This is a genomic window from Streptomyces sp. NPDC055955 (assembly GCF_042270245.1).
Lineage (GTDB): Bacteria > Actinomycetota > Actinomycetes > Streptomycetales > Streptomycetaceae > Streptomyces.
In genome coordinates this window covers 336,462-393,873 of sequence record NZ_JBHJYS010000005.1, presented here as the reverse complement: position 1 = coordinate 393,873, position 57,412 = coordinate 336,462, and the positions used below count along the sequence as shown (strand labels likewise).

Sequence of the window (57,412 nt, the reverse complement as noted above, 5' to 3'; positions counted from 1 at the left end):
CCGACCCAGATCTCGTTCCCCACAGGTGCGGCGACCGTAGCCAGTCCGAAAGTCTGGTCTTCGCTGCGAAATACCGTGCTGACGTCGGAGTTGGCCGGATCGATCCGCATGATGCTGTAGCCGACCGGGCAGTCCGTCCCCTCTCCCGCATTGCAGGTGAGGATGTCCTGGTAAGTCAGGTCCTGGCCGGTCGTCAAAATGGTTCCGTCGGTGTCCCACCGGAGGTTGTCGGGCAGGAAGTGGAGCTTGGCGATGGTCGTCGGTGGACCTCCTGCCAGGGGCAACCGGACCACACGGCGTGCAGGCCAGGCCGCGACGATCGCCGCGCTCCCGTCGGGTGTCACGAGCAGGCCGTTCGGGCCACCCATCGCGCTGCCCGGCACGGTCCGCCAGCCGTCCGCAGTCCGCCACACCCGGACATCGCCGGTGTCTTGCCCGTCGAACATCGCTTTGAACCCGTCCCGCCGCGAAGGGTCGACGAAGTTGGTTACGGCGAAACCCGATCCGTCGGGCAGGGAGGCGACCCCGTTCCCCGACGTGCCGGAAGGCATCAGCACACAGCCGACCCAGGTTGCGACGGGCCGCGCCTTCGAGAGGTCGAGGTCGAATGCCTCGATTGACTCACGCCCGCCGTGGTTGACCACGAGCAGCTCGGCGCGGTCTGGCGCGATGGAACGGATGCCGATGCCGTGGGGCGATGCCGCGGCCGCGTCCGGTGGCCCTGGGCAGTCCGGGTAGCGGGCCGGGTCCGGTCGGGGTGCCGGGGCTCCGGCAGGCCAGAGTTCTTTCACCTGCCCGTTCGTGGAGTCTACGGTTTGGAGCTTGCCGGCCGCCTTGCCGTGTCCCTGTGAGCTCACCACGACCCACGACGTGCCGGGCACTGCGAAGAGGTCCTCCGGCCGCTGCACGCCGTTGACGAACCTCTGACCGGCGGGCGTCCCGTACGTCTTGCCTGCCGCCGGGGAACCAGAACCGCTGTCTCCTGCCGTGCAGCCCGCCATGAGCACGGCGAGGAAGGCGGTCCCGGCAGCGCCGGCTGTGCGTAGCCTCGTGCTCGGCCGGGTCACCGTGCCTGCTCCTTCCCGTAGAAGCCCGATCCGTTCGGCGCGGCAGGCAGGAGCTCGGTCAACCCGAGGTCGCTCAGGCCTCGGTCGAGTCTTGCTCGGTAGGCCTCGACGTTCGCGAGCTTCACCTCGTCGTAGCCGCGGACCAGTGTGGGAAGTCCAGCGACCTCGACGCACAGGTCCGCGTTCGCCGACGACAACACTGTGCCCAGGGAGTCGACGACCGTCCGGTACTCGGCCAGCAACTCCCGCTCCAGGCGCCGGATCTTGTCGCGGCCGAACGGGTCCAGCCTCGTGCCGCGCACCACGCGCGCTGCGTAGAGCGCACGGAACACAGGCCTGAACCAGGGGCCCAACCGAATCTTGCGTGACATGCCAACCGCCTTGAGGACTGGCGGGTGGAGGTTCCAGTGGAAGCTCTTCACCTCCCCGCCGACGCTGTCAAGGACGCGCTGCAGCTCCTCCAGGTGCAGCCGCGCAACCTCATACTCATCCTTGTAGGCCGTCAGCTTGTGCAAGTTCTCGGCGACCGCCGTGGCGAGCCGCGTACTACCAGGCACCCGCTCAGCCTCGATCGCGGCCACCTGTGCGACCACTCGCACGTAATCCTCGGCCAGCGCACGGTTCTGGAAGCGCACCAGATCCTTGGCCCGGCGGCGCACCAGGTCCTCAACCCCAGCCGGCATGTCCAGTCCGGCGAGCGGGTCCGCCTCCGGCCGACCTGACGACGGTCGAGATTGAACGGGGACGCGGGCGTCGAGAGCCGCCCGCACTCGGTGAGGATGCGCCACCGCGGCGCGGCCCCAGCCGAATGCCGCGTGATTGGCCGCGACGGCGGCTCCGTTCATCGTGAAGGCTTTCAAAATGGCTTCAGAAGACATGGGGAGGAGACCGCGCTGGTAGGCGGCACCGAGCACGACCACGTTCGCAAGGACGTGGTTACCGACGAGGTGCTCGGCCACGGTGTTCGCCGCGACCGTCACCGTCCGCCCGGCCTCGAACAACTGCTCGGCCTCACGGCACGCCGCGGCGAGACGGGCCAAAGCGCCTTCCGTGTGGCCGACCATCTCGCCCGTGGGTGCCACATCGGTATTGAGCACCACGGAGGTCAGGCCGGGCAGAACGGTCTCCACAGCCGGACCGCTCAGGGCCACGACAGCGTCGAGGGCGAGCAGGACGTCACAGCCGCTCTCGCTCACCCTGTTGCCAGAGGGCGTCTCGTGGGCGATGAGGAGGTCGGACACCACAGGACCGCCCTTCTGCGCGGTACCGGTCTGGTCCAGGGCCGAGCACATGAATCCGTCGAGCACACCGGCTGTCGCGAGCACCTGGTTCACCGTCACGACACCCGTTCCGCCGACTCCCGCCATCCGGATCCTGACCAGACCGCCGTCCGGGACGGGAACCCGCTGAGGCTCGTCGCACAGCGGGGGGTCGAGCCGGTCCCGCCGGCGGGGGCGTGTTCCGGCGGTGGAACTGCGCGTGAGCGTCACGAACGAAGGGCAGTTTCCGTCCAGGCACGAGTAGTCGACGTTGCATGATGACTGATGCACCTGGGTCTTCTGCCCGAACTCGGTGTCGACGGGGTGCAGCGACAGGCAATTCGACGCTCGCGAGCAGTCCCCGCATCCCTCACAGACCCTCTCGTTGATCACGACGACCTGCTGAGTCCCGGACACCGGCGAGCGCTTGCGCGAACGCCGCTTCTGCAACGCGCACTCCTGGTCGTGCACGAGGGCGGTGACTCCGGAGACGTTTGCGAGGACGCGCTGCGCCTCCTCGAGCCGGTCCCGGTGCCACACAACGGCGTTGGCGGCCAGACGGACACCCTTGTAGCGGGCTGGCTCCTCAGTCGTGACGATGGTCCGCGCCACGCCCTCAAGCTGGAGCAGCCTGGTCAGGTCGGGCACCGACATGGCTCCCTGAGGTGACTGTCCCCCCGTCATGGCGATCGCGGTGTTGTAGAGGATTTTGTAGGTCATCGTCACGCCGGCCGCCACCGCCTGACGCAGCGCGAGCTGGCCGGAGTGGAAGAAGGTCCCGTCGCCGATGTTCTGCACGAAGGCCGTGGGAGCGAGGAACGGGGCCATCCCCGCCCATTGGGCGCCCTCGCCACCCATTTGCGTCATTCCGGTGAACTCACCGAACCGCTCGTCCATCCCGACGACCATGAGGTGGCACCCTATGCCGCCGCCGACCGCGGTGCCCTCGGGAACTTGTGCGGATCGGTTGTGCGGGCACCCAGAGCAGAAGTAGGGCTGGCGAGTTGGCAAAGGCAACAGTCCCAGCGAGCGGCCCAGCAGCGACGACACACCGTTTCGGCGGGCCGTCAGCAGACGACCGGCCGCGCGAGAGACGACGATGTCCGCCAGACGGCTGGGACTCAGCGTTCCGTACTCCGGGACGACCGGTTTCCCGGACCCGTCGATCTTGCCGACAAGGACCGGTGCGTCCGGCAGTCCGACCAGTGCGCGTGCCACCTCGAGCTCGACGAACGGCCGCTTCTCCTCGACGACCAAGACTTCCTCAAGCCCCGCGGCGAACTCGCGGATCGCGTCCCGAGACAGCGGCCACGGCATGCGGAGCTCGTAGAAGCGAATGCCTGCCCGCTGCAGCTCTTCGTCGTCGATGCCCGCTTCACGCAGACCATGCCGCAGGTCCGCGTAGGTTTTGCCGGCAGCCATGATCCCCAGCCTGTCGGCCGGTCCCCGCAAGGTGACGCGATTGAGCCCGTTGGCCTCGCCGTATCGACGAGAGACCTCGAGCTGCACAGTGGTCATCCGCTCCTCGGCAGCCGTGGTCACGGGCGGCAGGACGCGCGCGTCGACCTTGTGCGCGAACGACGGCCCGGCGTTCCGCACCGGCGCGGCCGCCGGTTCGACGACGACGCTCGCCGAGCCGTCCGCGACGTCGGTGACGACCTTCATTCCGATCCAGAGGCCAGAGACGCGGGACAACTCCACTGCGTGGTGGCCGAGTTCCAGCACGTCCGCGATGGTCCCGGGATAGAGGATGGGGAGGCCGAGGTCGCGCAGCGTGAGCTCCGAAGCGCTGGGCAGCGTCGACGATTTCGACGACGGATCGTCGCCGACCAGGACGACGGACCCGCTGCGCGGGCCGGTGCCGGCCGCGTTGCCGTGCCGGATCGCGTCGGCGGCCCGATCGAGTCCGGGCGCCTTGCCGTACCACCAGCCGGTGACCCCGTCGACCCGAGCCCCGGGGCGTCCCTCGACGAACTGCGAGCCCAACACCGCGGTCGCACCGAGCTCCTCGTTCACGCCGGGCTGGTGGACGACTCCCAGCTCACGGAGCATCTCCCGCTGCTTCTCCAGTTCGGTGTCTAGCCCGCCGAGCGGACTGCCCGGGTACCCAGAGACGAACCCCGCCGTGTCGAGGCCGGCTCTGCTGTCCGTGCGGCGGCGCTCAAGGATGACGCGTACGAGGGCCTGGATACCGGTGAGGTGCACGAGTTCGCCATATGCGCTGTACCGGGCGGCGTCCACATCCGTGCTCGCAGGTCCTGGCCGGCCCGCTGGCACGTCGTCCCGTAGTGCCTCGGCCGCTCCTTTTGCCGTGGTCACTGGATGCTTCGCCCCCCGTCGACATCGAGGCAGACGCCTGTCAGGAAGCTTGCCTCGGGCGAGGCGAGGAACAGGATCGAGTCGGCGACGTCCCGGGTGTCGGCGGTCCGGCCCATGGGGATACCGGCGACCATGGCCGCGCGCACCTCGTCGGGTATCCGGTCCACGCCCTGCGCGCCCTTGACGAAGCCGGTTTCGGCGACCACCGGGTTGACCGCGTTGACCCGTACATCGGGGGCCAGTTCGGAAGCGAGGCCGCGGGTCAGGGTAAGGACCGCGCCCTTGCTGGCGTTGTAGACGGTCATGCCGGGGCGCGGGCGCAGGGCACCGATCGAGGCGACGTTCACCACTGAGGCACCAGGCCTGTCCCGCATCACCGGCACCGCGTACTTGCAGCACAGGAAGACGGAGCGGACGTTGATCGCCCACATGCGGTCGGCGTCCTCGACCGGGAGGTCGAGCATGGGCATCGAACGGTGCGGCACACCGGCGTTGTTGACCAGGATGTCGATGCCCCCGAACTCTCCCACTGCGGTGTCCACCATGGTGCGCACGGCATCCGGGTCGGACACGTCCGTACGCACCGCGAGGCCCTGTTCGAAGTCCTTGGCCACCCGCGCGGCGCCGTCGGCGTCGATGTCGGCGACGACCACATGGGCGCCCGCGTCCGCGAAGGCGCGCGCGGTGGCCTTTCCGAAGCCGCTCGCGGCACCGGTCACGACGACTGTCTTGTTCATAAACGAGGCCATGTCTGCTCCTTGGCTCGTGTGTTGTCAGTAGGTGACGATGACGCTCTTGAGCTGGGTGTACTCGTGGAGGGCCTGCAGGCCCTTCTCCCGGCCGTGGCCGCTCTGCTTGCAGCCGCCGAACGGCGTCTCGATCAGCGAGCTGCGCCAGGCATTGACGTAGACCTGACCAGCCTGCAACTGGTCGGCGACCCGCATGGCCCGGGAGATGTCCCGGGTCCACACGCCCGCTGCCAGGCCGTAGTCGGTGGAGTTGGCCAGCCGCACCGCGTCCTCCTCGGTACGGAAGGGCATGACCGCCAGGACAGGGCCGAAAATCTCCTCGCGGGCGATGCGCATGCCGCCGTGTACCCCCGCGTAGACGGTCGGTTCGACCGTGTTGCCGCCCAGCGCCCTGCCGCCGGCAACGAGGGTGGCCCCGTCCTCCTTCGCGATGTCGAAGTAGCGGCATACCTTCTCGTACTGTGCAGCCGTGGTCAGGGGGCCGAGTCTGCCGCTGATCTCCTTGACCTGAGACGTCAGGGCCTCGACCACCGGCTCGTACACGCTGTCGTGGACCAGCAGCCGGGTGCCCGCTGAGCACACCTGTCCGGTGTTGTAGGCGAAGGCCATGACCGAGCCTTCGACGGCAAGCTTCAGGTCGGCGTCGGAGAAGATGATGTTCGCGGACTTCCCGCCGAGTTCGAGGGTGACCGGCATGATCTTCTCCGCGGCGACGCGTCCCACCTCCCGCCCTGCGTCGACCGATCCGGTGAAGGACACTCGGCGCACGGCCAGATGCGCGACCAGTGGCTCTCCCACTTCGAGACCGGTGCCGGTCACCACGTTGAAGACGCCCTCGTCGAAGCCAATCTCGCTTGCCAGGCGGGCCAGGGCGAGTGCGCCGGCCGAGGTGAACTCTGAGGGCTTGACCACCACGGTGTTGCCCACGGCCAGAGCGGGAGCCGCAGAGCGTACGCACTGGTTCAGCGGTGCGTTCCAGGGCGTGATGATCCCAATCACGCCGTACGGCTCGCGGCGCGTGTAGGCGTGTGTGCCGGGGCCCGCGTCGAGCGTGTGGCCCTGCTCTATGTTGACCAGGCCGCCGTAGAACTCGCAGTAGGCCGCCGCGCCCTCGACCTCCAGCTGAGCCTGCCAGTCCGGCTTGCCGGTCTCGGCCGACTCCAAGGCGATGAACTCCTCGGCCCTCTCCCGGATGGCAGCGCCCAGTGCGATGAGCAGACGCCCGCGGTCCATGGGGCGTCGTGCCTGCCAGCTGGCGCCAGCCCGCCCTGCCGCCGTGACGGCCGCGTCCACGTCAGCTCCGTCGCCGGCCGGGATCTGTGACACCGCCCGCCCGTCGACCGGGCTGGTGGAGGTCAGATAGCGTCCGCCGGTCGGCGGGACGGGCTTGCCGCCGATCCAGTGCTCGTATCGCAGAGTCATTCCCGCTCCTTGGCCATCTCGGTACGCAGCTGGTTTGTTGCACCGGCATCGATCACGAGGTTCTCCGGATCGTTGTCCGGATCCCCGGTGATGACGACGCCGTAATCTCTGGCGGCGCCTTGGACGGTCACGTAGCCGTCCCGGACGTCCTTCCTCACCTTCTCCACGTCGCGCTCCAGCGGGTCACCCCAGCCTCCTCCGCCGTTGTTGCGCACACGCAGCACCGTCCCGGCAGGGGTTTGCCAGGAGGGGACGCGGAAGGGGAACACGTACTCGCCCGCCGGATCGGGGGCGTTGGTGTGCGGGTCGAGCACACCCCCCAGCGGGGTGGCGTCGCGGAAGGAGTCCGGTCCGGCCAGCGGGAGCCCGGTGAAATCCACGGACGCACCGTCCCAGACCCACACCCCGCCGGTGCGGCCGTCACCGCCGCCGATCACTCCGAAACCCGGGGCCTGTTTGTACCGCAGCGACATGAAGTTGTGCTGGGCTGGCAGCCGCCAGAAGGTGTCGCGGTCGAGCGCTGCCCCGCCCCGGTGACGGCCGGGACCGCCGCTGTCCGGCACGATCTCGTGCCGCAATACCACGACCGGCGCCGAGGTCTCCACCGTCTCGGCCGCGACGGCGATGCCGTTGGCCTGGTAGGAGAGCATCTGGCTGTCGGCGTCGCCGTGGGCGTTCGCGCCGAAGGGCCCGATCTCGCCGCCGCATTCGGCGACCGACAGCCACGGGGAGCCGTCCGTACGCACACCCGAGGCGTTGTGGATGTCCGTGCACCCGCTGTCGCCGGCCATGGCCGCCTGGCCCACCGCATGCTGCAGCGCTCGCAGCATGGCGGACATGATGACCTGGTTCTGCTCATAGAAGGCGAACACCGCTCCGTCAGGCGGTAGTGCGCTGACCACTGTTCCGTCCGGGATCACCAGGTCAATGTCCTGGAACAGGCCGGACGTGAAGGGTCCTTGGGGGTCCAGCAGGTACTTCAGGGCCACGCCGACGGTCGTCTTGGCGTCCAGCGGAGTGGCGTTGACGCAGGTTCTAGCCTGGCGGGAACTGCCGCTGAAGTCGACCTCGACGCGCCCTGCGTGCTTGTGCACCCGCACTCGGACGAGGTACGACTCCGAGTCGTCGACCCCGTCGCAGTCCATCAGGTCACTGCCCTCGTAGACACCGTCCGGGAGGCGGAGCAGTGCCTGCCGCATCCGCTCCGCCGAGGCGTCGCAGACGTACGTCATCGCGCCGTGCAGTGCGTGGGTTCCGTAGCGGTGGGCGGTCTCCCGCAACAGCCTCTCGCCGAGTTCGAGTTCGGCGCAGATGGTGCGCATGTCCGGCAGCAGGATCTCTCCGAACCGCACGTTGTCAAAGATCAGGCTCCACGTCTCCGGCACCAGTTCGCCGCCGCGCAGGAGTGCTCGGGGCGAGAGCACCAGGCCGTTCTCGTAGACGTTGCGCTTCATCACGCTGAAGCCACCGGGAACTGTCCCGCCCATGTCGAGCTGATGGGCCTTCAGGCTGACGTAGGCGAGCAGCCGTCCGTCGTGGAAGACCGGCCGGATGAAGAGCATGTCGTTGACGTGGGTACCCGTCCGGTACGGGTCGTTGGCGACGATCACGTCGCCGGGAGCGAGCCGGTGCGGACCGTACTCCTGGACTGAGACCCGCACCGAGTCGGTCATGGTGCCGGTGAACAGCACCAAGCTGTTGCTCATCGCCGGGGTGAGGTAGCCGAGCTTCTCCGGTCCCGTGATCACGGCCGCGAAGTCGTAGAAGTCGCGCAGGATCGGGGAGAACGCAGCGGTCAGCAGCCGTCGGCACATGTGCTCGACGATGTACTCCAGGCGGTTGCCGAGCACGGTGGCGGTGAACCGGTCGCAGCCGTAGCGGGTTTCGAAGGCGGCGCCTCCCAGTTCGCGGATGAGTTGCTCGTCGGTGTCGACGGTGGTCACTTCTCCTCCAGTTCGATGGAGATCTCGCCGAACCGGCCGATCTCGGCCATCTGCCCGGGGCAGACGAAGACGGTCGAGAGGGGTTCACGGATGACGGCAGGGCCGCGCAGCCGTGCGCCCACGGGGAGCCTGTCCCGGCTGTATTCGGCGGCGGGCAGCGCCGTGTCGGCGAAGTACCGCAGTTCGGTGGTGCGGTCCGGGACCACGGTGGTGCCCGGTGCGGAGGCCAGCTCGGTGTGCTCGAACTTCTCGCTGCCGACGGTGATCTGCACCCGGAAGGTGACCCCCTCCACCGGCATCGTGGGGAACCGGTTGCCATAGCGCTTCTCGTACGCGTCGTGAAAGGCGGCGATCATGGAGGCGACCGTCTGCGTGGTGATGGGGCCCTCGGGCACCTCCACGAACGGTGTCTCCCAGTGCTGTCCCGTCAGCCGCCCGTCGAAGGTGCGCTTGACAGTGATGCCGGCCCGGCTCTCGGCGACGCGCTCGCGCAGCTGTTGCTCGATCTCGTCGAAAACGGCGTCGACGTACTCCGCGGCCTCGGGGACGAGCAGCGTGTAGGCACTGCGGCTGTCGTAGTGGACGAGGTCGGAGGAGAGCAGCCCGATCGCGGAGAACAGGCCGGGATTGGGCGGGATGACGACCCGCTTGGCGCGCAGCAGTTCCAAGGCCGCCGGGAGCAGCATGCCGCCCGCGGCACCGTACGCAACCAAGGTGAAGTCCCGAGGGTCGACGCCATGCCGGATGGCGACGTTCGCCATCTCCTCGGCGATGTTCGCGACAGCGATGCGGTAGGCGTAGCGGACCCGTTCCTCCAGGGACAGTGGAGTGCGCAGCGATTCGAAGGCGCGCCGGGCGCGCTTCTCGTCGAGCCGCAGCTCGCCGCCAGCGATACCGGCGGGGTCGATGACGCCCATGAGCAGGCAGGCGTCGGTGACCGTGGGAAGCTCGCCGCCCCGGCCGTAGCAGGCGGGGCCGGGGACCGCCCCGGCACTGCCGGGGCCGACCAGCACGTCGCCCGATGAGGAGATCGACACCAGACTGCCGCCGCCCGCGCCGACCGAGGAGATCTCTGTGGACAGCGCGTTGATGACGAGGTCGTGTTCGAGCTCGAAGGTGGTGTCGACGAACGGTTCACCGTCGACGACGAGTGAGATGTCCGTGGAGGTACCGCCCACATCGGCGCAGAGCAGGTTCTCCTCGCCGATCGCTGCGCCGAGGCGCACACTCGAGAAGGTGCCAGCGGCGGGCCCGGCGAAAACGATGCGATGGGGCTTGTCCAGAGCCTCCCGCCAAGGCAGCAGCGTGGCCGCGCAGTCGGCAAAGTTCAGATCACCCCGGAAGCCTGCTGCTCGCAGCTCGGTGTAGAGCTCGTGTGCGTACTTCGTGAAGATGAGCTTCATGAACACGTCGATGACGGTGGTGGAGGCGCGGGCGTACTCTTTGGCCAGCGCTGACGTCTCCGAGGAGAGGGAGACCGGGATGTCGCCGAGCACCTCGTGGATCAGCTCCCGCACCCGCTGTTCGTGGGAGGGGGCGGTGTAGGCGTTCAGCAGGCACACTGCTACGCCCTCGACGTGACAGCGGGCCAGCACCGCGAGTTGGGCGCGGACCTGTTCCTCGTCCAGCGGCACGAGCACCGTGCCGTCGGCCAGGGCCCGTTCCCTCAGGCCGCGCCGCAGGTAACGGGGAACAAGCGGCCGGGTGACGTCACCGAACGAGCGGCGCCAGGCCGGATCAGTCTGGCCCTTGGTGGGCCGCCAGGCGCGCCCGCGGTCCAGTATGTCGCGGTGGCCCTCGGTGGTGAGAAAGGCGATCTTCGGCAGCTGCCGGGTGATTACCGCGTTGAGGCCCATGGTGCTGGCGTGGTTGAACACGCTGCTGTCCTCGACGCCCAGCCTCTGAGCTCCCGCGACGACCGGGGCGACCGGGTGCGCGGGATCACTCGGGACCTTGGTCACCTGGATCCGCCCGTCCCGGACGGCTACCACGTCCGTAAACGTGCCGCCGACATCCACTCCTAGCACTGTGGTCTCCTTCGGTCGGGTGGGTTCAGAAGCGAGAGCGTGCGGTCACGGACAGACCGAGCGGGGTGTACGCGCCGAACAAAGGGCCGGGCACACGCTCGGCCGAGGCAAGGCACTGTTGGCACTTGCGAACCTCCCACCAGCCGCCGTCGCTGAGAACCCGGTACTGAGCGAGTGCCTGGGCGCCGCATTCGGGGCAGTGGCCGTCGGCAGGCCTGCGGTCGGCGTCGAGGTACCTGCTACCGGGACGAGGAAATGAGTGCATGGCTGTACTCCTGGGCTTCCGTACGGCTCTGTCGGGCATCAGCCGAGTGGGCTCTTGGGCAGGAGGCGGTCGGCGATGATCTTCCGCTGTATCTCGCTCGTGCCCTCGAAGATCGTTGTGAGGCGGGCGTCACGCCAATAGCGTTCCGCCCGGTACTCGGTGGTGTAGCCGTTACCGCCGTGCAACTGGATTGCCTGGGCGGTGACCTCGGCGGCCATCTCGGACGCGGTGAGCTTGACCATCGCCGCCTCCCGCTCGCACGGCAGCCCGGAGTCGATCAAGTGGGCGACCTGCTGATAGAAGGCCCGCGCCTGCTCCACGCGCGCCGCCATCTCGGCGATGAGGAATCGCAGGTACTGGAAATCGGCGATGGGGCGGCCAAACTGCTCGCGCCGCTGCAGATACGCCAGGCTGTCCTCGACCGCTCCGCGCGCCAGGCCGACCGCACGCGCCGCCGTCTGGACACGCGCCGTGTTCAGCTCGGCCTCCACCGCCTTGAACCCGGCCGTGGAAATGGCCTTGGTCTCGGTCAGCGCTGTGAGGTCGCCGGCGGGCTTGGGGTAGACACGGTTGGCGGCGGGGACCCGCAGTCCGTCGAAGGCCAGGTTCCAGGTGACGAACCCGTGGTAGCCGATCTTGTCAATCGGCGTGCCCGTCAGTCCTGCGGGGAACGAGCCGCGTTCCTTCTCCACCAGGATCGAGCCGAGGCCGACAGCCCGGGACTGCCCCGGCTCCGGATCGGCCAGACGGCAGAAGACCTGGATGAAATCGGCGGCCAGGGCGTTGCCGCACCACCGCTTCTCTCCGGTGATGACGTACTCGTCGCCGTCGAGCGCGGCCCGCGTCTGTACCGCGGCGAGATCGGAGCCCACCTCCGGCTCGGACAGCGCCGCGGCACCGATCCACTCGCCCCGCGCGCTGCGCTCGATCAGGGTTCGGCGCCGCGCCGGATCAGCGACGTTCACACCCATCGCGCCCTGTGCGCGGACGATGATGCTCGCTGTGCTCATCCATGCCCGGGCCAGTTCCTCGGAGATCATGCAGTACTCGAAGATGCCGAGCCCCATGCCACCGAGCTCGGTGGGCACGGTGATCCCGAAGTACCCCTGCTTGGCCAGCCCCTGAAGTAGGGAATGGGGAATCTCCGCCTTCTGCGGGTCGAGTTCGTCGGCCACCGGCAGGACCTCCTCGGTGGCGAACCGGCGGGCTTCGGCCTGGACGGCTTCCCGTCGCTTGGTCCAGTACGGTGCGGCGACGACGGGAGGCTGGGGCTCGCGGAAGACACGGGCGGTCATGCGCGCTCCTTGGCAAGGACGACGGAAGTACTGGGAGACTCCGTGATGCGTTCCAGGCTTCGGTTGGTCGTGCGTTCGCCGAAGATGCCGACGGTCAGGCCCATAGCGACCATGGCGCCGGCGACCACGATGAACACGGCAGTGAATCCGAGGCCAGAGAAGATCGCGGGGATCAGGAAGCCGGAGCCGAACCCGGCCAGTCGCCCGATGCCGTTAACGAAACCTGTTCCTGTACCGCGCAGCCGGGTGGGGAAGTTCTCCGGCAGGTAGGTGTAGACGAACGAGGTTCCGGTCTGCAGCAGCAAAGTGACCATCAGACCGCTGGCGAGCAGGATCCCTTCGCTGGTGGTGAAACCGAAGACCAGGATGCCCACGGCGACCAGCGACTCGACGGCCCACAGGGTGTACTTGCGTTCCCAGCGGTCGATGAAGGGCCAGGCGAGCAGGGCGCCCGGGACCGCCGCCAAGGAGAGGACGGATGTGTAGTCCAGGCTCTGTTCGGCGCTGAACCCGTGCTCGACCAGCAGGGTCGGGACCCAGGAGTTGAATCCGTAGAAACCGACGGCGAGGAAGACGAGCATCAGCGAGGTCACGAGGGAGCGCCGACGCAGTACCGGTCCGAACAGCTCGGCTACATGTGCCCGGACCATCGGGGGCTCTTCCTGCGGAATGGGCAGTTCCCGCCCGGTCGCATCACGGGCCTCGGCCTCCAGCCGCTCGACCAGATCCCGGGCTTGGTCTGCGCGTCCGTGTGCCTCCAGCCAGCGCACCGACTCCGGTAGTCGCCCGGATGCCACGACGCCCACGAATACCCCCGCGGCGCCGAGCACGAAGATCCAACGCCATGCCGACGGGCCGGTGGGGATGACGAAGCGTGCGAACCAGGCCATCACCGGGATGCCGGCCAGTCCCATCGCGAGGCCTATCGACTGGACACGTCCGCGGCAGTGCTGGGGGTACATCTCGGCCACATACGTCATCAGCACGGCAACCATGGCCTGCAGACCGACGCCGGTTAGCACCCGGTAGACAGCGAGGTCGGCCATGCCGGTGGCGCCCGCCGAGGCCAGGGAGAAGGCCGAGTAGAAGAGAACCGCGCCAATGATCGTACGCTTGCGGCCGTGCCGGTCAGCGAGCCAGCCGCCGACGGAGGACCCCACGAACATCCCGAGGAAGGCCGCGGAGGTGATGAGGCCGACGTCCTCCACCGACAGGCCCCATTGCTCACGGATCGCCGGCGCGGCGTAGGCGAAGGTGTTCAGGTCCGCCTGGTCGAACAGGAGCAGGGCGCCCAGCAGTGCCAGCCAGCCGCGCTGCGTACGGGTGACCACCGGTAGTCGGTTCATCCGTGCCACCAGGGTGGGACTGGTTCTCTCCAGGGTATCTGAGGTATCTGAGGTGACGGCCATATCAGGCCCCTTCTGGGCTGTCTACGAGAGGAGAGGAAAGGTGGTTACAGGCCGATGAGTTCGGCCTTGACCAGCACGTTGCGCAGCAGCCGGACCGACGCCGCGTCGACCATTTCGCCAGCGAGCGTGATTGCGCCGAGTCCCTGTGCCTCCGCCTCCGCGTATGCCTTGGCGAGCTTGCGGGCTCGTTCGACCTCCTCGGGCGACGGGGAGAAGACCTCGTTGGCCGGGACGACCTGGCTCGGATGGATCGCCCACTTGCCCTGGTATCCCAGCGAGGCCGCCCACAGGGCCTCGCGCCTGTAGCCCTCGGGGTTGGAGATCGCCGCGTAGGGGCCGTCGATCGCCTCGATCCCGGCCGCGCGCGCCGCGACAATGATCTTGTTGCGGGCGTAGTGCCAGATGTCACCTGGATAGTGCGGGCTCTCGCCTATGGCCTGGGCGGGCACGCCCTGCGAGCCGGCGAAGTCGCCGGGGCCGAAGATCAGCGCCTCGAGGCGCGGACTTGCGGTGGCGATCTCCTCCACGTGTACCAGGCCCTCGACCTCTTCGATGAGGACCTCCAGGCCGATCCGCTTGGTCATGCCCAGGCTCTGCTCCAGCTGGCTGAGCAGCACGTCGACCCACCACACGTCGCGGGGCTGCTTCACCTTCGGGACGATGATGACGTCCAGTGCCTCGCGGGCCCCTTCGACGATCTCGATGATGTCGCGGTGAGCGTAGGGGGACTCCAGGCTGTTGATACGGACCGCCCGGGTGCTGGGCTTCCAGTCAAGCCTCGTGAGCGCATGAACGATCTTGGCGCGGGCGGGAACCTTCTTATTGGGGGCCACCGCGTCCTCCAGGTCGAGGAAGACATAGTCGGCCTCGCCGGCGGCGGCTTTAGCCATCATCTTCTCGCTGCTGCCGGGGGTGGACAGTTCGCTTCGCCGCAGACGGCGCATGGAAGCTCCTATGGGGGTGTCCTGGTGTCGGCCTAGCGGACAGTGCGGCAGGCGCGCAGCCGCGCGATGTCCTCGCTCCGGTAGCCAAGTTCGGTGAGGATCTCGTCGGTGTGCTCGCCGAGCAGCGGAGCCCGGCGGAACGCCTCGGGAGGGGCGTCGGTGACCTTGACCGGCTGTCCGGCCACGGTGACAGGGGCGGCGGATCCCGGCTGTTCCACCTCGGCGAGCATCTGCCGTGCCGCAAGATGCGGGTCGGCGAACAGGGCTTCGGCGGTGTTCACTGGGCCGGCCGGAACGGTGTCCGACAGCGCCGCGGTGATGTCGGCGCAGGTGCGGGCCGAGGTCCACTCCTCGATGGCCGTGCGCATTTCGTCGCGGTGGGCGACCCGGGCCGCGTTGGTGGCGAGCCGCGGATCGGTGCCCAGTGCCGGCTGGCCGATGACCTCGGCCAGCCGGGCCCACTGCTTGTCCAGAGGAGCAGCGATCGCCATCCAACCGTTGCTCGCCCGGAAAACTCCGAACGGGGCGAGCAACGGGTGGTCGTTGCCCTCTCGCCCCGGGACTGCCCCGACGTACGCGTGCTGGTGGATCACCCGCTCGCACAGCGAGACGATCGCGTCGTACATCGCCACGTCCACGAACCGGCCCCGCCCGGTGCGTCGGGCGTCGTTGACGCAGGCCATCACGCCGAACGCCGTCAGGACGGCGGGGAAGATATCTCCGATGCCGGGTCCGACCTTGGTGGGCTCGCCGTCCGGGCGGCCGGTGATGGCCATGACCCCGCCCATGGCCTGCGCGACGACATCGAACGCAGGCCGATCGACGTAGGGACTCTTGCCGGTGCGCGGATCGCCGAATCCGCGGATCGCGCCGTAGACCAGCCGCGGGTTGACCTCGCGCAGAGTCTCGTAGGCGAGGCCCAGTTGGTCCATTACGCCGGGCCGGAAGTTCTCGATCAGTGCGTCGGCGTCCCCGACCAGGCGGCGCACCAACTCCTTGCCGTCCGGGGCCGTCAGGTCGATGGAGATGGAGCGCTTGTTTCGGTTGATGGAGGCGAAGTAGCCGCCGAACAACTTCAGTTGGTCGTCCTGACGATACGGACCCTGGCCCCGTGACATGTCTCCCTGAGGCGGCTCGACCTTGACGATGTCCGCGCCCAAGTCGGCGAAGAGCATGGTGCAGTACGGCCCGGCGAGAGCCCGGGTGAGGTCGATGATCCGGATACCGTCGAGCGGCTTGCTGATCACGCTGGCCTCCGCTTCACCAACACAGTGCGTTCGGCCTCGAACACGATCTGGTCATGCTGGTTCACGCCCCAGTGGCGGAACTTCACGACGCCTGCGCCTGGCTCTCCTTCCTCCGCGTCGTCGGTGGAGACCACTTGCGTGAAGGCGTAGAGCGTGTCGCCGTGGAAGACCGGCGCGGGGAACCGCAGCCGGTCCAGGGCGAGTTCACGCACCGCGTGTTCCGCGGTGTCCTGCATGGTCAGGCCGATGACCAGGGCGGCGGTGATCCCGCCGAATACGATGCGCTGTCCGAACGGGGTGTCCTTCATGGACTCCTCGTCGAAGTGCCCGGATGCGGTGTTCATCGCCAGGTTGCACAGCAGCACGCCCTCCACGTCGGTGACGGTCTTGCCGCGCGCGTGCTCGAACACTTCTCCGGCGGTGAAGTCCGCGAAGTACAGCTCGTCGTCGGTCTGTGCGCCGCTCACCGGGCCTCCCTAGCCTTGATCAGGTTGGTGCGGCGGAAGTCGACGACCGGCTCCTCACCGATCCTGCCTTCGGTGTGCCAGGTCACCACGCCCATCCCGGGCTTGCTGCCCGATCGCCGTGCCGAGATCACCGTGCTGGCGGCGGTCAGCGTCTCGCCGACCAGCACCGGCCGGTGGAAGGTGAGGCCATCGATGCCGAGGAAGGCGCCGCCCGATTCGCTGAGGTCCTCCACGGACAGTCCGACCGCCACCATCAGGACGAGCATCGGGTTGACGACGGTGTTCGCGTGGCTGGCCGCCAGTGCCTTCTCCCGGTTGAAGTAGACCGGGTTGTAGGCGAGCGTCAGCGCGGATAGCAGGGTGTTGTCGGTCTCCGTCAGGGTGCGACCCCAGTGGTGCTCGAACCGCCGGCCCTCCGGGAAGTCCTCGAGGTAGTGGGCTCGTCCCCTTCTACGGGCCTGTTTGCGCAGGGCTGTGACGTTCACGTCAGCTCCTTCGTCAGTGCCCGGATGTCGTCTAGGTCTTCCAGGTGACCGATGAGATCGAGGAGCGCCGCGGTGGCTCCCGTGCCCAGCACCGGAGCGGCTAGGCCGCGGAACTTGGCGCTCAGTCGCTCCTCCTGCTCAGCGGGGTCCCTGCTCCAGCCGGGCACTCCGCAGTCCACCTCGGCCGCGAGAGTACGACCGTCGCGCAGCCGGACAGTCACCCGTGCGCCGAGGGCGGGCAAGTGGTCGTCGGGGGTCACCCGCATTCGATCGATGAGGGCGATGGTCCGCGGGTCGTGTACCGCGTCGTCGGTGAACTGGCTCTCGTCTGTGGCCCCTTCGAGCAAGGACAGTGCCGTGGTGAACGTCAGGCTGAACTTGCCTGCCAGGCCGGTCGAAGGGCGCGGGATCGCGCATACATGCAGCTGCTGAGGAGGTACACGGATCTCGATGTCCTCGACCTGATCCGCGGTAAGTCCGTCGGTCGTCCTCAGCAGCCTGATCGCGTCGATCGAGGCGTGGGTGCCGTAGCAGGAGGCGTGCGCCTTGAACAGCACCCGCAGGATGTGCCAGGAACTGCCGAAGTGCGTGTACACCGCCTCACGGTCCGACCGATCTGTCTGCGTGGCGGCGAACCCCTGAGGACAGAACAAGGCATCGTCGGCGCTGGTGAGCCCGCGAGCGGCGAGCTTGGCGGCCAGGAACCCGGAGGAGGCAGCGCGGCCGGTTTGCAGCGGTTTACCCATGGTGCCGAACATCGCCTTCAGACCCGATGCCGACAGCGCCGCGATGCCGAGCGCTTGCTCGGTCTGTTTCGCGTCGAGCCCGAGGAGCCGCGCAGTCCCGGCCGCCGCACCGAAGGTCCCGACGGTCGCCGTGGTGTGGAAGCCGCGTGCGTAGTGGCCCGATGCGACAGCCAGCCCGATCCGGCACTCAGCCTCGAATCCCGCGACGAAGGCGGTGAGCATGTCCCGGCCGCTCGTGCCCGCCCCCTCGGCGGCCGCGAGCACGGCCGGCAGCAGAGGCGCGGACGGGTGCCCACCCATCGCATCCATCTGCAGATCGTCGTAGTCCAGTGCGTGAGCCGCGATGCCGTTCACCAGCGCAGCGGTCGCCCCGCCCGTGCGCCGGTCCACGCCGAGCACGGTGCACGGCCCCGCCGCCGCTTCGCCATGCATCGTCTCCCACGTCAGCTGGACAGCGGGTTGCGAAGCTCCGGCAACCGCGACACCGAGCGTGTCCAGGACGCACTGCTTGGCCAGTCTCACCACGGTGGGGGGAAGGTCGTCGTATGTGAGGGAAGCGACGCACTCAGCCAGCGCGCCGGTCGGTGACAGAGGTGTGCCCACACGCCCTCCTCGTCAAGGGGCGTTCCAGCGTTGGAACACCGTGTCGTTCAGCAGGTGCCAGGAATATCCGGGCCGTTCCGTGCATCCGTCTACGGCCGCTTCCGCTGACCGAAAGAAGTTCTGCGGACACGCCGTCGCACTTCGGGCTCACTGCCACTGAGCGGAAAGGCGCGTTGCCGTCCGTTCCCTACGGGGAATTGCTTGTCCCACTCAGTCCCCCGACATCTCTGGAGTGGCCGATGCGATCCGACCTGTTCACCGATGAGCACGAACTGTTCCGCGACAGCGTGCGGCGGTTCGTGGACCGTGAAGTTGCTCCCAACGTGGAGCAGTGGGAACACGCGGGCAGGATTGACCCGAAGCTCTGGCGCACCGCGGGGGAGCAAGGGCTGCTGGGGCTGGCGGTGCCCGAGGCCTTCGGTGGCGGAGGATCGGCCGACTACCGCTTCCGCTGCGTGGTCATGGAAGAGCTCGCTCGCGTCGGTGCCGCCTCGGTCAACGTGGCGCTCGGTGGATTCGACGACCTCATCGGACCGTATCTGGTCGACCTGGGCACCGAGGAACAGAAGCAGCGCTGGCTACCTGGCCTGTGCGCTGGTAAGAAGGGAGCCGCGATCGCCATGACGGAGCCGGGCGCTGGCAGCGACCTGCGCGGCATCCAGACCACCGCGGTACACGATGGCAATGCTTGGATCCTCAACGGCAGCAAGACGTTCATCACGGGCGGCGGCCGTGCAGATGTGATTATCGTGGTGGCCCGCACCGACCCGAAGGCGGGAGCGCGCGGGTTCAGTCTGTTCGTGGTGGAAGGCAGCATGCCGGGATTTACCCGTGGCCGGGCCCTGGACAAGCTGGGGCAGCGTGCCGAGGACGTGTCCGAGCTGTTCTTCGCCAACGTCCGCGTCCCCACGGCGAATCTCCTAGGCGTGGAGGGTGGCGGCTTGGGCCACCTGATGGAGCGCCTGCCGAAGGAACGCATGTCCATCGCCTACTACGGGCTCGCCGCCGCCGAGGCCGCGCTGTGCTGGACCGTGGATTACACCAAGGCGCGACGCGCCTTCGGCCGGCCTATCGCCGAGTTCCAGAACAGCAAGTTCACTCTTGCCGAGATGGCCACCGAACTCGACGTCACCAGGGCCTACCTGGATCGCGCCGTACTGGCACTCAACGAGGGCCGGCTCTCCGCCGTGGACGCCGCAAAGGCCAAGTGGTGGGCGACCGAGCTCCAGCAACGTGTGATCAGCCGCTGTCTGCAGCTGCACGGCGGCTATGGCTATATGCGTGAATACCCCATAGCGCGTGCCTTCGTGGATGCCCGGGTGCAGACGATCTACGGCGGCACCACCGAGATCATGAAGGAGATCATCGGCCGCTCCATCGTGAGGTGAGTCTGGGCACGACCCTCTTCCGGGTCGGCAACTGCACGGCTCTGACTGTCCGCATCGCCATGCCCTGGTCTGGAGAAGGTGACCCCCTCTCCGCAAGAGGAGGCCGTCACGGACGCTCTGGAGTCTGTCGCGCGGCAACCTCAGTCACCATCAAAACTTAACAGTCTATTGACGCCCGTGTAGCAATTGCCTAACGTCGCGAGTTGTACAGGGAACGGCGTCAGCGGAACCCCCGGGCGCCCTGCCTGTCGTGAGGTGCCGTTCATGAAGCCCACTTCTTTCTCACGAGGAGCTCACGTGATCCTCGCCCCGCTTCTCGCCATTGCTGCACGCCGCCCTCCGAACCACCGTCGCCTCACCGCCGAACCCGTGCCGGACGTTTGACGATGTTGCCAAGTGGCTGACCGACTTGCGCGAACGCAGCATCGTGGTGGGTGATGTCCGTGCGACGAAGGCCGCGTGAGCCACCGGATCCGACATCGGACTGAACACGGCGATCGCCACAGAGGAGAGACTAGCGCCGAGGTGGGAATGGCTGTCGCGGTCCAACTCGGCGCTGAGGCGGCAAGGGCCCAGTCCCCGTACCGCACAACCAGCACCGAGCCGCTCCACCCGGCCTAGGGCAGGCAGGCACTTCAGTCCGACAACTCCCACCCTCTGCGTTGGGGCCTCGGGCGGCGGTATGCAACTGACCGAACATCCAGCAACCGCCCGCACGAGGCGCCCGAGACGAGGAGAGCCGTATGCAGGAAAGACAGCGGACGACCGCCACGGTGACGGGAAGGGCCCTGCGTGTCCTGGAGGCCTTCTCGAGCACCCGCCCGGTGCTCCGCCTCACGGACATCTCGCGGTACAGCGACCTGCCTCTGACCACAACTTACCGCCTCGTCAAGGAGCTCACGTGCTGGGGCGCGCTTGAGCGGGAGGACAGTGGTGGCTACCGCATCGGCCTCAAGCTCTGGGAGATAGCGGCGCTGGCACCTCGTGGTCTGGGCCTGCGCGAGCTGGCTCTGCCCTTTCTGGCGGACCTGAGTCAGTTCACACGGGAGAACGTGCAGCTGGCCGTGCGTGAGGATCTGTCGGTCGTGTACGTGGAGCGGCTCGCCGGACGAGGAGCCGTGCCGGTACTGACCCGTGTAGGCGGGCGCTTCTCCCTACCCCCTACCGGCGTCGGCCTGGTGCTCCTTGCGCACGCTCCAGCTGCGGTACAGGAGCAGGTCCTCAGCCAGCCCCTGACCCGCTACACCGAGAGGACCCTGTGTTCTCCCGCCCAGGTGCGACGTTTCCTTGCCGAGGTCCGGCAAACCGGTGTCGTCATCAGCAACCGGCAGATCACGATGGATAGCTTGTCGGTCGCTGCACCGGTGTACGGTCCAGGGGGCGGCGTGGTTGCAGCAGTCTCGGTCGTCGTGCATGCAGACACCGCCCACCCCCATTCCTTGATTCCTCCCGTCCGGGCAGCCGCTCGCGGGATTTCCCGTGCATTGGGGGCACCAGTTCCCAATGGCCTCCACATGATGGGCGGAGCTGAACAGGCTCAGCTCACGGTGTCCACCGCCGCCTGTCTGGCAGATCGAGCCGCTGCTGCTGACCGTGTCAAGTCGTGCGCACCAACCGTGGCGCAAGCCTCTGGACGGCGAGAGGATCGTGCCGGTCATCCTGTTTAGGGCTCTACGCCAGCCCTCGAAGGAGTTCCTTGCCCTGGACCCTGGCCTAGAAGCTGCGACACGCCCTATCGACATGTCGGCGACGCTTGAAATGTGAGCCAGTTCCGGTGGTTGAAAAGCGCACCTGAGATCCGCGGGGGTCTGCTTGAGTGCGGCAGTCCTGCGGCCAGCTGTGGCGGCGGCCGCATGGTCTGGATCGGTGATCGTCTGATGGCGAGCCCAACTAAAGGGCATGCCGGGCGACTTCGACGCCATCCCGGGTCACCGCGCCTGTGCCAGATCCGCGGCCTCCTCGACACGACGGCGATGGCCAATGGGTAGACGGAGTAGTCGCAGGTGTCCAGGCGGACATAGTGGTTCCGCGGCAGCCTGAGCGATGCCTTCCACCAGCCCAGCGGGGCGATGGGCGGCAGCGACAGCATCCGCGACCGGTCTGCCTCGAGCCGGTCGGCTGGACGGGCCTGTAAAGTGCGATGGATACGCCGATTCGCCTTGGCGAGCCAGTCGGCCAGCTGGACGTTGAAGTCCGCCGCCGAAGTGAATACCCGCTTCGGCAGAAACGACGTCTCCAGATAGCCGTTCGCCCGTTCGACCAGGCGTCGTTCCCTTCTACGAGCCGCTCGGCTTCTCTCCCGACGCCAGCAGCGTCATGAAGTACTCCCACGCATCGAACCCCGCTGCCACCAACTGATGCGGCGTGAACCTCGCCCGGACAGGCACTTGGAGAGACGGGACTTAACGCCCTCTCAGCCATTGAAGATCTCTAGTGTCTCGTGATTCCGTCAGCGTTACTTGATCTTGTGTGGCAGGGTCTCTTGGTGTGGAGCTCTCCGTGGAACAGGCCGCCGTGTTGCGGGAGTTGGTGAACAGCCGGGACGTACCCGCCGACATAGCGACGCGGGGGCGGATCGTGCTGCGGTCGGGCGAAGGCCGTCGACGCAAGGACATTGCCCAACTGCTCGGCGTATCGCTGCCGACGGTGGACCGCTGGAAGCGGCGTTATGCCGAGCTCGGACTGGCCGGGCTGGAAGGCGACCGGCCCGGCGGCCCCCGGGAACAGGTGCCGGCGCGGGTGCGGGCCCGCGTGATCGCGCTGACGCGCATGACACCGCCGGACAGCACCGGGCTTTCGCACTGGTCCACACGCGAGTTGGCGAAATACCTGAAGCGGACCGAGGGCGTCGCCGTGTCCTGGCATTACATCGCACGGATCTGGCGCGAGGAGCATCTCAAGCCGCACCGGAACGGCACCTTCAAGATCTCGAAGGACCCTGCGTTCGCTGAGAAGGTCGCCGACGTTATCGGCCTCTACCTCGCTCCGCCGGGCGGCGCGGTGGTCCTCTCGATCGACGAGAAAACGCAGATCCAGGCGCTGGACCGGACCCAGCCGGTGCTGCCGGTCGCGTTCGCGGCGAGCGAGAAGCGCACCGCCGACTACGTCCGGCACGGCACCACGAACCTGTTCGCCGCTCTGAACGTGACCACCGGCGAAGTGCTCGGCGAGTGCAAGCCGACCCGGAATGGCGAAGACTTCCTGGCGTTCCTCAAGAAAGCGGTGAAACCGCACGCGGGCAAGGACATCCATGTCGTCCTGGACAACCTCTCGCCGCACACCACCCCGGAGGTCAAGGAGTGGCTGGCCAAGAGCCCGCACGTCCACTTCCACTTCACTCCCATCGGCTCGTCGTGGCTGAACCAGATCGAGATCTGGTTCGGAATCCTGACCCGGCAGTCCATCCGCCGCGGCACGTTCTCCAGCGTCAACGTCCTGATCAAACAGATCCGCGACTACATCAACTCCTGGAACACAACGGCGAAACCGTTCACCTGGACCGCGACCGCCGGCGAGGTCCTCGCGAAGGTCCGACTCGTCGCGACCAACGTGAAGAAGCTCGTCAATAACAACGCGAACTGACATGAACAGGATCACGAGACACTAGCGCTGCGCTCGAAGTCAGAGAACCTACCCGGTTAGGGCTACCGAAGGTGCACGGTTAACGTCCTTGCCCTGCAAATGGGTCGCCGCGTCCGCGGTCTGGCAGACCTTGAGAGAGGCCGGCGCCGACCCGGCACTCGAGCGCTTGCAGCGCGTAAGGCGACTTCCTACGCCATGACTGATATCAGTCGCCCTCCATCAATGCAGCTTCGATGAATGCCTGCGCGGCTTCGGATAGGGCCCTTTCGCGCGGCCAGACGAGAGAGGCACACAGAGGTTGGGGGCGAGGGCGTAGCGGTCGACTGACGAAGGGCAGTCCCTCATGGCTGAGTTGGTGCGTCGGGAAGGTGACCGCCAACGAGATTCCGATCTTGCGGGCCACCAGGGCGCGACTGAGCTCGACGGAGGTCACGCGGTAGCGGATATTCGGGCTGATCCTGTGCCGCTCGAAGTAGCGATAGAGCTCTTCGCGGTTGCGCGGATTGTCGACCACGACAAGTGGCTCGTCGGCGATGTCAGCCACGTCGATCTCAGAGTTCTGAGCCAGCGGGTGGTCCGCGGCGAGTAGAGCCGTCATCGTCCCCTCGAACAGCGATAGTGAACTCAGCGTCCGGTCGCGGTGCCCGGTGTAGTTGGCGATCACCTCCAGATTGCCGTCGTGCAGCAGCTGGAGCAGCTCCTCTGCGGGACGGGTGGTGGCACGGACCCTCAGGTTGGGGTGCTCGCGGGCGAGGCGATCGATGATGGGAGGCAGGACGACGGGGGCGAGGGTCACGACGGCTCCGACGTTGAGCTCGCCGTTGATTGCTTCCTCCGAGGTCCGGCGCCGCAGGTTCGTGGCACTGCGCAGCAGGGACAGCGCCCCGTCGAGGAATTGTTCTCCCGCCGGTGTCAGCGTGACGCCCACAGCGCGCTGGCGGTGGAACAGTTCTCGGCCGACTGCGGCCTCAAGGCTGTCGATCCCGGCCGCCAGAGCCGAACGGGAAACCCGCAGTTCCTGCGCTGCTTTTGCCAAGCTCCCCGACGAGGCGACCTCTGCGAAGTATTCCAGCTGACGGAGGGTGAAGTCGGGCACGTCAGATCCTCTTTGGTCACGGTTCAGGCCCCATCATGCCGCACGGATTCCGGGCGGGGTGGGGCCGACGACTTGGGCGTCGGTCCCACCCCGTGCGATCAGACCTGTCCAGGGGTGGCCGGGACGCTGGTGTCGTCCTGGGCGATGTCGCCGAGGTCTTCGCGGTCGGCGGTAAGCCCGACGAGCAGCGCGACGGCCATGACCCCCATGACGAGCCCGAACACTGCAGCGTAGGAGCCGGTGGCCTGGATCATTGCGCCCATGACAGCAGGGGCGATGACGCCGGCGAACTGTTGGCCAAAGTTGGCGATCCCCGTCGCGGTGCCGGTCACGACCCGGCGCATCCGCTTGAGGATGACGATGGACAGCAGCGGGGCGCAGGCGGAGGTGGCGACCTGGGCGACGGACAAGAACACGACTCCGGTGACGACGGTTGAGGCGACGTAGGTCAGATAGATGAACAGGATCGCGACGGCCATCAGCCCGGCCACGATCCGGCCCTCGCGGCGCGCGAACCTGTCGGCCGCGAAGCCGACCCCGATCATGGCGACGAACGCGACCAGGTTGGGGATCGCGGTGGCCAGCCCGGCGGTGGCGAGATTGAGGCCCTTGACCTCGACCCAGTAGGTCGGCATCCACTGGTTCATGCCCCAGACGAAGATCCCGACGCCGAATTGCATGATCGCCAGCTTCCACACCAGCGGAGTGGAGAGGATCTTCTCCACCGGGACCCTCTCGACCCCGGCGGCACGGGCGGTGCCGGGGCCTGTCATCGGCCGGGAGACGTAGAGGAAGACGATGCTGAGCAGGAGCCCGATGACGCAGAAGATCCAGAACCCGGCACGCCAGCCCCAGGCCTCGGTCAGCGACGCCACGAGATAGGCACCAAAGGCGGTCCCGAGCGTCCCCCCGGACATCAGCAGCGACTTCGCCCGTCCGCGTTGGCGGTTCGGCAGCAGTTCGGCGACGGCCACCGAGCTGGCGGGTGGGAAGCTGCCCTCCGCCGCGCCAAAGATCGCGCGGAGCACGATCAGGGAGACCAGCGACCAGCTCAATGCCGTCAGGCCGGTGAAGACCGACCAGAGCACCATGATGACCAGGAGCACGCGGCGGGCGCCGTAGCGGTCGGCCAGGTACCCGCCGAACGGGGTCATGATGGCGAATCCAAGGAAGAAGGCGCTAAGGACCAAACCCATCTCGCCAGGGTTGAACCCGAACTCCCTCGACACTGGCACGGCGATGACGCTCATGGCCGACTTGTCGACGTAGCCGATCAGCCACTGCACAAAAACGACGCCGATGACCATCCAGCTGCGCCGCAGGGAAAATCCCGCCGGGGCGGCCGGGGCGCGTTCCATGGCTCCCGCGCTCATCGGACCTGCACCGATCCGTCGAAGGCGAACGCGGGGGTGAGGTCGCGCGGCGCCGCAGGGAATGCGGTCTCGGCGTCGGCCGCAAGCTCGACGCCGATCCCGGGGGCGTCAGGCACGGCGATGTAGCCGTCCTCGAAGCGCAGCGGGTTCTTCACCATGGCGTCCTCGGAGCCATCAATGTTGAAGCTGGGGTGTTCTTGGATGAGGAAGTTCGGAACGGACGCGTCCAGGTGCAGGGACGCGGCGGTCGACACCGGTCCGAGGGGGTTGTGCGGAGCGATCGAGACGTAATGAGCCTCCGCCATGGCGGCGATCTTGCGGGCCGGGGTGAGACCACCGACAGCGCAGACGTCCGGGCGGACGTAGCGAGCGGCACCGCGGGTGAGCAGGTCCTGGATCTCATGAATCGAGATGGCGCGCTCGCCGGTGGCGATCGGCACCGGCACGGCGCGGGCGACCTCCGCCATCGCGTCCGGGCTGTCCGGCGCAATCGGATCCTCGAAGAAGAGCGGGCGGGCCGGTTCGATGCCCCGCCCCACGGCGATCGCCTCGGGCACCGACAGCGACCGGTGCGCCTCCACACACAGGTCGAACGCCGGTCCCACGGCCTCCCGGCACGCCAGCACCTGGCTCACCGCTTGGTCCACTCGGTGAGCATAGGACTCGGCTCCACGCTCCCAGTGGTCGTGGGCGAAGGACGGCAGGATTAGCCGGGCCGCGGTGAACCCTGCGCGCTGCAGCCTGACGCACTCGGCGGCCATCTCCTCGGGTGTCTCCCCGAGGACCGGGGCGTACGAGCGCGCCCGGTCGCGTGTGCGCCCACCCAGCAGGTCGTAGACGGGTACCCCGAGGTCCTTGCCCTTGATGTCCCACAACGCGACGTCGACCGCTGCCAAAGCGCTCATCACGACCGAGCTGCGGAAGAACGTCGACTGGTACAGGTACTGCCAGTGGTGCTCGATGCGCGCCGCGTCCTGTCCGATCAGGTAGCCGCGCCATTTTTGCAGCACGGCGTCGACGGCGTCGAGGTAGGCCCAGGCCCCGGCCTCACCAAGGCCGCTGATCCCGGCGTCGGTGTGCACGGACACGAACAGGTATCGGCCGACATGGTGGGTTTGAAGATCGATGATCCGCAAGTGGTTCTCCTTTGAACACGCGTGCCACGATCGTCGCCACCGACCCATGTCTCCGCAAACGCTCTTTTTCAGCTTGCTAAGCCGATCTAATCGGCTTTGTGAGACCGTCCAGCCACGCAGGGCCTCGGGATGCACGACGAGATCGACGTCAGCTTCTTGATCTGCGGCTTCGGATCCGTGGTGCGGTACGACTGCCGCTGTTTACGAGGCAGCGGTCACCCTTGCGTCGTTCCTGTCCTGGGCAAGGAAGATCACCGCCCATCTCCCGCCTGGCCAATGGCTCTGGGCGGCCCTGCGTTGTCGGTACTAGGTCGGCGGTTGCTGGAGCGGCGGGGCCTGCTGTTTGCGGCGTCGGCGGAGTTCTCGCTGTGCCTGGGCGCGGGCGCATTCGCGGGTGCAGTACTTGATGCCGCTGGTGCGGTTCTGTCCGTACTCGGTGCGGCCGCGCTGGCGTACGAAGCTGCGGCGGCAGGTATCGTCGGCGCACTCGCGGATCGTGGCTTTCTCCGCGATGTGGTTGTACAGCTGCAGGTAGGCGACGGTGTAGATCGTGGGGTGGCGGTCGGCGAGGTTGCTGATGCCGATACTGAAGACGTGCAGTGCGGCGTGCAGAGAGTTCTTCAACTGCCCGAGTCGGAACCAGAGTTCGAGTGCACGTAGCTGATCGAAATCCTGGATGTCGGGATTCTCTGCGCGGACCTCGGCCAGCTTCTCCTCGTTGATCTCTGGCTCAATGAGCGCGTCCAGGCCTCCCTCATGCTGGCAAGCCAGCCAGGTACTGACAGCCTCTTGAGCCTCGCGCACGTGATGGATACCAGGTCTCGGTGGATTGACCAGCCGGTCCTCACCGGATGCTCCAGTTGAGCCAGCTTCCGGACTTCTTCTTCCGCCTCGATGCTCCAGTTGATCACGTTCAGCTCGCCGCCGTCGCCGACTTCGTCACCGAACAGGTTCCCCAACCCCGCAGCGCCCTCGTCCTGGCCTGCGTCCTGCAGCTCACCGACACCAGCGAAGGCGCCCGCTTCTGGTGGGAGTACGCCGCAGTAGGCGGCCAACCCGCCGCCTACTGCCTCTACCTCCACCATCTCGCCCTGGGCGAGAGCGAAACAGCCAACTGGTGGCATCGCCAGACCAACGACGTCCAGCCCTCACCGCAAGTACCCGAGTAGGAAGAATTGCTCCCCACGCCCGGGGGGGGAATGGCACCCGGCAACCCACTCAGTCACCCAGATGCCCACCACCACAATCCTGCGCCTGCTGCGCCACCTTGCCCGGGACAGCGAACGCACTCACTCCGCTGCGGTCAACGAACTCATGGACTACATCCCCACAGCCGTCGCCGTCGGCTACCTACGCGAGCCCGACCTCGACCTCCCCATGCCCGGACCCCGCTTCGCCGACGACATCAGCGCCTTGCTCGCTGTCCGGGGACCGGGCCTGTTGTTTGCACTGTCGGCTGGTAGCACAGCGCAGCGGCATTGCGGGGAGAGCTAGGGCTGTTCGCGGGTTTGTGGTCGCGTCGGTGGCGTCGCCTGGTGCTGGTCGGCAGGGGTCGGCGGGCGGCCCCAGTCCAGGACGGTCCGGGTCGGCGAGCACCCGCTGCAGCTGGGCCAGGCGGTACAGCTCTTCGCCGTGTTCGAGGTCCGCCGCCTGCTGCCGGCGGGCATGTTCCTCGGCCAGGGCGCGGTCTGCGGCCGCGACGCTCAGCTCGGCCGTGCCGGCGACCTACAGCCCGGGGATGGCGCAACCGGCCTGTGCGAGGGCTGAGTTGGCGGCGTCGTGGGCCGCTGCGAGATCCAGAACGGACTGCCGACACAGGACTTCCGCAGCCTGCCGGCGCAGGTGCTCACGCGCCGGCACCACAAGGTCGCCCCGGCCCGTGTCACCTAGAAGCGTCCACCGCCAGCTCCCGGTGATGCGGACGGTGAAGCACATGCTGCCGATGCGGCTGGCTATCCGCTCGTCGCTCAGCCCGAGCGGATGAGCCGTGCCCGCGTCTGCCGCGTCTCCTGCCGACCGGGCCGGTCTGCCGCGTCGGCGCAGCATCCTCACGCCGTTACGACGGCACAGTCACCGCCGGACCGCGCCACGCCGCTCGGGCCGGAAGAGGCGGCCACCTCGGAGATCAGCTGGGCGAAGAGCTGTGCGCGCCGCGCCCGTCCCAGATCGGAGCTGTCGGACGAGCCCACCAGCAGGCTGGAGGGGCCTTCCTGGCCCACATAGCCGCGCAGCACCTGCGCCACCAGGGGCAGAACTTGGTCGTCCTCGAGCTTGGGCGAATCCAGCCAGGCCGCCAGATGCCGGTACGCCGCCTGCACTGCCGTGGGCTCCTGCAGGGCCCCGCGCCAGCCGCGGACGAACAGCTGACTGGCCAGCGCATCGGGAGCGTTGACGGTCTCGCAGGTGTTCTCCTGGTCCGCGGACAGCGGCAGAAGGATCCGGGTGCGGACGGGTTGCCGCTGCCGCATATCAGGATGCCTGGCAGGCCATGCCGGGCGGCGGCCTGAAGCACCTGTGGGTTCTCGCAGAGTTGCACGGTCGTTCCTGACGTCGTCAGAGGAGCATCGGGGACGCTGCGAAGTTCTTGCAGGCCAGATGGGTCGCCAGCGCGAGGTCACGCCGGGTGCGCATAATCCGAGAATGATCGCTTCTTGACGGAGCGCCAGCCCGGGGGCGTGCTAGCGGAAGCCGTCCGTCGGCGCGAGTGTCTCCGGGCCCTTGCGCGGTGCACAGCCCTCGGGGCTGCTCTGATTTCCCGCTGTTATCGGGAAAACCGCCCGCAACGCGCGGCCCGTTGATTACGGTTTGTGCTCATAGAGCTGCTCAGGAGTTTCGACGCCCCGGCGTACGGCGTCCACCGTCGGTCGGCAGGGCCTCGACACCGTAGGACCGACACAGGGAACGGCCGATGACCAACACCGCCTCCGAGCCCCCCGGCGCTGACAGCACTGCTCCAAACTGGACGCCAGACCGCCACGGACGAGGACTTGGACGCGTGGGCCGGGGCCGTCGGTGTACCCGAGCAGGCGGCCGAACTGAAAGCCCGACTCCGCGGGTTGGAGTCTCAGCAACGGCACTGGCGGCGCCAACTCTCCTCCGGGCACGCGCCGGTGCAGGACCGGTACGTCGTCGAGTACCGACGCACCGCGACCATGCGCGGCTACGAGGCCACCGTCATACCCGGCCTGTTCCAGACCCCCGCATACGCCCGTCAACTCCTGGTGCAGAACGCCGAGCTGATGCGCTCCCCACGGGACACCGACGCTGCGGTACAGGCACGTATGCGCCGTCAAGAGGTCCTGTACGAGCCAGGCAAGCTGTTCCGCGTCCTGCTCTGGGAGGCGGCCTTGCACGCTGCCATCGGCACCCCCGAGGTGATGGCCGGCCAGCTCGACCGCCTCGTCGGCCTGATCGGCATGTCCACCGTCGAGCTCGACATCGTGCCCCTCGGAGCCCCGATGCCGCTCACTCCCAAGCATGGGTTCTGGATCTTCGACGAGGAGCGCGTCGTCGTCGAGACGATCAACACCGAGTTGCAGTACGACTCTGCCGACGACCTCGCCCTGTACGGGCGGGTGTGGGACCAGCTCGACCAGGCCGCCGCCCACGGGCACCATGCGCACCGCCTCATCGCGCGTGCCCGGGCCGCGATTGCAGCCACCTGAGCAACCCGCCCCAACCGCTTAGCGGTGGTTTGTTAATCCGGGGAGTAGAGGTCAAGCGGGTGGCCTGCGCCGACGGCGTTGATCAGGGCTTGGAGTTCGGGTGGTGGAGGTGCGTTGGTCCAGGCTCGCCAGCAGCGTTGAAGAGTGGTCCAGGGGTCGAGCCAGGCCCGGACGGCGCGGATCGCCTTGGGCCAGGTGGCCGGGTGGTGCTGGTGAGGTCTGCTTGGTCCCCCTCTCAGTCGGTTCCGTAGGTGGGACCGTGGGAGCGCGGGTGGACTCTCGGTCCGAGGGTGGGGCGAACCAGGTGTCCCAGCAGAACGAGAACGCGCAGGTGACCAGGGTCTGGTGGCGGCGGATGGCGGTGTCGGAGCGGACCTGGAAGTCGGCCCACCCCAGTTCGTCCTTGACCTGCTTGTAGCTCTGCTCGATCCAGTGTCGGATGCCGTAGATCCGCACGACTTCCTGCAGGTCGGCAGCCGGTTCGGGGCTGTCGGCCTCGCGGGGGCCGCCGGGGCGGGGCAGGTCGGTGGCCAGATACCAGGTGGCCTGCGCGGGCAGCGTGGCTGGGTCTGTGGTCGCCACGACCAGGCGAACGTTTCCGTCAGGGCCCCACCAGCCCAGGGTCGCGTCGGCAGCCCATCACGTCTCGGTGTGCCCGTCGCGGAAGGTGCGTTCGACGGCCGTCCAGTCATCGGGGTGTTCGGGATCTGTCCAGGTCAGGGCCCGAGCAGCGTCGACCGGGGTGTACGCGTCCTTGCCGTAAGTCCACGTGCCATGACTCGGCTTGAGAGCCATGACGAACGGCAGTCCTGCCGTATGGAGTTGTCTGCGGAAGCTGTCCTGGTCGCCGTAGGCGCAGTCCGCGGCCACCGCCCGGAAGGTGATCCCGGTGGTCTTCGCGATGCGGGCGAGTTCGGCGGCGATCTGCAGTTTCGTGCGGAAGCCGGGGTCGCTCTTACCCTTGGGAAAGTGGTGGGCTGGAGTGTAGGGCACGGCATGCAGCGGGCAGTAGAGGTTCTCGTCGGCCCAGCAGGTGGTCACGGTGACGATGCCGTTGTCGGTCTTGCCCAGCCTGCCCAGCCACTGCCGACCGATGTGCGCGGTCGCTTTGCCGTCCTTGCGGTCTCCGGAGTCGTCGATCGCCAGCACGCCGCCCGGGTGCGGGGCTGTCGCGGGATCGGCCAACAGCAGTTCCACTCGCCGGGCGTTGACCTGATCGTGGTCCCACGTCGATTCGGACAGGAAGAACTGCAGCCGCTGCACCGCCGCGTGCTGGGCCCCGACCACCGGCTCGCTGCCGGCCAGGGCGGTCAGGGTCTTGTTGCGGTCCCGCGGCAGCAGCAGGCCCGCGAGGTACTCGCGGAACCCGCGGCGCTGTGCCAGGGTGGAGAATAGGTCATCGAAGCGTGCGGCGTAGGCTTCCAGTGGGCCCGGAGCGGGCGGACACGGCAGGCGACGGGTCATCACACGCTCCTGGGCGGCGAGGCGACGTTCCTCAGCTACCGGCCTACTACGACCCTGACCCGCCGTCAACAAACCACCGCTAGGTAGACGCCCCGAAGGGCCTGGCAGCCCCTCAGCGGCCACGCGTGGGCCGTGGACGCACACGGCACCCTCGGGTACGTCGTCGACCCGGCACGCGCCGTCGAAGCTCTCGGCGAAGCACTCGATGACCTCGGTTCCGCCGACCAATGTCCCAACCCTGACTACGCCGTTCGAGCGGCGTTCCGAGACGCACTCGACGCATTCGCCGACTACGTGGACGCCTACAGCACCGGGGTCGCTTAGATGGCAGGGCGGGGGATGGGATTTCCCCGGTCCCCCTCCCGCCCTTGGGGAAAGGGGTACGCATGGTGGGTGGCTTTGCGGGTTTGGTATCGGCTCCGGCCGGTGATTTGGCGTTGGGGTTGAACCCCGATTCCTGGGTGCGGAGTCTTCGGCATCGTCCCCGCACCGCCGGCTCACCGCCTGGACGTGCCGAGCAGGCGGCCGAGCTGAAAGCCCGGCTCCGCGGGTTGGAATCTCAGCAACGGCACTGGCGGCGCCAACTCTCCTCCGGGCATGCCCCGGTGCAGGACCGGTACGTCGTCGAGTACCGGCGCACCGAGACCATGCGAGGCTACGAGGCCACCGTCCTACCCGGCTTTCACGCGGCCCGGGAAGGGGGAAACCGGGACGCTTGTCGCGCACCGTCTCAACGACTGCTTTGCCCGCATGTACACGATCCGTGCCGCCGCACGGCGCTTGCCTCTGTCTCCTGGGAGGATGCTTGCCATGGAGCCGCTGCCGATCTCCTGCCCCGCCGACCGGATCCCGGACGTAACCGGCCTGGACGCCCTAGCCGCGGAGTGCAAAGCAGCCAAAGAACAGAGGGCTGTGTTCATCGGGGTCGAGCAACAAGGCCCGCTGTGGGCGGTCAAGGCCGACGCGCTCACCTCCCCGCAGCACACCATCGACAGCACCGTGTACAACGCGGTGCGCGAGGCCGTCATCCGTCTCATCGGCTCGGGGAGATCCGTCCCGACTCCTCCGCCGGCCTCGTCTACTTCGCGCTGCATGACGTGGACGGCGAGGTACGGGCCCGCGAACTGGCCGCCGCCCTCTACGGCGACCTCAATCCCCTCACCCGCGCAGTGCCCCACGCGTCCTGACCCCCAAGCAGCAATCTCAGCGCTACCCCCTGGACCGCAACTGCATCTCGCCCGGCACGGGGTTCACATCCGATGTGAACGGGCCGCGATCGAACCAGGCCGATTCCCGGACAGGCCCCCGCACGGTGCGCGATGATCGCCCTTCGAACGGCGAAGGAGACGGTCATGGACAAGGGCAAGCGGATCACCGGTGCAGCACGCGACCAGCTCGCCGCCGAGCTGAAGACGGCATACGAAAGCGGCGCCTCGATCCGGAGCATCGCCGACAGCAAGGGACGCTCGTACGGCTTCGTTCACCACATCCTCACCGAGGCAGGCATCACCCTGCGCAGGCGCGGCGGCGCCACCCGCAACAAGCCCAGCTCCCGACGGTCGGCCGTGAAGCGGCGCCCCCACGCCGGACTGCCGTGACCGCACCGTTCGCCACGGCCGGGTCGGCGTTGCTCTGCGCGGTGCTACGCACCGCGCCGGCAGCGCACCGCTGTTGACATGTCGCGCCTTCGCGAAGGCGCCCCTTGGGCATGGGCGTGCATGGCCTGCTCATGGCCCACGTGAGCGTGATCTGCGGGTGGGAGCGCGAAGCTGGACGAGGACGGTGCGTCCGGCGTTGGCGTGGAGTGCGTCGACGCGCGGCATCCACGCGCCGGATCGGCCTGCCGGCCTGCCCGCGTACGCGCGTCGTTGGGGATGCGGCTGTGAGGTGGTGTGTGAACTTTTCCGAACACGTTGCGAAGGATTGACGCCCAACCCGGCCGATGTCGGGTACATGCCCAGCTCCATGGCTAGGTTCGATCTTTGAGACGTACGTGCGATGGCGCACGAGTCGTCGGCGTGCGGCTGCAACGGGGAAGGGGATGGTCAGGGTGATTCCTGACAGTGACAGTCAACTCGAAGGCATCGCACGGGGGTTCGTCACCCTGTCTGGCGGCGAACGCGAGCCGTGCGACATCATGCTCAGGTATTACACCGATGACCCGCTCGTCGTCGGCCTGATCGTGTCCCGGCCCGGCCACTCCAGCGCCAGCTGGGTCATCTCGCGGGACCTGCTGTCCGCCGGCCTCACCGGTACAGCGGGCATCGGAGACGTCACCGTGGAGCCCGTGGCCGAGCAGAGCACGCCGCTCGGGGTCCTGCTGCGGGTCCGCGATGAGCGGGGCGATGCCAGCATCCACATCGACCACCAGGCGCTGCTGCTCTACCTGGAGCGCAGCCACGCCATGATGCCGTTCGGTAGCGAGGCGCAGTCGAGGCAGGTCGATGCGGAACTCGACGAACTGCTCGACGAGGGTCAGGACCCGCCGGTCGTGTGGTAAACGGACAGGAACGACACGGATGCCCCGTGCTTCGAGCCCGGGCGATCGAGGAGGGCATCTGGCGCAGGACACAGGACCCGGCGAACGCCCAGCAGTCCGGCTGGCGTGGGGATGAGCACGGGCGGCGCCGTCAAAGAGCTGGACCTCGACGGATTCAAGCCGGTACCTGAAGTCCAGAGTCTCGCTGACACCTGGTGGCGGGGCAAGGACTCGCTCATCGCCGTCTACCGCGGCGAAGCCTCAGGCTTTGTTGCCCCCACTGCCTGAGCGTCCGTACCGGTCCACTTCTCAGCCGTCGCCGACACGTCCCGCGGACGCAGCCGAGCGGCAACGCGCGCATGTGGTCGAGCTGAGACTGACGTCGCAAGGTCAGGACACGTGAGGCGAGCAGCTGGCCTGCTGCCTGACCCGGCAAAGCTCACTGGTGATCAGCTATGCGGTTGGGCTTGCGCCCGATGCGGAGCACGTCTGTACAGGGACCGGTTCCTCGGGACAGTCCGAGATCCGTACAGCAGGGACATGGAGCACATCGACTCTGAGCCTGCGCCCTCGAATGTCTGCGCATCGCCTCCCCGTCCGTGGATGAGCCGCCATCTGGCCAATCGACGGACGGGGAGGGCAGTTGAGAGACCTCAAGACTTCACAGTCGTGCAAGAGCATGTCCCCGGGTTGCCCGTCGTGATGCCTCGAAGGAGCGGCAGAAGATGTTGACGATGGTGAGATCGAAGACAGCGCTCATTGTCGGACCAGCGCGATCATGCGTAGATCTGGATGGCTCATCGGAGCGAAGGCCATGATGCGTACTTGGATTTCCTGGCCGCCGTGAAAGGGCAGCGAGAAGCCTCGGACATCCCCGTCTGGATGCGCCTGTGCCAGATGATTGGCCCAGAGCTCACGAGCTTCGTGGTTGCCGTCCAGGATGTCGTCGCGGAGTTGTAGGAGCTCTGGAACGTCGGGATGCGTGGCGATCGCGAAGCGAATCTGCGCGAGGAAGGGGATGGCCCAGTCGCTGCGCCAGTTGACGAGCTGTTCCCGGGCCTCCGGATACAAGAAGGCGAAGCGCATCAGGTTCGGCTCGTAGGGCAGCCAGGGGAACCAGTCCTCCTGGGGCTTGTTATGGGCGACGATGTCCCACCAGAGGTTCGAGACATAGGCGGGATGAGGCAGGAGTGCGTCGAGCACTGACTGCAGATTCGCATAGGACGCGGGGTCCGGCGCTGTTCGGGGCGGCGGAGGCGTGTGGCCGAGCGCGAGCCGGAAGAGGATGACGCGCTCGGCTTCCTCCAGTCGGAGAGTCATGGCCAAGCGCTGGACGAACTGTTCCGAGACGGGGCGCGGGCTGCCGCCCTCCAGCTGGCGATACCAGGAGCTTGCGACGCCGGTGAGAGAGGCGACCTCGTCCTGAGTCAGCCCGGGTTTCAGTCGTCTGCGCGTGGAATCGATGCCGGTGATCCGCCTGTGGTCGATCCGTTTGCGCCACCGCTTGAGCAGCGGGCCCAACTCCGGAGAAACCGCGTGCTTGGCCGGTGTATGGGCTGTGTCACTCATGTGCCGAATGCACCGCTTCCCACGTAGGAAGAATTTGAGGTTATGTCCGATTATTTTTGCTGGTTGATGTGCGCGGAGAGCGACATTCTGGATGTGGGCGGAGTGTCGAGGGTGCGACAGGTCGAGTAGCGCCACTCCTGGTGGCGGAAGTAGCTGTGCAGGATTACTCATGCAAAGAATGTGTGAGTGAGGGAGCTGGGCAGCCGTGGTGTTGCGATGGCGTTCGGCCAGGTCTGAATCGGTACCGAGCCTCCGATCGGAGCAGGTTTCCGAGAAAGTGGGGCGGCCGGTCCCACGTGAGCGGTCGAGCGGACGTGGCGTGCAAGTGTGGACCAGCCGTGAGCTGGAGAAGCGCATCCGGCGCTTGCTGCGTTCGCTCGATGTTCAGCCGCCACTGAGCGTGCCGGATCTGTGTACTGCGCTTGCGCGGCACAGAGGCCGGCACATCGAACTGCGGGCCTTTCCGCTGCGGGCCGACGGCCCGCTCGGGGCATGGCTCGAGACACCGCAGGCAGACGTGATCGTCTTCCAGCGGGAGACGACAGCGCACCACCAGGACCACATCGTCCTGCACGAGCTGGGACACATCCTCGCCGACCATCCTGGACCGCCAGGCGGTGCCGTATGGGAAGCCCTGCTTCCCGGGCTCGGCGCGGACGCGATACGACGTGCACTCCTTCGCTGCTCGTACGGGACCAAGGAGGAGCAGGAAGCCGAGCTCGTCGCCACGATCGTGGGGGAGTGGGCGGCGATCTTGGATCACGTCACGCCGGCGGCGCAAAGTGATGACCTGTCAGTCCGCCGGGTGCAGTCGGCTTTGGGTGATCATGCAGGGTGGCTGTAGTGGCGTTCGTCTTCCTCTTCTGCCTCGGTGTGGCCGTGGCCTGGAAGTGGTACCAGCTGTTGAAGGCGCCGAGTGATCGACCCCTCCGGTCTGTCACTCTCTGTCTGACTTGTGCGGCCGCGTCGTACCCGGTTGCCATGCCCGGGGGAGCGACAGGTCTGGATACGGTCGCCGGCGATGGTGCTGCAAAGGTTGCTCAGAATCTGCTGCTGCTTGCCACGGTGTACTTCCTGATGTGCTTCTACCTGTACGCGGCCGCGGACGGGCGCCGTGGCCGCCGCCGGGCACGGGCAGAGGCCGTCCTCGTGCTCGTGGTCGGCGGCGCCATCACGGCCGCTGCAGCAAGCGTCCCGCACCGCGAGCTGGCAGGCAGCTTCGCCACAACCGACATGACGGTGTGGCAAGTTGCCTTCTTCTACGCAGTGGCCGGTGTGTATCTGATGTACGCGTTGACGGTTGCCGGCCTGTGGACCCGCCGGTACGCGCGACTGTCCATGCGGCCGCATTCGACGGGCCTGTGGGCCGCCGGAGCGGGCATGGTCGGTATGGCGACTGCTTGTGCGATGCGTGCCGTCATCGTTGCAGCGCGATGGCGCGGAGCGGCAGTCTCCGACTCGGTTTTGCTCTGCGTAGCGTTGATCCTCGTCTGCTCGAGCCTGCTGTTTGTCCTCGGCATCACCTATCCCGGCGTACGCACCCGTCTGTCGCTGTGTCGGTTGTGGCTGCGACATCGGCGCGAACACGCTCGCCTCGAACCGCTCTGGCTGTTGATGACCGAGGCCGCGCCGCACGTGGTGCTCAAGGCCGACTCACGTTCGCGCTGGGACCAGTGGCGGGCGCGGGGCGTCCACCGTAGGCATCACCGCCGGTTCGTCGAGTGCCGCGACGGCCTCGTCGAGATCAGCCCGTACCTGGAATCGAATCCACGCAGCGATGCGGCCTCGCCCGAGACGAACGTTGACCGGTTGGCTGAGCAACTCCGCGCAGCCGTGCACTCCCGTCGGCGCGGGGTACCGACGATCGCAACCACACCCGCGACGCCTACTCTGCCGGGCCCACGCAGCCGGGAATCCGACATGCAAGAGCTCCTCGCCCTGTCCGATGCCCTGCGCTCCACCAACTGACTTGCAACACATGGAGAACCGCGTCACATGCTGATCACCGCCGCCCACGTTCTCGCCGGCCCTGACCGGCAGCCGATCGCCGATGCTGCCGTCCTCGTACGCGACGGCGCGGTCGCCGGTATCGGACCACGCGAAGAGGTCCAGCTCCATGCTCACCCCGACGAGCCGCGCCTCGCCTTCCCGTCAGGCACGGTGATGCCCGGGCTGATCGACGCTCACGTGCACCTCTGCTTCGACGCGGGCCCCGAACCCGTCGCCACTCTTGAGGAGCAGGACGACGAGGCCCTGTTCACGGCGATGCAGACCCGAGCCGAGCAGCTGCTGCGCACGGGCATCACCACCGCGCGCGACCTCGGTGACCGCAATGGTCTGGCCGTGCGCCTGGCGCAGTCTGTCGCCGACGGCGTCAGCGTCGGCCCGCGCGTCGTCTCGGCCACCACGCCCGTGACGCCTCCGGGGGGCCACTGCTGGTTCCTCGGAGGTGAGGTGTCCGGTGTCGACGAAGTACGCCGTCTCGTCCAGCGCAACGTGGCCGCCGGAGCCAAGGTCATCAAGGTCATGGAGACCGGCGGCGGGCTCACCAAGGGGGGCGCCAAGAGCTGGGAGACCCAGTTCTCCCGGGCCGAGCTGGACGCGCTCGTCGACGAGGCTCACCGTGCCGGACTGCCGGTCGCCGCGCACGCCCACGGCGTCGACGGCATCACCGCCGCGGTCGAGGCAGGCGTCGACACGATCGAGCACTGCACCTGGATGACCGCCGACGGGTTCGAGGTCCTTGAGGACGTGCTCACCCAGATCATCGACAAGGGCATCTACGTCTGCCCGGCGGTCAGCCCGCACTGGCCGATGCTGCCGAAGTTCTTCGGCCCCGAACGCGCCGAGGCCATGTTCGACGCCGTACGGCGCATGGCCCAGGCCGGAGCCCGACTGATCGCGGGTACGGACGCCGGGGTGCAGCGCGCCGGCTTCGACGGACTGCCCTCAAGCCTCCGCTTCTACGAGCACCTGGGGCTGCCCAACGAGCGCATCCTCGCGATGGCCACCACGGAAGCCGCCGGCGCGCTGGGGCTCGGCGACACCACGGGGCAGCTGACCCTCGGATACAGCGCCGATCTCCTGGTGGTGGAGGGCGACCCGCTCACCGACCTCGACTCCCTGAAGTCGGTCAACGCGGTGATCGCGGCGGGACGACACCACCACCTGGACACCAACGAGTAACCGTACGAAGGAAGTTGTTCAGTGCCCGGAGCCGTCGGCTCCGGGCTTTTCCCTGTCGGCCATCTCCTCGACGACCTGGTTCAGGAACGACAGAAGCTCGTCCGACATCCCCTCCGGCCCGAGCCCTCGCGCCGCTACGCGCCCCACCGCGCCGGTCCTGACGGCGGCGAGCAGTCGCAGCCCCTCGACGACCTGCCGGGCCACGGTGTCGTCCGGCTGGAAGAACAGGGGGGAGACGTCGAAGACTTCGGCCAGGCCGGATGCGACGAGCGGCGGCAGTTCGGCGTCGTCGCCCGTTCTCAGCTCGCGCACACCGGTCTCTGTGATGACCTGGCCACCGGCGTGTTCATTGACCGCGCGGGCGATCTCGGCGTCCGACGGGGGAGTCTGAGCGCCGGGATATGAATGCTCCAGCAGGTAGGTGATCTTCTCGGCCACCGATCGGGGCACCGACGATCCACCGGATGCCGCCGGTACCTCGATGCCGAAGGAGCGCTCCTGCGCCGCCAGGAGTTCCTCGACGGGCACGCCGTAGGCCTTCGCCAGTGGTTCCTGGAACTTCGGACTCAGACGTCGCTTGCCGCGCTCGGCATTGGCGACCGGGCCCGAGCTCTTGGTGCCGATGAGTTCGCGCGTCTGGTACTGGCTGTAGCCGGCATCGCAGCGCAGGTCGGCCAGGTCGGGCTGCTCGCCTGAGGGGCGGGGGAACAGGTCGTCCAGCGGGAGGCCGAAGAATCTGGCCAGCAGGGGCAGCTTCTCACCGTCGGGTGTCGAGGAGCCCAGCTCCCAGCTGGCCACGGTCGAGTCACCCACACCGACCGCGTCCCCGAGGTCGCTCTGCGTGATGTCGCGTGCGCGGCGCAGGGCGCGAACTCGGTCGCGGTCGAAGCGACGAGGGGCCATCTGACGGCTCTCCCGATCCTGGTTTTCCAAATCCCGAAAACTTCAGCTTGTTGATTCGATGCTCAAACCGGGATAGATTCAGTTTGGCGAATCGAGGTGTCCAACGTACACCTCCTGCGCCCTTGCACTCGTGTCGACCTGCGTGTCCCGCGAGCGTCAGGACGCGCAGGTCGACTGCTCGCCATGCGTCGGCGATGACGAGTAGGCGTCGAAGCGAGGTCATGGACGCGGTCTGCTGGATCGCCGAAGGCTTCGTGCATATGTTGCTGATCACTCGGCGGCAGCGCCGACCCTCAGGAGCAACTCGAAGGAGCTGTTTGGGAGTTACCGCACGCCCGTGATGGCGCCCCTACCAGGGGAAACGAAACCGGCGCCCAGAAGTTCGCAGCTTCCGGACGCCGAGACCGCACCCCGAGGGGGCGGCTTCATAACTGAAGCGGGTCGGCTGGCCTTTTCGACGAGAACGGCCGTCCCACTTCATCTACGAGTGAGGAATTCTCGCATGTCCCAGCACAGCCGCGAAAGGCCGGCAGACCCTCGTGCTTCCGTCCGCAGCCCCGCCGCCAATCGCCGCATCCGGATGACGCGCTGCCTCGCCGAGATCATCCCGGACGCGCGCACCATCCGGGTCACGCTCCACGCACCGGCACGGACCTGGCCAAGCCCTTACGCAACCGCCTACGACGCAGCAGGGCGACGACTTGCGCTTAACCAGGCCCAAGCCCGAACGGCCGCCCGCTGGATCATCCGTGCCTGCCACGAGGCCGAGTGGCGCCACGAGCAAGTACTCGACCTGGCAAGCGGATCGATCACCAACGCCCCAGCCGCTGCGTACTCGATGGACGGAGCACGCTGACCATGGCCCGCATCCGCACCATCAAGCCCGAAGCCTTCGCGTCCGAATCTCTCGCTGCGGTCTCGCTGACCGCCGAACGGACCTTCTTCGGCCTCCTCACCCAAGCCGACGACCGCGGCCGCTTTCGCGACCAACCTGCCGTCATCGCCGGCCTGCTGTGGTCCCTGCGGCCGGGCCATGGGCCCATGGGGGTCGAGGACGACCTCATCCAACTCGCTGCCGAAGACCTCATCTGCCGCTACACAGGTGACGACGGCAAGGCCTACCTCCACGTCGTCACCTGGTCCCAGCACCAGCGGATCAACCGGCCCAGTGGCGTACGCACCCCCACTTGCCCACGCCACGACCAGAAGCCCGCGGACCAGGCCGAGGATGCGAACTCGCCACGGGCGCTCACAGAGGACTCACTGACGGCTCACGACGCTGACAGGCAACTGTCACCTCACCCTGTGGACGCGCCCGAACGCCTCGAAACAGCAGGCCAGACAGTTGTAGCGGGCGGCTCGGCACAACCTCACGCACAGTTCACTGAGCCCTCAGTGAACCCTCACACTCCGGATCTAGGACCTAGGAACCTGGATCTAGGAACTACTTCCCCTTCGGGGAGCGCAAGCGCTACCGCACCCCAGCACCCATCCGCCCAACAGCTCATTGCCGAATACACCGCTGCCTGCACACACCGCCCACCCAGCGGAGTCCTGGGACACCTGGGCCGGGAGACGGCCAGACTCCTCTCCGAAGGCATCACCCCAGCCCACATCCGCTCGGGCCTGAGCCTGCACCGGGCCAAGGGCCTACACCCCAGCACCCTGCCGAGCCTCGTCCACGAAGCGATGAATGCCTCCAGGACCAACTTGGACCGGCCGGACTCCCGACCTAACGTGCCCGTCCATCGGGCCTGGGCCAACCCCGCCGACCCTGCCGCCGCCTACGCCGAGGAGCTGTGATGCGCGACCACGACGCCCAGCCCGTCGGCGGCCTAGCCCGACGCCTCGCGGGCATCCTCGCGGCTCGCGGCCAGGACCCGACCGCACAACCCTCCTACGAACCAGAGCGGCTACCCGCCCTCGAACTGGGCGAGGCCCGCATCCCCGCCCGCTACCAGAAGGCCGTCGCTGATCACCCTGCAGTCGCCGCCTGGGTGCGTGAAGTCGCCGACGCCGGACGCCCCGGCCCCCAAGGCGCCCGCGGACTCGCCGAAGGCCGCTCACTCCTGATCGTCGGCACCACCGGCACCGGCAAAACCCATCAGGCCTACGGAGCGGTGCGCTCGCTCCTGATCGCCGGAGTCCGACTGCGCTGGAAAGCAATCACTGCCGCCGACCTCTACGCCGAACTGCGCCCCAGGCCGGGACACGACGGCGAACGGGAACTGATGGACCTGGCCCGCTGCCCCCTGCTGATCATCGACGACCTCGGCGCTGCCAAGTACAGCGAATGGACCGAGGAGATCACGATGCGGCTCATCAACCGCCGCTACAACGCGATGCTCCCGACCCTGATCACCACCAACCTCGGCATGGCCGATCTCCGCACACACATCGGCGACCGTGTCGCCTCCCGCCTGACCGAGATGACCGACCGCGTCATCCTCGACGGCCCCGACCGTAGACGCGCCCTCGCCGCCGAGCGCCACGCCTCAGCGGCAGCCCGCGCCTGACCACGCGGATCCACGTCACGCCCGCACCCTGCACCACCCCCTGGCCACCCCTGCCCAAAGGCGCCCAGGGGAGACGGAGACACCCATGCACCACACCACCAGCAACACCTCGCAGCACCGCGCACTTGGCAACCACGCATGGCGCGACCACGCGGCCTGCCGCTCGACACCCCACCAGCAGATCGACCCCGACCTCTTCTTCCCCGAACCCGACGAACTGGACCGCATCCACCAGGCCAAGACCCTCTGCGCCCAGTGCCCCGTTCGCCAAGGCTGCCTTGACGCCGCCCTCGACAACGGCGACGCCGTCGGCATCCGAGGCGGCAAGACCGAAGAGGAACGGGAGCCGCTGCATAAGAAGACGGAGTTCCGACTCGACTACAGCCGAGTCAACGACGCATTGGCCGGCCGCGACATCTTCCTCTCCCGAGCCGAACGCCGCGCCGTGGCGCGTGCCGCCTACCAGGCCGACATCCCCGCGGACCGGCTCGCCACCATGCTCAAGATCAGCGATGAGCACGCCAAGAAGCTCTATCGCCGCACCCGGCGCGAAATCCGCAACCGTGCCGCAGAACAGCAGCAGGCGACGGACGACAACGCAGCGGTGATTCCCCTCGGCCGCACCCGCAAGGCGCCGCATAACCCGCAACGCAAAGCCTCCGCACACGGCACACGCCAGAGCGCCGCATGAGCCACTCGACGCCGACTCCGGCCCACATCAACTCATGGGACCGAGCCGCCATCGTCACCCTCGGCGGCGCCGGATGCACCCTCTCCTACGACGCCCTCCAACAGATGGCCACCGCCATCCACATCCGAGGCTTCCTGACCTTCGTCTTTCCCCTGGTCATCGACGGCTTCATCGCCTACGGAGTACGCGCACTCCTCGTCCTGCGCACCGCACCCCTCGCCGCCCGCTGCTACGTCTGGCTGCTCTTCGCCACAGCGACTGCCGCCAGCATCTGGGCCAACGCACTGCACGCAGTACGCCTCAACGAACAACGGCCCGAGCGCACCGGCCTCCGCCTCGGCGACGTCACCGTCGGGGTGTTGTCCACCCTGGCCCCACTCGCCCTGGCCGGAGCCGTCCACCTGTACATCCTCATCGCCCGCCGAATTACCGAAGCAGCAGTGACCGGGACAACGGACAACCAGAGCACCAGGCGCGGGTCGGACGGCGTCGCCGACCCGGACACCGTCCCGCTAGCCGCCGGCCACGTACCCGCAGACAACGTCCGTCGGCCGACCGTCCGGACACCGGCCACAGAAGTGTCCGTGGAGACAAACACGGTCACCGCGCCGGCCGAAGCCTCCGGACACTCGCCGGTCGGCCCGGAACCCGAACGCCATGACCGCGCTGCCGACCTGGACGGACAGTCGGTCACCAGACCTCGGCCGGTCACCGTCCCGCCCCAGGCGAAAGGGCAAGAGACCTTCGCGGACACCATCCGCGCCCGCCGCCCGGACAACCATGACCAGAAGCCAACGGCGGTCACCGACGACGAACTCCTCGACATCGCCCGCACCGCGGTCACCGACGCCGGACGCGTGACTCGGAAGGTCGTCGGCGACGCCATCCGAAGCCGAAACCTCGGACTGGGCAACGACCGGCTCACCGACCTCATGCGCCTCCTGCGCGAAGAACGTGACAAGGCCCAGCAACAGGTCAGCGACCCGGTCAACTGACCGGACACCTTCTCTCCGGCGGGTGCCCAGGACTGCCACCGAGCCGGGCACCCACCCCTGCACACGACACGGGAGGCAGCACGAATGCGTACAACACCAACCACCCGCCTCGAAGCCGACACGTGGATCGCCGTACTCATCAGGTACGGGCACCTGCACAGCGCAGAACCCGGACCCGACGAGACCTGGACCGTGAAGCGCACACCCGCGAGCACGCCTCAGACCCTTCACCACCCCGTTCTGGCCCTCGACTTCGTCGCCGAGATCCTGCGCGACGTACACCGCGACGCCTCCGGCCTTCGCCGATGACCCTTCCCGACTCGACTCAGACCCGCCTGGAATCGAGTGAGGTCCATTGCCCGTACCGAGGCCGAGCAAGCTGTAGCTTCCGTAACTCCTCCGCTGCCATGGGCTGCGGAGGAGTTACGGAAGCGCATGCCCCCACCCCTGAAGGGGAGGGAGAGGCCCGGCACCAGGGGGTGCCGGGCTCCGGGGCTGCGACCGAGAGTGGACCGCGGCCGGGGGGAGAAGCCGACCCGGCCGCCGCGACGCGTGTGCGTCCCCGACTGCGGCAGAGCGTGCCCCGTGACCAAATCCGCAGCGTCCGCTTGACCCGCGACGAACTCGATCTCGTCCACCGCGCCGCCGAATCCGTCGGGCTGAGGACCGCGGGATTCCTCGCAGATGCCGCGGTCGCGGTTGCCCAGGCTCAAGGCGGTCCGAAAACCTGGCTGTTGGACCAGCGCGGCCGGGTCGAGGAAATGATGGCCGCGAGCACCCAGCTCGCCCGCGCCGGCAACAACCTCAACCAGGTCGCCCGCATCCTCAATTCCGGAGGCCACGTCGAATACACGGACGAGGCGGTCGCCCGCGTCCTGCGCGCCGCGGCCCGGATTGAGGCTGCGGCCATCGAACTGGCCAGGCGGTGAACCGTGGTCCCGGACATCTCTACCGGCAGCCGTACGTACGGACTCCTCGCCTATCTCTACGGGCCCGGCCGCCGGGACGAACACACCGACCCGCACATCGTCGCCGCCTGGAGTCCGGAACTCGCCCCCGACCCCGGCCGCGACCCGGCCGCCACCCTCAAGCAGCTCACCGACCGACTCGACCTCCCCGTTCTCGCCCTGCCGAAGGACCGACGCCCGGCCCGGCACGTGTGGCACTGCCCCGTACGCACCGCGCCGGGCGACCGGCACCTCACCGATGCCGAGTGGGGCGAGGTAGCCCGCCGCATCGTCCACGCCACAGGCATCGCCGAGGATGGCGACGACAAGGCATGCCGGTGGATCGCCGTACGCCACGCCCACGACCACATCCACATCGTCGCCACGCTCAAGCGCGAAGACGGACGCAGCCCCCGCCGCCACGAAGACGGCATCCGCGCCCAGGCCGAATGCCGCAAGATCGAAAGGGAATGGGGCCTGCAGATCCTCAACCAGGGTGACGGAACCGCTGCTCAACGCCCGACCAGTGCCGAACGCTCCAAGGCCGAACGCACGGGCCGGGCCGAGCCGCCCCGCGAAACGCTACGCGAGCAGGTCCGCCAGGCCCTGGCCGGAGCCGCCGACGAGGACGAGTTCTTCCGCCGCCTCACCGAGGCCGGCCTGCGTCTCGAAAAGCGCATCGCCCCCTCCGGCGACACCATCGGATACAAGGTCGCCCTGCCAGGTGACCGCAACCGCGACGGCCAGCCCATCTGGTTCCCCGGCTCCAAACTCGCCCCCGACCTCTCCCTCCCTAAGATCCGGGACCGCCTTGAAGCCGGAACCGTCGACAACGGGCCAGCCCCCGGCGGCCCGGTCCACCCGTCCTCCCGACCGGCGCGCGCACGACGTAACGCCACCCACGTTGCTGAGCAGGCGCTCACGACACTCGCCGGAGACCACGACGGAGAGATAGCCGCGCAGCTCGTCGGAGTCGGCGAACTGCTCGACGCCGTCGCCCAGACGGCCCCGGCCTCCACCCGCGAGGAACTCTCCGCAGCAGCCCGGACCTTCGAGCGCGCCACCCGCTGCCACATCCGTGCCGAGCACGCCGACCATCGCGCTCTACGGTCCGCTGCGCGCGGCATCGTCCGTGCCGGCAACGCCTTGGGCAAGGGCGAGGACGGCGGTACCACCGCGATGCTTCTGTCCACCATGGTCCTCGTCACCATCGCCGCCATCCGCTGGCACTCCGCCCGCGGACACGCCCAACAGGCCGCTGCCGCCCGGCAAGCCGCCCAACACCTGCGCGCCGCGTACCGAACTGCTGCCGCCACCCCCATTAACACGATGCGCGCGCAAGGCCGCCAGCTCCCCGCGCCCGTCCGCGAACGCTACGCCCACACCCTCGAAGACGCCCTTCCCGCACAGGCCGACCACCTCCTATGCGAACCCGGCTGGGACGCCCTTGCCGCCACCCTCGCCCAAGCCGAACAAGCAGGACACGATCCCGAGACGCTCCTTCAACAAGCCATCGCATCACGCGAGTTGGACACCGCTGACAACGTCACCGACGTCCTCGTCTGGCGACTGCGTCGCATCGGAGAGCTGCCCGCAGCTTCCATCTCAGCCCGCGCACGCACGAACCTCCGGTTGTACCCGCCACAGCCCCAGGCCCCGAAGCCAACGACAAACGAGTATCCGGCCCGCAGGGACACGAACAGCTCGCGCAGGCCAGGCCCACGGCGCTGACCAGCACCGCAACGGGCTGGACATCCACGGGCATCGCCTGTTAGGCCTAGTGAAGGAGAGGACGAGGAGACCATGCCGATGCTCATTGAAGACCGCCAGCCCCCGAGAGCCACTCAGCTGGCATCGGCTGGGGACGCCGACCCCCTGCTGCGGCTCCAGCAGGAAACCCAGCTCGGCGACGGCATCATCCGCCTCCGCACCACCACCCACCCCGAAGAGATCCGGATCACGGGCATCCCCGTGATGTGCTCGAAGTGTGGGGCCCGGCGGGACTGGATGGTCATCTGTGACCGCAGCACGATCAGCATCCGCTGCCGATGCGCGCACGAGTGGGTCGAGCCGGAGCTGACTCCCGCGGACTACCAGGCGATGATCGATGTCGGCGGCGTGGACCACCCGAGCCTGGAGGCCGCTGCCCAGGCCATGGGATACGACGGCACGCTGGCTGGCGCCTACCTCGCATAGCGAGCGATATTGCATTGGATGGCAACATACGCCGTAGCGCTCAAAGCCTCGGGGTTCGTAGTCGGCCATCCGATTCCACTGCAGTTGTAGAGGCATTCGAGCCACTCCTGGCGGCAGGATTCACGAGTCAGCTGATTCCCCTCATGAGAGTGCCCTTGAATGACCTCATGGGTCATTTACGGGTCAGCGGGACCTGACGATGGGACTCGACAGTGCGTCACTCCTGCGTCTGTCGAGGCGCTGGCACGGTAGGACTTTCCTACCTCATCAAGCATCCGGCTGAGTTCCGCTCTGCCGGGCCTTCCCGCCGCAGGTCGTGCTGGTCGGCTGCGGAAGCATCGCGGAATTCGCCCATGTCCCAGCGCTGACCGAGTCCCCGGGCCTCCGTGCACCGTCCCATCTGGTAGACCCTGCCCCGGAGCGGCTGGCTCGTATAGAGCAGCTCCACAGACGTGTGGGTCGACGGCGGACGGGATGGGAGCTGGGGAAGTAGTGGGTTAGGGAAAGAGGTCGGGTGCGGGGGTGTCGGCGCGTAGCCTCACCCCATGAAGATCCCACGCCCGGCCGTGCCGGACCCCTTGGCCTGGGCCATAGCTTGGGGCATTGGCACCGTGATGTTCTGGTCGCTTGCCCAGGTGTTCGACGACCCGAAGAGCTGGTACACGTGTGCCCTCCTCGCAGGGATCGTCGTCGCCGCCGGAGAACTCCTCGACCGCTACAAGCAGAAGCGCTGACCAGGTCCGAGGTGCGCCGAACCTCTTGGCGATTAGCTGGCCACCTGTTCTACTGCGCGCATGATTACAGGGGTCTGTGTCTTCCTCGGCACGGTGATCGGGGCGTTTCTCATGGAATGGCGAGCGCGGCGAACAGCCGCTCGGGCCGAAGCAGGGGAAGCAGTCCTCTTCCCGGTCGGGGCCAACCTGCCGGACGAAGGGCGGCGCTACAGCCTCGGTCGCGTACTGGCCGGAGGCGAGTTCCGATGGATACCTCGCTGGCCGTGGACGCGGCTGCGTGCACTCCCGACAGATCTGCGCTACATCCGCGCACGCGAAATGACCTTCCGCGAAATGTTGTGGCTCCCGGACAGAGTGCTGGTGATCGAGTGCGAATCGTCTGTAGGGCCCGTACGGCTATGGGCCCACCCGAAGCAGGCGGTGCAGGTGGTGGAGATGATCCGGCGTGCAAGTAGCCCGAACTCGTCGAACGCCCCGGTTCCTGACGTCAGCAGCTGACACCCGCAGGCGCGGAACAGCCGCGGTCGACGCTGGACCTCAGTAGACAGCCAGTCGAGGCACAAAGCGGGTTGGGCGAGGTCGACGTCCCCGTTGATCGACCTGCGAAGGGTTGACCCGGGCATTAGAAATCCATCGACCACGCCATATTGTGCCGAACGAGGAGGGGTTCAATGACCGAGCGGAACCGGAGAGGCGTTGTCTGGTGGCTCCAGGTGGCGCTGACGGGCTACCTGTTGATCATGCTGGCATGGAAAGCGATCGACGACCGATGGGCGCGGCTCCCGCTGGCTGCAATACTGATCTTCTCGGCGTACGTCTTTGGGCACGTGATGGGCTTTCGGTCGGCCAACCAACGACAGCCCCGTCCTGACGACCGGCCCACCATGAACGACGGTGGCAGCTAATGGGCGTTTAGCCCAAGCCACTCCATCCACCTCATCTCCGACCGTGCCACTCTCGTGCCAGAACGGGCGGGGGCTCACGGGGAATCGCGGCACGCAGCGGGCAGTACGGCCGCACTGCGCCAGACCAGGGAACCCCCAGCTCGGTCCCGTGACCGCCCTACCTCGCTCCTAAAGCGGGTGTCGCCAAGGTCACCGGGGAATCAACTGCCCCGTTTCCGTGAGGACAAGCGTGAGGCGACCCCGCCACTCACCGTCGTCCGGGTACTCCCAGTTGTCAGCGTCCGCCAGCAAGGCAGGAAGGTCGTATCGCGGGATGGAAGGACCGGGCTGGAGTCCCGGCTGGCCATCGGGAGCGGTCCAGGCAATGAGCCGGCAGGCGTCAATCCAGCCTCTGTCGATGAGCGGCAGAAGGATTGCGGCAAGCTCGGTGGGGCCGGCGGATGCCAACGGTTCGTCCAGGTCTCCCCGAACGCCGGGCAGGATATCGATCTCCGTCGCATTGATCATGAATGCGCGCTCTGCTGACGACAGCTCGTCCGTTGCGGGATAGCTCACCGGGAGATCATCGCAGCTCTGGGCAGAGGTAGGCAGCGACACCGATGGCTCTCGGGCCGTCGCTGGGCCGCCTGAGGGTGGCCAATGGTGACAGACGACGACAGCGGCCGACCGCTAATGCCCAGGTCATGCGGTCGGCCGCCGGAGGGCGTGCAGGTCAGAAAGGCGGCCAATCACTTCTTCGTCTACTGAGCCCAGGGACCACGCCCTCGGCCGTGCCCGCGGAGGGTTGGCGACGAAGATTCATCTGGCCGCCGACGGAAACTGCAGGCCACTGGCCTTCATCCTCACCCCTGGACAGGCTGGGGACGCGCCGGCATTCGAGCAGGTCATGGCTGCAATCCGTGTCCCCCAGAGAGCGTGGGCGGCCGCGAGTTCGGCCCGATGTGGTGCTAGCCGACAAGGCGTACTCGTCGCGCGCGATCCGCGAGCATCTGCGACTACGTGAGATTCGAGCGGTCATTCCGCGGCCCGCCGGTCAGATCGTCCATCGCCAACGTCGAGGCCGAAATGGCGGGCGACCACCGCTTTTTGACAAGGTCGCCTACGGGCAGCGGAACACCGTCGAGCGATGCATCAACAGACTCAAGCAATGGCGCGGCTCGCGACGCGGTACGACAAGACCGCCACGATGTACCAGGCTGGACTCCACCTCTCCGGCATCCTCACCTGGGCCGCCCGATGACAACCGCAGACGGCCCTACTGGGGCTCGTCAGCGTTTCCGAACCACCATTCACCTTGGCCGAGGCCGAGAGACCAAGCCTCCATCACACGTGCGATGGCAGGTATGCCGGCCGAACGATCCACGGTGACCACGATGAAGCGCCGGTCAGATGGGGATTCGACCATGCCTCCGACTGCTTCGAACTCCTTGGTCAGTGCGCCCAGAGCCTCAGACGTGAAGGGGCCGCTCTGTGGGGCGACCTGGACACAGAAGTTCCGGCCCATCTGCCGTATCTCGAATTGTCCGTCGTCGGAGACCCGTAGAACGTCTCCAGCTGCACAGCCCAGCACCAGCCCCGGGCTGCCAGCGAGCTCGAAGAGGCCGGAATCGAGACTACGAGCAGGCAACACTTCGAAGACAGGGTTCCCGCTGCTGGCATGGCCAGCCAGGAGCCTCACGTGGGTGTCAGCTATCGGGATGGATGCAGACGTCATGAGCGCGATCGTGCCACACCGCCCCGACCGGCTCCCAGGCAAGATCCGGAAGAGACGGCCTAGAGGCTGCCGTCATCGTCCAATGCCGCCTGGGCCTCCCGGATGACTGCGTCCAACCGGATCCACAGTTCCTCCCACGCGGTATGCAGCGCGGCCCAGTGATCATCGCGTTGAGGCGGCGCACCAGGGGCTGGATCAAGAATGTAGGGCAAGGTCCTGACATGCTGTCTGCACTCTTTACGGAACGCTGCGGCCCAGCTCTCTGCTTCTTTCGGCCCTGCGAGCGCCACACTCACCCAGGCGTCCTTTACGCGGTCAGCTAGCCGCCCAGCTTCATCTATGAACGGCTGATCTACGCGACGTGTCTCAATGACAGTTTCGTAGTGTTCAAGGAACGCCATAGCCGCAGAAATGAACTGCCCAAAAGGCGCTCCGTCGAGGTTCCATGAGCAGCTTGCGATGCTCTACTCGTGCTGTGGTGCGCGCCTGATGGCGAGCCGCCCACCCAGCTACCAGTCCTGCCCCACTGGTTGCGACACCACCAGCAAGCGCTCCGAAGACAGCTGCAATCCCTGCATCCACGCCTGCGAGTGTGGCCCAAGGCCAACTTTTACGGCCAGAGGTTCATCGCCTGCAACCGGGGTGAGTGTCTAAAGGCCCCTCGATGATCATCGGGGGGCCTCCAGCATGGCGTGCGAATCGTCAGACGTCAGAGCGCTTCCTTGTTCTCCTTGGGCGCCTCGCCAGACTTATGTACTGGAGGCAAGACACTCCAGGGGGAGTTGCTTCACGCAGTACTCTGCCGTGCCCCAACCGTGCCCGATGGAGCGGGAAACACCGGGGAACAGCGGGAACTCACGGGCACTGGGCAAGACGAAGGCCCCCGACCGATGTTCCTGGTCAGCGACTCAGCGCACCTTCGGTGCGCGCCGGGGGCGTGGTAAATGCCGTGGCGTGCGCTGGAGGTGCTTCTGTCTGCCCTGCGTGGGCTGATGCCGGTCCGAGACGCTGGAGGGGTTCGTTCCGGCCGAAACCGATTGCTCTGTGATGCTGGTGAGCTCGCTGGTCAGCATGGTGCTGGGGGCCGTCCACGGGAACCGTGGAGTGTTGCTGCGAAGCACGTGCGTCAGAATTCCTGATTCACCCTGGCCCTCCCGGAACGGCATACGACGGGTCCGTCCACCAGGGAGGGAGCAAGGCCATGGACGTGCTGCACGAACGCTGCGCTGGCCTCGACATCAGCAAGAAGGACGCCAAGGCATGTGTGCGCACCCCCAGTACGAAGCGTCGGGGGTCCTTCACGACCGAGACCACGACGTGGGGATCGACGACGAACGCGGTCCTCGCCCTGCGGGAACACCTGCTCGCCGCACGGGTGACACTGGTGGTGATCGAGGCGACCTCGGACTACTGGAAGCCCTTCTACTACGTGCTGGCCGAGGGCTTGAACGTGATCCTCGTCAACGCGCGGCAGGTCAAGAACCTGCCCGGCCGCAAGACGGACGTCTCGGACGCGGCCTGGCTGGCCCAGCTCGGCGCCCACGGCCTGGTGAGGCCCTCCTTCGTCCCGCCTCAGCCGGTGCGCGAGTTGCGGGACTTGACCCGGGCCCGGACCACCGTCACCCGTGAACGCGGCCGGGTGGTCCAGCGGCTGGAGAAGCTGCTGTAGGACACCGGCATCAAACTCTCCGCGGTCGCCTCCGACATCATGGGCGTCTCCGGCCGGGCCATGCTCGAGGCCCTCATCCGCGGCGAGGCCGACCCCCACGTCCTCGCAGACCTGGCCAAACGCAGGCTCCGCAACAAGATCCCCGAACTCACAGAGGCCCTGACCGGACGCTTCCGCGAACACCACGCTTTCCTGACCCGCCTGCATCTGGACCACTACGACCAGCTCACAGGGATGATCGACCAGCTCACCGGACGCATCGAGGAGGTGATGGTCCCCTTTCGTGACGCGCTCGACCTGCTCGACACCATCCCCGGCATCAACCAGCACATCGCCGAAGTGATCATCGCGGAGTCCAGCGGGGACATGACCCGGTTCGCCTCTGCCAGGCACCTCGCATCCTGGGCCGGGGTTTGCCCCGGCCACCACGAGTCCGCCGGCCGAACCAAGAACACCAAAGTCCGGCCCGGCAACCCCTACCTCAAAGGCGCCCTCGGCCTCGCCGCGTTCGGCGCGGTCAGAACCAAGGACACCTACCTCGCCGCCCGTTACAAGCGGCTCACCGCCCGCCGCGGACCGCTCCGGGCCCTGGTCGCCGTCGAGCACTCGATCATCACCGCAATCTGGCACATGCTGAGCGACAACGTCGGTACCAGGAACTCGGCGGCTCCTACTTCACCCAACGTGATCCCGAACGCGCCACCCGCCGGGCCATCACCCAGCTCAACCAACTCGGCTACACCGTCACCCTCAACCCGAGGGAGACCGCAGCCTGACCCGCAGCACCGGATCCCGGCAGCCCTCAACGGCCGCCGGGCACCCAGTCCTGCCCGCACTCACCCTGACCTGCAGCTATTTACGCGTCAGAGGCCTTCAACCTGCGCGGTGGGTGTGGGATTTGAACCCACGGTTACTCGCGCCACGACGGTTTTCAAGATCGCTCGCGGGCTTGACTCGCCCATTGAGACCTCGGCCGAGTGCCGGCCGGAGGCGAGTTCCGATGGATACCTCGCCGGGTTCCTCAACTTCTGCTCAAGTTCTCGGGTCATACAGGGCAGGCGAGGGAGCATGCTCACCAACGTGCCTGTCAGACGACAGCAGTTGAGCGACAAGACGCTGGATCACAGCGGCTACAGGAGGCGCTATGTTTCCCAACCAATGGTCACACGATGCAGCGGAAATTAAGGCCCACGCGCAGGAGCGCCGCGACCGCATTGAGGGGAAGGCTCCCATCGGCAAATTTCTCGCGATGGTCGCGCTCATAGTCCTTGCCCTGGCCATTTACGTCGTCCTGGCCAGATAGCTGAGCCTTCTGCAGCCAGGTGACGGCCGGGGTGTCAACCCGGCGATCACGGCGACATGCTTGCACGTGGTGCACCGTTCTGACATCCACGAGTGACATCAACGACGCCGGACGGCAGCACTCTTAGGCGGTCCAAGGTGGCCAGCGTGGCCCGGTTGCTCCCCGGCAATGCCCAGGATCGATCGAACTTACAAGGCAGATGTCGGCGGTTCAAAACCGTCCGCGCCCACCGGGACTAAGTCCCAGGTCACGTGATCTGCATCGGCCCTCTGGAGATCTCTCCCGGGGGCCGATGTCGTTCCCGGAATCCACATGGCGTACACATCCCCATGTGAGCAAGGCAACTGACGGTTACTCGTCGGAGGCCTCCGACAGGGCCACGCGAGCCCGATCCTCAGACAACCTGATCCGCGTTGCCGACGCGCTCGGCGTCCCGCTTCGCGACCTCGTCTGACCTACCGCCCCTCGGCCAGCTGGTGAGCGAGCAGGGCAGCGTGGCGAGCCATCCTCTGCTTCCACTCGGTTGGCGACTGCTCGGAGATCTCGCGCCACAGTGCGGCAGTGGCCATCCCGAATGCTGCGAGCGCTCCGGGCTCGGCGTTGTGCCACGACGGGAACCGGTCGGCGAAGCTGAGCGCTTCCTCAATCGAGTGGCCGGCGTCCATGAGCCGCAGCGCAAGCGCCCCTGGATCGATCCAGGCGGCGCCACGCGTCGGCCACGCCCAGTCGACGAGGCGGGCCCGGCCGCCGGTGATCAGGATGTTGTCAGGGGCGAAGTCGGTGTGGAGCAGCGCCCCGCCAGCGAAGTAGTGCAGCGTTCCGGGCGGCGCATAGTTCTTCCACCGGTCCGCGGCCTCCTTGAGCTCGACGTCGGCTGGCGCGCGCACGGCCTGGAGCTCGGCGAGCGCGGCCTGGACGAGTGGGAGGTCCAGGGATCCGGGCGCGTAGTCGGCATGGCGCCCGTCGACGACCTCATATCCGAGCAGGCTCCACCCCGCGGCCTCCACGTACCAGAACAGGCGGGGGCAGGAGGCGGGCAGGTGGGGGGCAATGGCGGCCTCGCGGCGCTGCGCGTCGACCTGATGGTGGTCGACGGGAATGCCCTTGACGAACACCGGACCGGAGTCTGTGTCGAGGACGGAGGCGATGCCGGAGTTCATGCCGCCGGACACTGTCACGGCCTGATGCACGGCGCCGGTCTTGTCGGCGACAGCCCGGCGGGTGTCGGCGGGGAGCTGCTCGAAGGCGATGCGGGGGATGGGCACGCGCTGATCCTCGGAGAATGGGGGATGATGCCGCCCCGGCCAGAGTACGGGCCAGGGCGGCACGGTGGTGCAGGGTGCGGTTCTAGTAGGGCTGGTCGTCGCCGGCCGAGCAGGAGCACCTAGCGCCCTCGGCGGCCACGTCGAGATCGGCGATGATCTGGAACTCATCCGCGTGGATCGGCGTCGCGGTCAGCGGGAGCGGCGGGGTAGCGGTCGCGTGCGCGGGCGGCCGGGTGCTGATGGTGAGCATCACGGGCTCGCGCGGCGGGGCGATAGTGGCGGTGGGCGGTGTCATGATCCGTAACCTCCGTGTTGGCAGTAGAGCTCTCGTCGATCCCCCGCCTCCTGGTAGAGCTTGGCCAGCGGCCGGCACGTTCGGCACGTGCCGATCTTTGTGCAGCCGGAGCAGCCACCGGTGCGGAGCTGTAGGGACTCGGCGATCTGGCCGAGCCGAGGGAGGGCATACAGACCCTCGGTGATCAGGTTCACGCTCGGGTCGCGGCCGACCTTGCAGATCGACGCGATGCCGTGCGGGTTGACGTGGAAGAAGGTGTGGCCCGCGTTGCAGCCGGTGAAGACGCTGCGCGGAGTGATGTGGCTCTCGGCCTGTGTGGCGAGGGGGTTGGCCTCGCCGTCGATCGTCGGCGACATGTTCGTGAAGACCAGATGCGGGAATCCGTACCGCTTGCACAGGGCGACCATGTCGTCGACCTCGTGGGCGTTGTCGTCCGAGACGATGACGTTCAGGCGGACAGGAAGTGCGTCTTCGTGGGCGGCGTCCAGGCCCTTGATGAACCGGCCGAACGCACCGCGGTTCCGGGTGACCTTGTCGTAGGTTTCTGCGGTCGCCCCGTACACGCTGAGGGTGAGCCGGTACGGGCGATGCCGGGCGAACAGCTCACGGATCGGAGCTTTCCGTAGGGACGAGCCGTTCGAGGAGACCTGCACCATCATGCCCAGCTCGTGGGCGTACTCGTAGGCCGCGCCGAACTCTCGGTCGATGAGGGCCTCGCCGCCCGTGATCTGTAGCCACAGGACGCCGGCGTCGCGCATCGTGCGGAGCAGTTGTTGTTTGCCCTCTCAGTCGAGGCCCTCGAACCGCTTCTCTCCGAGATAGCAGAACTCGCAGTCGTAGTCGCAGCCGAGGTTGATCTCCCAGGATGCTTTCGCGTACCCGTACCGGGAGCGCTCGCGGACGAGGAGGTCCGCAGTCAGGGGCCGGTCCAGGGTCAGCCCCCATGCCTGGCGGGCGGCGTCGTGCAGCCAGACCGGGGCGGCGTCCAGCCCGGTGAGGGCGCGTAGCTCGTTGTAGCGGGCCTCAGGGATGCGGACGCCGGAGGGATGACCGGGGTGCAGGAGGAGGTAGTCACTGAGGAACGGGCTGGCGATCAGTCGGTGCACGAGCGTTCCTTCCGCGGAGGGGCGATGCGGGTAGATGGGATGGGGAGGAGGTCCGCCGGACGGGGCGGGGACTACGGGGTAGGCGGTTCATGTTGGGCGGGCCGCCCCCACTGCTCGCCATCGGGCGGCCCGCCCTGTCCCGTCGCAGGTCACCTCCAAGCACCCCGGCGGCGGGAGTCTCTAGTCGGCCTGCGTCTCGCCGGGCCGGCGCGGCCAGCTCGTGCCGACGCGGAAGCCGTTGCGGAGCGGGCCGGTGTAGAAGTTCTGGTGTTCGCCGTAGTGCCCGGCCTGGAGCGTGCAGCGCCGCGTGCTTTCGGGTTGGCGGATGAAGCAGATGCCGGGGATCTCGACGTGATCGAGGGGCGCCGTGCGCTTCACGTTCATCGGTCGTCTCCCGCGAACCGCTCGAGGCCGAGCAGCGCGCGCCCCAGTGCGCTCACCGTGAGGGACGCCGCGAGGCAACTCGGGCTCAAGCCGTCGCACAGGATCGCTTCCGCCTCGTCCACCGCGCGCTCCCGTGAGGCACGCTCCGGCCCGCCGGGCGCGTCCTCGACCTGAGCGGCCACGACCGGTAGCCGTACCTGGATCATCTGCCGGGCCGCCGCGTACAGGTACCGCAGCCGATCAGGGCCGGGGTAGTCGCGCGGCGCGGACAGCGCCGCCCTGATCACCTCGCCTGCCGTGGGCACCGGCAACGCAGTGCCTCTGAGAACCGTCATCCGAACGCCTCCGCAAGGATGCGGGGCCCGCCGGGACCGAGCGCGGAGGCGAGATGCACGGGGTCGGTTAGCCGACCGCGGCCGTCGGGTGCGTGGAGCCAGAACCGGCCGGCAGCGGGGCGCCTCGTGGGTGGGCAGTGCAGGGGCCAACCGGCCGGGTGCACGGTGAGGAGGCGGACGTCGGCCAGCTCCTCGGCGGCGTCGGGCGCGACCAGCCACCATGCGGTGTCGAGGTCGGGGTCGAGGAGGAGCGGCCCGCGGTGTCGTTG

The 57,412-nt window shown here is 67.6% G+C and carries 55 protein-coding genes and 3 pseudogenes (2 of these 58 only partly in view); 26 read left to right on the top strand and 32 right to left on the bottom strand.

The features are described 5' to 3' along the window. The 13 genes from ACFC96_RS13000 to ACFC96_RS12940 form a co-directional block, all read right to left on the bottom strand. On the bottom strand, positions 1-1,067 hold the 5' portion of the coding sequence (locus tag ACFC96_RS13000) for a hypothetical protein (RefSeq protein WP_376612067.1). Its footprint begins 58 nt before the window's first position; the window shows 1,067 of its 1,125 coding nt (coding positions 1-1,067); the start codon lies at positions 1,065-1,067; the stop codon falls past the left edge of the window. Continuing rightward, a complete protein-coding gene (locus ACFC96_RS12995) occupies positions 1,064-4,567 on the bottom strand; it encodes an indolepyruvate ferredoxin oxidoreductase family protein (RefSeq protein WP_376612065.1) in 3,504 nt (1,167 codons plus the stop codon). The genes ACFC96_RS13000 and ACFC96_RS12995 overlap by 4 nt, the downstream gene beginning before the upstream one ends. Positions 4,568-4,641: 74 nt before the next feature. Continuing rightward, positions 4,642-5,394, bottom strand: a complete 753-nt coding sequence (locus tag ACFC96_RS12990) for an SDR family oxidoreductase (RefSeq protein WP_376612063.1) — start codon at positions 5,392-5,394, stop codon at positions 4,642-4,644. Between the two features lie 24 nt (positions 5,395-5,418). Beyond that, complete coding sequence (locus ACFC96_RS12985) at positions 5,419-6,816, bottom strand: aldehyde dehydrogenase family protein (protein WP_376612061.1); 1,398 nt, start codon at positions 6,814-6,816, stop codon at positions 5,419-5,421. Continuing rightward, a complete protein-coding gene (locus ACFC96_RS12980; protein ID WP_376612059.1) occupies positions 6,813-8,759 on the bottom strand; it encodes a hydantoinase B/oxoprolinase family protein in 1,947 nt (648 codons plus the stop codon). The genes ACFC96_RS12985 and ACFC96_RS12980 overlap by 4 nt, the downstream gene beginning before the upstream one ends. Continuing rightward, on the bottom strand, positions 8,756-10,786 hold the full coding sequence (locus ACFC96_RS12975; protein WP_376612058.1) for a hydantoinase/oxoprolinase family protein: 2,031 nt from the start codon (positions 10,784-10,786) through the stop codon (positions 8,756-8,758). The genes ACFC96_RS12980 and ACFC96_RS12975 overlap by 4 nt, the downstream gene beginning before the upstream one ends. A 303-nt stretch (positions 10,787-11,089) precedes the next feature. Then, positions 11,090-12,346 carry an acyl-CoA dehydrogenase family protein gene (locus ACFC96_RS12970; protein WP_376612056.1) on the bottom strand — a complete coding sequence of 419 codons (1,257 nt, stop codon included), beginning with the start codon at positions 12,344-12,346 and terminating at the stop codon, positions 11,090-11,092. After that, complete coding sequence (locus ACFC96_RS12965; RefSeq protein WP_376612055.1) at positions 12,343-13,692, bottom strand: MFS transporter; 1,350 nt, start codon at positions 13,690-13,692, stop codon at positions 12,343-12,345. The genes ACFC96_RS12970 and ACFC96_RS12965 overlap by 4 nt, the downstream gene beginning before the upstream one ends. A 107-nt stretch (positions 13,693-13,799) precedes the next feature. Next, positions 13,800-14,699: an HpcH/HpaI aldolase/citrate lyase family protein gene (locus ACFC96_RS12960; RefSeq protein ID WP_376612053.1), complete on the bottom strand. Its 900-nt coding sequence runs from the start codon at positions 14,697-14,699 to the stop codon at positions 13,800-13,802. Positions 14,700-14,731: 32 nt separating this feature from the next. Beyond that, positions 14,732-15,946 carry a CaiB/BaiF CoA transferase family protein gene (locus ACFC96_RS12955; protein ID WP_376612051.1) on the bottom strand — a complete coding sequence of 405 codons (1,215 nt, stop codon included), beginning with the start codon at positions 15,944-15,946 and terminating at the stop codon, positions 14,732-14,734. Then, positions 15,943-16,413 (bottom strand): MaoC family dehydratase, encoded by a 471-nt coding sequence (locus ACFC96_RS12950; RefSeq protein WP_376612050.1) that lies wholly within the window; start codon positions 16,411-16,413, stop codon positions 15,943-15,945. The genes ACFC96_RS12955 and ACFC96_RS12950 overlap by 4 nt, the downstream gene beginning before the upstream one ends. Next, entirely contained in the window at positions 16,410-16,898 is a 489-nt protein-coding gene (locus tag ACFC96_RS12945) for a MaoC family dehydratase (protein WP_376612048.1), read from the bottom strand. The genes ACFC96_RS12950 and ACFC96_RS12945 overlap by 4 nt, the downstream gene beginning before the upstream one ends. Continuing rightward, a complete protein-coding gene (locus tag ACFC96_RS12940; protein WP_376612046.1) occupies positions 16,895-18,247 on the bottom strand; it encodes an MmgE/PrpD family protein in 1,353 nt (450 codons plus the stop codon). Before ACFC96_RS12940 ends, ACFC96_RS12945 begins: the two co-directional genes overlap by 4 nt. A 239-nt stretch (positions 18,248-18,486) precedes the next feature. Between ACFC96_RS12940 and ACFC96_RS12935 the strand changes: the two genes are divergently transcribed. Together ACFC96_RS12935 and ACFC96_RS12930 are read left to right on the top strand one after the other, a co-directional pair. Next, positions 18,487-19,635, top strand: coding sequence for an acyl-CoA dehydrogenase family protein (locus ACFC96_RS12935; protein WP_376612045.1), 1,149 nt, complete (start codon positions 18,487-18,489; stop codon positions 19,633-19,635). Between the two features lie 743 nt (positions 19,636-20,378). After that, complete coding sequence (locus ACFC96_RS12930) at positions 20,379-21,302, top strand: IclR family transcriptional regulator (RefSeq protein WP_376612043.1); 924 nt, start codon at positions 20,379-20,381, stop codon at positions 21,300-21,302. Positions 21,303-21,367: 65 nt separating this feature from the next. On the opposite strand, the gene ACFC96_RS12925 is transcribed toward ACFC96_RS12930, so the two are convergent. After that, entirely contained in the window at positions 21,368-21,724 is a 357-nt protein-coding gene (locus tag ACFC96_RS12925) for a hypothetical protein (protein ID WP_376612041.1), read from the bottom strand. Between the two features lie 410 nt (positions 21,725-22,134). Here ACFC96_RS12925 and ACFC96_RS12920 point away from each other — a divergent pair, with 410 nt between their 5' ends. Further along, positions 22,135-23,217 (top strand): IS630 family transposase, encoded by a 1,083-nt coding sequence (locus tag ACFC96_RS12920; RefSeq protein ID WP_376612039.1) that lies wholly within the window; start codon positions 22,135-22,137, stop codon positions 23,215-23,217. A gap of 205 nt (positions 23,218-23,422) precedes the next feature. On the opposite strand, the gene ACFC96_RS12915 is transcribed toward ACFC96_RS12920, so the two are convergent. The 4 genes from ACFC96_RS12915 to ACFC96_RS12900 all read right to left on the bottom strand — a co-directional run bounded on the left by ACFC96_RS12915 (position 23,423) and on the right by ACFC96_RS12900 (position 27,626). After that, entirely contained in the window at positions 23,423-24,313 is an 891-nt protein-coding gene (locus ACFC96_RS12915) for a LysR family transcriptional regulator (RefSeq protein ID WP_376612037.1), read from the bottom strand. Positions 24,314-24,411: 98 nt separating this feature from the next. Beyond that, positions 24,412-25,671 carry an MFS transporter gene (locus ACFC96_RS12910; protein ID WP_376612035.1) on the bottom strand — a complete coding sequence of 420 codons (1,260 nt, stop codon included), beginning with the start codon at positions 25,669-25,671 and terminating at the stop codon, positions 24,412-24,414. Positions 25,672-25,682: 11 nt separating this feature from the next. Continuing rightward, positions 25,683-26,957 carry a mandelate racemase/muconate lactonizing enzyme family protein gene (locus tag ACFC96_RS12905; RefSeq protein ID WP_376612033.1) on the bottom strand — a complete coding sequence of 425 codons (1,275 nt, stop codon included), beginning with the start codon at positions 26,955-26,957 and terminating at the stop codon, positions 25,683-25,685. A gap of 171 nt (positions 26,958-27,128) precedes the next feature. Continuing rightward, on the bottom strand, positions 27,129-27,626 hold the full coding sequence (locus ACFC96_RS12900; RefSeq protein WP_376612031.1) for a hypothetical protein: 498 nt from the start codon (positions 27,624-27,626) through the stop codon (positions 27,129-27,131). 56 nt (positions 27,627-27,682) lie between these two features. Here ACFC96_RS12900 and ACFC96_RS12895 point away from each other — a divergent pair, with 56 nt between their 5' ends. Beyond that, entirely contained in the window at positions 27,683-27,991 is a 309-nt protein-coding gene (locus ACFC96_RS12895; protein WP_376612029.1) for a hypothetical protein, read from the top strand. A 61-nt stretch (positions 27,992-28,052) separates the two neighbouring features. Beyond that, positions 28,053-28,316, top strand: a complete 264-nt coding sequence (locus ACFC96_RS12890) for a hypothetical protein (RefSeq protein ID WP_376612027.1) — start codon at positions 28,053-28,055, stop codon at positions 28,314-28,316. A gap of 554 nt (positions 28,317-28,870) precedes the next feature. Here the strand turns inward: ACFC96_RS12890 and ACFC96_RS12885 are convergent. Then, positions 28,871-29,290 (bottom strand): hypothetical protein, encoded by a 420-nt coding sequence (locus ACFC96_RS12885; protein ID WP_376612312.1) that lies wholly within the window; start codon positions 29,288-29,290, stop codon positions 28,871-28,873. A 588-nt stretch (positions 29,291-29,878) separates the two neighbouring features. On the opposite strand from ACFC96_RS12885, the gene ACFC96_RS12880 reads away from it, so the two are divergent. Next, positions 29,879-30,487, top strand: coding sequence for a DUF5753 domain-containing protein (locus ACFC96_RS12880; RefSeq protein ID WP_376612025.1), 609 nt, complete (start codon positions 29,879-29,881; stop codon positions 30,485-30,487). 51 nt (positions 30,488-30,538) lie between these two features. On the opposite strand, the gene ACFC96_RS12875 is transcribed toward ACFC96_RS12880, so the two are convergent. Both ACFC96_RS12875 and ACFC96_RS12870 read right to left on the bottom strand, forming a co-directional pair. After that, entirely contained in the window at positions 30,539-31,069 is a 531-nt protein-coding gene (locus ACFC96_RS12875; RefSeq protein WP_376612023.1) for a hypothetical protein, read from the bottom strand. A gap of 57 nt (positions 31,070-31,126) precedes the next feature. Then, a complete protein-coding gene (locus ACFC96_RS12870) occupies positions 31,127-31,951 on the bottom strand; it encodes a transposase (RefSeq protein WP_376612021.1) in 825 nt (274 codons plus the stop codon). 132 nt (positions 31,952-32,083) lie between these two features. On the opposite strand from ACFC96_RS12870, the gene ACFC96_RS12865 reads away from it, so the two are divergent. From ACFC96_RS12865 to ACFC96_RS12855, 3 genes are all read left to right on the top strand, one after another. After that, complete coding sequence (locus ACFC96_RS12865; protein WP_376612019.1) at positions 32,084-32,275, top strand: hypothetical protein; 192 nt, start codon at positions 32,084-32,086, stop codon at positions 32,273-32,275. A gap of 1,028 nt (positions 32,276-33,303) precedes the next feature. Next, on the top strand, positions 33,304-33,549 hold the full coding sequence (locus ACFC96_RS12860; RefSeq protein ID WP_376612017.1) for a helix-turn-helix domain-containing protein: 246 nt from the start codon (positions 33,304-33,306) through the stop codon (positions 33,547-33,549). Between the two features lie 452 nt (positions 33,550-34,001). Beyond that, positions 34,002-34,451, top strand: a complete 450-nt coding sequence (locus tag ACFC96_RS12855) for an SsgA family sporulation/cell division regulator (protein ID WP_376612016.1) — start codon at positions 34,002-34,004, stop codon at positions 34,449-34,451. Positions 34,452-35,186: 735 nt separating this feature from the next. Here the strand turns inward: ACFC96_RS12855 and ACFC96_RS12850 are convergent. After that, positions 35,187-35,999 carry a helix-turn-helix transcriptional regulator gene (locus ACFC96_RS12850; protein WP_376612014.1) on the bottom strand — a complete coding sequence of 271 codons (813 nt, stop codon included), beginning with the start codon at positions 35,997-35,999 and terminating at the stop codon, positions 35,187-35,189. A gap of 325 nt (positions 36,000-36,324) precedes the next feature. Between ACFC96_RS12850 and ACFC96_RS12845 the strand changes: the two genes are divergently transcribed. The 3 genes from ACFC96_RS12845 to ACFC96_RS12835 are packed head-to-tail and all read left to right on the top strand — an operon-like array spanning position 36,325 to position 39,185. Then, on the top strand, positions 36,325-36,843 hold the full coding sequence (locus tag ACFC96_RS12845; protein WP_376612012.1) for a hypothetical protein: 519 nt from the start codon (positions 36,325-36,327) through the stop codon (positions 36,841-36,843). Then, positions 36,843-37,967, top strand: a complete 1,125-nt coding sequence (locus tag ACFC96_RS12840; protein WP_376612010.1) for an MAB_1171c family putative transporter — start codon at positions 36,843-36,845, stop codon at positions 37,965-37,967. Before ACFC96_RS12845 ends, ACFC96_RS12840 begins: the two co-directional genes overlap by 1 nt. A 27-nt stretch (positions 37,968-37,994) precedes the next feature. After that, positions 37,995-39,185, top strand: a complete 1,191-nt coding sequence (locus ACFC96_RS12835; RefSeq protein WP_376612008.1) for an amidohydrolase family protein — start codon at positions 37,995-37,997, stop codon at positions 39,183-39,185. 18 nt (positions 39,186-39,203) lie between these two features. Here the strand turns inward: ACFC96_RS12835 and ACFC96_RS12830 are convergent, their stop codons facing one another. Then, positions 39,204-40,088, bottom strand: a complete 885-nt coding sequence (locus ACFC96_RS12830) for a helix-turn-helix domain-containing protein (RefSeq protein ID WP_376612006.1) — start codon at positions 40,086-40,088, stop codon at positions 39,204-39,206. A gap of 502 nt (positions 40,089-40,590) precedes the next feature. Between ACFC96_RS12830 and ACFC96_RS12825 the strand changes: the two genes are divergently transcribed. From ACFC96_RS12825 to ACFC96_RS12770, 12 genes are all read left to right on the top strand, one after another. Further along, entirely contained in the window at positions 40,591-40,944 is a 354-nt protein-coding gene (locus tag ACFC96_RS12825) for a hypothetical protein (RefSeq protein ID WP_376612004.1), read from the top strand. Between the two features lie 2 nt (positions 40,945-40,946). Beyond that, positions 40,947-41,891: a hypothetical protein gene (locus ACFC96_RS12820; RefSeq protein ID WP_376612003.1), complete on the top strand. Its 945-nt coding sequence runs from the start codon at positions 40,947-40,949 to the stop codon at positions 41,889-41,891. Next, a complete protein-coding gene (locus ACFC96_RS12815; RefSeq protein ID WP_376612001.1) occupies positions 41,891-42,604 on the top strand; it encodes an ATP-binding protein in 714 nt (237 codons plus the stop codon). The genes ACFC96_RS12820 and ACFC96_RS12815 overlap by 1 nt, the downstream gene beginning before the upstream one ends. An 85-nt stretch (positions 42,605-42,689) precedes the next feature. Next, the gene (locus ACFC96_RS12810) at positions 42,690-43,295 is read left to right on the top strand and encodes a WhiB family transcriptional regulator (RefSeq protein WP_376612000.1); all 606 of its coding nucleotides are present in this window, start codon (positions 42,690-42,692) and stop codon (positions 43,293-43,295) included. Beyond that, a complete protein-coding gene (locus tag ACFC96_RS12805) occupies positions 43,292-44,290 on the top strand; it encodes a DUF2637 domain-containing protein (RefSeq protein WP_376611998.1) in 999 nt (332 codons plus the stop codon). The genes ACFC96_RS12810 and ACFC96_RS12805 overlap by 4 nt, the downstream gene beginning before the upstream one ends. A gap of 84 nt (positions 44,291-44,374) precedes the next feature. Continuing rightward, complete coding sequence (locus ACFC96_RS12800) at positions 44,375-44,599, top strand: hypothetical protein (protein ID WP_376611996.1); 225 nt, start codon at positions 44,375-44,377, stop codon at positions 44,597-44,599. A gap of 299 nt (positions 44,600-44,898) precedes the next feature. After that, complete coding sequence (gene mobC / locus ACFC96_RS12795) at positions 44,899-45,219, top strand: plasmid mobilization relaxosome protein MobC (protein ID WP_376611994.1); 321 nt, start codon at positions 44,899-44,901, stop codon at positions 45,217-45,219. 3 nt (positions 45,220-45,222) lie between these two features. After that, a complete protein-coding gene (locus tag ACFC96_RS12790) occupies positions 45,223-46,968 on the top strand; it encodes a relaxase/mobilization nuclease domain-containing protein (protein ID WP_376611992.1) in 1,746 nt (581 codons plus the stop codon). Between the two features lie 78 nt (positions 46,969-47,046). Next, complete coding sequence (locus ACFC96_RS12785) at positions 47,047-47,433, top strand: hypothetical protein (protein WP_376611990.1); 387 nt, start codon at positions 47,047-47,049, stop codon at positions 47,431-47,433. 545 nt (positions 47,434-47,978) lie between these two features. Next, positions 47,979-48,167, top strand: a complete 189-nt coding sequence (locus ACFC96_RS12780) for a hypothetical protein (RefSeq protein WP_376611988.1) — start codon at positions 47,979-47,981, stop codon at positions 48,165-48,167. Positions 48,168-48,227: 60 nt separating this feature from the next. Then, positions 48,228-48,665, top strand: a complete 438-nt coding sequence (locus ACFC96_RS12775; protein WP_376611986.1) for a hypothetical protein — start codon at positions 48,228-48,230, stop codon at positions 48,663-48,665. A gap of 173 nt (positions 48,666-48,838) precedes the next feature. Then, positions 48,839-49,072 (top strand): hypothetical protein, encoded by a 234-nt coding sequence (locus ACFC96_RS12770; protein WP_376611984.1) that lies wholly within the window; start codon positions 48,839-48,841, stop codon positions 49,070-49,072. A gap of 189 nt (positions 49,073-49,261) precedes the next feature. On the opposite strand, the gene ACFC96_RS12765 is transcribed toward ACFC96_RS12770, so the two are convergent. Further along, positions 49,262-49,627 (bottom strand): hypothetical protein, encoded by a 366-nt coding sequence (locus ACFC96_RS12765; protein WP_376611983.1) that lies wholly within the window; start codon positions 49,625-49,627, stop codon positions 49,262-49,264. 127 nt (positions 49,628-49,754) lie between these two features. On the opposite strand from ACFC96_RS12765, the pseudogene ACFC96_RS12760 reads away from it, so the two are divergent. Further along, positions 49,755-50,312, top strand: a pseudogene (locus ACFC96_RS12760) (IS5 family transposase); the annotation flags it as partial. A 15-nt stretch (positions 50,313-50,327) separates the two neighbouring features. Here the strand turns inward: ACFC96_RS12760 and ACFC96_RS12755 are convergent. Further along, complete coding sequence (locus ACFC96_RS12755; RefSeq protein ID WP_376611981.1) at positions 50,328-50,786, bottom strand: DUF4265 domain-containing protein; 459 nt, start codon at positions 50,784-50,786, stop codon at positions 50,328-50,330. 1,201 nt (positions 50,787-51,987) lie between these two features. Between ACFC96_RS12755 and ACFC96_RS12750 the strand changes: the two are divergent. Beyond that, positions 51,988-53,231, top strand: a pseudogene (locus ACFC96_RS12750) (IS110 family transposase). Between the two features lie 386 nt (positions 53,232-53,617). Here ACFC96_RS12750 and ACFC96_RS12745 read toward each other — a convergent pair. The 7 genes and pseudogenes from ACFC96_RS12745 to ACFC96_RS12715 form a co-directional block, all read right to left on the bottom strand. Continuing rightward, positions 53,618-53,848 carry a hypothetical protein gene (locus ACFC96_RS12745; RefSeq protein ID WP_376611979.1) on the bottom strand — a complete coding sequence of 77 codons (231 nt, stop codon included), beginning with the start codon at positions 53,846-53,848 and terminating at the stop codon, positions 53,618-53,620. A gap of 365 nt (positions 53,849-54,213) precedes the next feature. After that, positions 54,214-55,023, bottom strand: a complete 810-nt coding sequence (locus ACFC96_RS12740) for an aminoglycoside phosphotransferase (RefSeq protein WP_376611977.1) — start codon at positions 55,021-55,023, stop codon at positions 54,214-54,216. An 82-nt stretch (positions 55,024-55,105) separates the two neighbouring features. Continuing rightward, complete coding sequence (locus tag ACFC96_RS12735) at positions 55,106-55,318, bottom strand: hypothetical protein (RefSeq protein ID WP_376611975.1); 213 nt, start codon at positions 55,316-55,318, stop codon at positions 55,106-55,108. After that, positions 55,315-56,412 (bottom strand): annotated as a pseudogene (locus ACFC96_RS12730) (radical SAM protein). The gene ACFC96_RS12735 and the pseudogene ACFC96_RS12730 overlap by 4 nt, the downstream one beginning before the upstream one ends. A gap of 192 nt (positions 56,413-56,604) precedes the next feature. After that, positions 56,605-56,808, bottom strand: coding sequence for a hypothetical protein (locus ACFC96_RS12725; protein WP_266667545.1), 204 nt, complete (start codon positions 56,806-56,808; stop codon positions 56,605-56,607). Next, positions 56,805-57,143: a DUF6415 family natural product biosynthesis protein gene (locus ACFC96_RS12720; RefSeq protein WP_376611973.1), complete on the bottom strand. Its 339-nt coding sequence runs from the start codon at positions 57,141-57,143 to the stop codon at positions 56,805-56,807. Before ACFC96_RS12720 ends, ACFC96_RS12725 begins: the two co-directional genes overlap by 4 nt. Continuing rightward, positions 57,140-57,412 carry the 3' portion of a hypothetical protein gene (locus ACFC96_RS12715; protein WP_376611971.1) on the bottom strand. The gene runs 192 nt beyond the window's last position, so the window shows 273 of its 465 coding nt (coding positions 193-465); the start codon falls outside the window, past its right edge — the gene reads right to left on this strand; its stop codon occupies positions 57,140-57,142. The genes ACFC96_RS12720 and ACFC96_RS12715 overlap by 4 nt, the downstream gene beginning before the upstream one ends.

Coding starts and splice junctions, on each gene's coding strand:
- ACFC96_RS12890 (WP_376612027.1), top strand. CDS start 28,053: ATGCCCACCACCACAATCCTGCGCCTGCTGCGCCACCTTGCCCGGGAC.
- ACFC96_RS12850 (WP_376612014.1), bottom strand. CDS start 35,999: ATGAGTGACACAGCCCATACACCGGCCAAGCACGCGGTTTCTCCGGAG.
- ACFC96_RS12835 (WP_376612008.1), top strand. CDS start 37,995: ATGCTGATCACCGCCGCCCACGTTCTCGCCGGCCCTGACCGGCAGCCG.
- ACFC96_RS12725 (WP_266667545.1), bottom strand. CDS start 56,808: ATGAACGTGAAGCGCACGGCGCCCCTCGATCACGTCGAGATCCCCGGC.
- ACFC96_RS12885 (WP_376612312.1), bottom strand. CDS start 29,290: ATGCGGCAGCGGCAACCCGTCCGCACCCGGATCCTTCTGCCGCTGTCC.
- ACFC96_RS12825 (WP_376612004.1), top strand. CDS start 40,591: ATGTCCCAGCACAGCCGCGAAAGGCCGGCAGACCCTCGTGCTTCCGTC.
- ACFC96_RS12775 (WP_376611986.1), top strand. CDS start 48,228: ATGATTACAGGGGTCTGTGTCTTCCTCGGCACGGTGATCGGGGCGTTT.
- ACFC96_RS12780 (WP_376611988.1), top strand. CDS start 47,979: ATGAAGATCCCACGCCCGGCCGTGCCGGACCCCTTGGCCTGGGCCATA.
- ACFC96_RS12785 (WP_376611990.1), top strand. CDS start 47,047: ATGCTCATTGAAGACCGCCAGCCCCCGAGAGCCACTCAGCTGGCATCG.
- ACFC96_RS12820 (WP_376612003.1), top strand. CDS start 40,947: ATGGCCCGCATCCGCACCATCAAGCCCGAAGCCTTCGCGTCCGAATCT.
- ACFC96_RS12870 (WP_376612021.1), bottom strand. CDS start 31,951: ATGACCCGTCGCCTGCCGTGTCCGCCCGCTCCGGGCCCACTGGAAGCC.
- ACFC96_RS12960 (WP_376612053.1), bottom strand. CDS start 14,699: ATGCGCCGTCTGCGGCGAAGCGAACTGTCCACCCCCGGCAGCAGCGAG.
- ACFC96_RS12970 (WP_376612056.1), bottom strand. CDS start 12,346: ATGACCGCCCGTGTCTTCCGCGAGCCCCAGCCTCCCGTCGTCGCCGCA.
- ACFC96_RS12925 (WP_376612041.1), bottom strand. CDS start 21,724: ATGCTGTCGCTGCCGCCCATCGCCCCGCTGGGCTGGTGGAAGGCATCG.
- ACFC96_RS12830 (WP_376612006.1), bottom strand. CDS start 40,088: ATGGCCCCTCGTCGCTTCGACCGCGACCGAGTTCGCGCCCTGCGCCGC.
- ACFC96_RS12935 (WP_376612045.1), top strand. CDS start 18,487: ATGCGATCCGACCTGTTCACCGATGAGCACGAACTGTTCCGCGACAGC.
- ACFC96_RS12990 (WP_376612063.1), bottom strand. CDS start 5,394: ATGGCCTCGTTTATGAACAAGACAGTCGTCGTGACCGGTGCCGCGAGC.
- ACFC96_RS12805 (WP_376611998.1), top strand. CDS start 43,292: ATGAGCCACTCGACGCCGACTCCGGCCCACATCAACTCATGGGACCGA.
- ACFC96_RS12770 (WP_376611984.1), top strand. CDS start 48,839: ATGACCGAGCGGAACCGGAGAGGCGTTGTCTGGTGGCTCCAGGTGGCG.
- ACFC96_RS12965 (WP_376612055.1), bottom strand. CDS start 13,692: ATGAACCGACTACCGGTGGTCACCCGTACGCAGCGCGGCTGGCTGGCA.
- ACFC96_RS12930 (WP_376612043.1), top strand. CDS start 20,379: ATGCAGGAAAGACAGCGGACGACCGCCACGGTGACGGGAAGGGCCCTG.
- ACFC96_RS12985 (WP_376612061.1), bottom strand. CDS start 6,816: ATGACTCTGCGATACGAGCACTGGATCGGCGGCAAGCCCGTCCCGCCG.
- ACFC96_RS12755 (WP_376611981.1), bottom strand. CDS start 50,786: ATGACGTCTGCATCCATCCCGATAGCTGACACCCACGTGAGGCTCCTG.
- ACFC96_RS12860 (WP_376612017.1), top strand. CDS start 33,304: ATGGACAAGGGCAAGCGGATCACCGGTGCAGCACGCGACCAGCTCGCC.
- ACFC96_RS12910 (WP_376612035.1), bottom strand. CDS start 25,671: ATGGAACGCGCCCCGGCCGCCCCGGCGGGATTTTCCCTGCGGCGCAGC.
- ACFC96_RS12800 (WP_376611996.1), top strand. CDS start 44,375: ATGCGTACAACACCAACCACCCGCCTCGAAGCCGACACGTGGATCGCC.
- ACFC96_RS12720 (WP_376611973.1), bottom strand. CDS start 57,143: ATGACGGTTCTCAGAGGCACTGCGTTGCCGGTGCCCACGGCAGGCGAG.
- ACFC96_RS12815 (WP_376612001.1), top strand. CDS start 41,891: ATGCGCGACCACGACGCCCAGCCCGTCGGCGGCCTAGCCCGACGCCTC.
- ACFC96_RS12810 (WP_376612000.1), top strand. CDS start 42,690: ATGCACCACACCACCAGCAACACCTCGCAGCACCGCGCACTTGGCAAC.
- ACFC96_RS12735 (WP_376611975.1), bottom strand. CDS start 55,318: ATGACACCGCCCACCGCCACTATCGCCCCGCCGCGCGAGCCCGTGATG.